The following is a 57,671-nucleotide window of genomic DNA, read 5'->3' on the forward strand; positions in this document are numbered from 1 at the left end:
CGGTTACCACGGTGTGATTCATGACTGGGGTGAAGTCGTAACAAGGTAGCCGTAGGGGAACCTGCGGCTGGATCACCTCCTTAATCGACGACATCAGCTGCTCCATAAGTTCCCACACGAATTGCTTGATTCATTGAAGAAGACGAAAGAAGCAGCCTGTATCGGTTTGTAGCTGAGTTGGTTAGAGCGTACCCCATGCTTTGTGGTTAAGAGCAGGGTGAGGTCGGCCTTAGTAGCTCGAAATTGGGTCTGTAGCTCAGTTGGTTAGAGCGCACCCCTGATAAGGGTGAGGTCGGCAGTTCGAATCTGCCCAGACCCACCAATTTTGTGTGGGAAACGCCTGTAGAAATACGGGGCCATAGCTCAGCTGGGAGAGCGCCTGCCTTGCACGCAGGAGGTCAACGGTTCGATCCCGTTTGGCTCCACCACTACTGCTTCTCTTGTATAAAGCTTAGAAATGAGCATTCCATCATGATGATGGTGAATGTTGATTTCTAGTCTTTGACTAGTTCGTTCTTTAAAAATTTGGGTATGTGATAGAAAGATAGACTGAACGTTACTTTCACTGGTAACGGATCAGGCTAAGGTAAAATTTGTGAGTTCTCTTAGTTGAGAAATTCGAATTTTCGGCGAATGTCGTCTTCACAGTATAACCAGATTGCTTGGGGTTATATGGTCAAGTGAAGAAGCGCATACGGTGGATGCCTTGGCAGTCAGAGGCGATGAAAGACGTGGTAGCCTGCGAAAAGCTTCGGGGAGTCGGCAAACAGACTTTGATCCGGAGATGTCTGAATGGGGGAACCCAGCCATCATAAGATGGTTATCTTGTACTGAATACATAGGTGCAAGAGGCGAACCAGGGGAACTGAAACATCTAAGTACCCTGAGGAAAAGAAATCAACCGAGATTCCCTTAGTAGTGGCGAGCGAACGGGGACTAGCCCTTAAGTGGCTTTGAGATTAGCGGAACGCTCTGGAAAGTGCGGCCATAGTGGGTGATAGCCCTGTACGCGAAAATCTCTTAGTCATGAAATCGAGTAGGACGGAGCACGAGAAACTTTGTCTGAATATGGGGGGACCATCCTCCAAGGCTAAATACTACTGACTGACCGATAGTGAACTAGTACCGTGAGGGAAAGGCGAAAAGAACCCCGGAGAGGGGAGTGAAATAGATCCTGAAACCGTATGCGTACAAGCAGTGGGAGCCCACTTTGTTGGGTGACTGCGTACCTTTTGTATAATGGGTCAGCGACTTATTTTCAGTGGCGAGCTTAACCGAATAGGGGAGGCGTAGCGAAAGCGAGTCTTAATAGGGCGTCTAGTCGCTGGGAATAGACCCGAAACCGGGCGATCTATCCATGGGCAGGTTGAAGGTTGGGTAACACTAACTGGAGGACCGAACCGACTACCGTTGAAAAGTTAGCGGATGACCTGTGGATCGGAGTGAAAGGCTAATCAAGCTCGGAGATAGCTGGTTCTCCTCGAAAGCTATTTAGGTAGCGCCTCATGTATCACTGTAGGGGGTAGAGCACTGTTTCGGCTAGGGGGTCATCCCGACTTACCAAACCGATGCAAACTCCGAATACCTACAAGTGCCGAGCATGGGAGACACACGGCGGGTGCTAACGTCCGTCGTGAAAAGGGAAACAACCCAGACCGTCAGCTAAGGTCCCAAAGTTATGGTTAAGTGGGAAACGATGTGGGAAGGCTTAGACAGCTAGGAGGTTGGCTTAGAAGCAGCCACCCTTTAAAGAAAGCGTAATAGCTCACTAGTCGAGTCGGCCTGCGCGGAAGATGTAACGGGGCTCAAACCATACACCGAAGCTACGGGTATCACCTTCGGGTGATGCGGTAGAGGAGCGTTCTGTAAGCCTGTGAAGGTGAGTTGAGAAGCTTGCTGGAGGTATCAGAAGTGCGAATGCTGACATGAGTAACGACAATGGGTGTGAAAAACACCCACGCCGAAAGACCAAGGTTTCCTGCGCAACGTTAATCGACGCAGGGTTAGTCGGTCCCTAAGGCGAGGCTGAAAAGCGTAGTCGATGGAAAACAGGTTAATATTCCTGTACTTCTGGTTATTGCGATGGAGGGACGGAGAAGGCTAGGCCAGCTTGGCGTTGGTTGTCCAAGTTTAAGGTGGTAGGCTGGAATCTTAGGTAAATCCGGGATTCTAAGGCCGAGAGCTGATGACGAGTGTTCTTTTAGAACACGAAGTGGTTGATGCCATGCTTCCAAGAAAAGCTTCTAAGCTTCAGGTAACCAGGAACCGTACCCCAAACCGACACAGGTGGTTGGGTAGAGAATACCAAGGCGCTTGAGAGAACTCGGGTGAAGGAACTAGGCAAAATGGCACCGTAACTTCGGGAGAAGGTGCGCCGGTGAGGGTGAAGGACTTGCTCCGTAAGCTCATGCCGGTCGAAGATACCAGGCCGCTGCGACTGTTTATTAAAAACACAGCACTCTGCAAACACGAAAGTGGACGTATAGGGTGTGACGCCTGCCCGGTGCCGGAAGGTTAATTGATGGGGTTAGCTAACGCGAAGCTCTTGATCGAAGCCCCGGTAAACGGCGGCCGTAACTATAACGGTCCTAAGGTAGCGAAATTCCTTGTCGGGTAAGTTCCGACCTGCACGAATGGCGTAACGATGGCGGCGCTGTCTCCACCCGAGACTCAGTGAAATTGAAATCGCTGTGAAGATGCAGTGTATCCGCGGCTAGACGGAAAGACCCCGTGAACCTTTACTATAGCTTTGCACTGGACTTTGAATTTGCTTGTGTAGGATAGGTGGGAGGCTTTGAAGCGTGGACGCCAGTTCGCGTGGAGCCATCCTTGAAATACCACCCTGGCAACTTTGAGGTTCTAACTCAGGTCCGTTATCCGGATCGAGGACAGTGTATGGTGGGTAGTTTGACTGGGGCGGTCTCCTCCTAAAGAGTAACGGAGGAGTACGAAGGTGCGCTCAGACCGGTCGGAAATCGGTCGTAGAGTATAAAGGCAAAAGCGCGCTTGACTGCGAGACAGACACGTCGAGCAGGTACGAAAGTAGGTCTTAGTGATCCGGTGGTTCTGTATGGAAGGGCCATCGCTCAACGGATAAAAGGTACTCCGGGGATAACAGGCTGATACCGCCCAAGAGTTCATATCGACGGCGGTGTTTGGCACCTCGATGTCGGCTCATCACATCCTGGGGCTGAAGCCGGTCCCAAGGGTATGGCTGTTCGCCATTTAAAGTGGTACGCGAGCTGGGTTTAGAACGTCGTGAGACAGTTCGGTCCCTATCTGCCGTGGACGTTTGAGATTTGAGAGGGGCTGCTCCTAGTACGAGAGGACCGGAGTGGACGAACCTCTGGTGTTCCGGTTGTCACGCCAGTGGCATTGCCGGGTAGCTATGTTCGGGAAAGATAACCGCTGAAAGCATCTAAGCGGGAAACTTGCCTCAAGATGAGATCTCACTGGAACCTTGAGTTCCCTGAAGGGCCGTCGAAGACTACGACGTTGATAGGTTGGGTGTGTAAGCGCTGTGAGGCGTTGAGCTAACCAATACTAATTGCCCGTGAGGCTTGACCATATAACACCCAAGCAATTTGCGTCGAAGAGACCAGATTGCGGTGTGTGAAGACGAAACGAACCGAAAGTTCGATGTTCACAAACACCGAAAGCTATCACATACCCAATTTGCTGAAGCGAGGCCATTTGGCCACGACTCAGTACCCGAATTTCTTGACGACCATAGAGCGTTGGAACCACCTGATCCCATCCCGAACTCAGCAGTGAAACGATGCATCGCCGATGGTAGTGTGGGGTTTCCCCATGTGAGAGTAGGTCATCGTCAAGATTAAATTCCGAAACCCCAATTGCGAAAGCAGTTGGGGTTTTGTTTTAGTAGAAGTAACTGTTTTTGCTGGCTCGTTACCGTGTTGACGGGCCAGATAAAGAATTTCTTGACGACCATAGAGCGTTGGAACCACCTGATCCCATCCCGAACTCAGCAGTGAAACGATGCATCGCCGATGGTAGTGTGGGGTTTCCCCATGTGAGAGTAGGTCATCGTCAAGATTAAATTCCGAAACCCCTGTCTGCTAACGCAGACAGGGGTTTTGTCATTTCAGGGCCTGCAAAACCGATGATCAGAAAGCTTTACGTGTCTTGCTGATACGTCGGGCCTGCCATTTGCGCCACCAGATGTAGACGCCAGTCCCCGACAAGTCTGCAATCAAAGCGGCTAGCACCGTGATCATCACTTACCCCTTAACACCAATGATTCGACCTCCATGTAACGGCACCTGCAACCGGTAAAACTGCTCTCCCAACGTCCCCTGCCCAGCAATCTCCTGCCCTGACAAGCGCCCGTCCGTACCATGAAATCACAACCAGAATTTGCAATTGCCGCTCCAACATTGCTCCTGAAAAACACCGTGACGAACGCTCTGGCACGCCGTTGGGCGGGAATCTGGCAGAAATACCATCCATTTCCTGTGTGGCCCTAAGATTTCTCCGACACGTGCCGACAGACTGGTGAGACATGCGTGCACCAAAGTAGAGCGGCTAGTAGAACGCTGCCTGCACTGTACATGGAATGTTGCATCCGGAACGCATCCCCACTTTTGGCATAAGAAGTCCCATGAAATGAATCTCAAGTTCAGCCATAAAATCCTGTTGGCCGCCTCGGGCGTCGTGGTCCTGGCGTTCGCGCTGTTCACCCTCTACAACGACTATCTGCAGCGAAACACCATTCGCCAGAACCTCCAGTCTTCCGTGCAGCAGGCCGGTGATCTGACCGCCAGCAGCGTGCAGAACTGGATGAGCGGGCGGATTCTGGTGCTGGAAAACCTCGCGCAGAACGTTGCCCATCAGGGCAAGGACGCGGATTTCCCGGGCCTGGTCGATCAACCAGCGTTCACCTCGAACTTCCAGTTCACCTATGTCGGTCAGGCCAACGGTGTGTTCACCCAGCGCCCTGACGCGAAGATGCCGGACGGCTATGACCCGCGTCAGCGCCCTTGGTACAAGCAAGCAGTCGCTGCCGACAAAACCATGCTGACGCCGCCGTACATGGCGGCCGTCGGTGGCTTGGTGGTAACCATCGCCATGCCGGTGAAAAAGAACGGCGAACTGCTCGGCGTCGTCGGTGGTGACCTGAGCCTGGAAACCCTGGTGAAGATCATCAACTCGGTGGACTTCGGTGGCCTTGGCCATGCGTTTCTGGTCAGCGCCGACGGTCAGGTGATCGTCAGCCCGGACAAAGATCAGGTCATGAAAAACCTGAAAGACATCTACCCGAACACCAGCGTGCGCATCGAGAAGGGCAACCAGAACGTCGTGCTCAACGGTCAGGAACGTATTCTGTCGTTTACCCCGGTCAGCGATCTGCCGAATGCGCAGTGGTACATCGGTCTGTCGATCGATCGCGATAAAGCCTACGCCGCACTCAGCCAATTCCGCACCTCGGCGCTGATCGCGATGTTTGTTGCTGTGGCTGCGATTGCGCTGCTGCTTAGCCTGTTGATCAATGTGTTGATGCGTCCGCTGACCACCATGGGTCGTGCGATGCAGGACATCGCTCAGGGTGAAGGCGATCTGACCCGTCGTCTGGTGGTTGAGAGCAAAGACGAATTCGGTGAATTGGGCAGCGCATTCAACCAGTTCGTTGAACGGATTCACGCGTCGATTTCCGAAGTGTCCTCGGCAACCCGCCACGTGCATGACTTGTCGCAGCGCGTGATGGCGTCGTCCAACGCTTCGATCGTCGGTTCTGACGAACAAAGCGCGCGCACCAACAGCGTGGCTGCCGCTATTAACGAGCTGGGCGCCGCCACTCAGGAAATTGCGCGCAACGCCGCCGATGCTTCGCAACACGCCAGCGGCGCCAGCGAGCAGGCTGATGACGGTCGTCAGGTGGTCGAGCAGACGATTCAAGCGATGACAGAGTTGTCGCAGAAGATCAGCCTGTCGTGCACGCAGATCGAAACCCTGAACGCCAGCACCGACAACATCGGCCACATCCTCGATGTGATCAAAGGGATTTCGCAGCAGACCAACCTGCTGGCACTTAACGCCGCAATCGAAGCGGCGCGTGCCGGTGAAGCCGGACGTGGTTTTGCCGTGGTGGCGGACGAGGTGCGAAACCTTGCCCATCGCACCCAGGAGTCGGCGGAAGAGATCCACAAAATGATCACGTCGTTGCAGATCGGTTCGCGGGAAGCGGTGACCACGATGAACGCCAGTCAGGTGTCCAGCGAGCAGAGCGTGGAAGTGGCCAATCAGGCCGGTTTGCGTCTGGTCAGCGTGACTCAACGCATCGGTGAAATCGACGGCATGAACCAATCGGTGGCAGCGGCCACTGAAGAGCAGACCGCGGTTGTGGAAACCCTCAACGTCGACGTTAACCAGATCAACCTGCTGAACCAGCAGAGCGTCGCCAACCTCAATGAAACGTTGAAGGATTGTGATGCGTTGTCGCAGCAGGCCAATCGTCTGAAGCAGTTGGTCGACAGCTTCAAGATCTGACCTGAAGTCAGACCGCGTTATCGTTTATCGCGAGCAGGCTCACTCCTACAAATTAACCGGGCTCCATCTGAAGGAACCCGATCAACTGTAGGAGTGAGCCTGCTCGCGATAGCGATCTAGAACTCCCCGCCAAGCTCAAGCCTTAAACAAACAGCTTCAGCACATTCCCCATCGCATCATCCGCAAACCCCTGCACAAAATCCTTGAACCCTGGCAGTGCCTCTTCACCGCCCGAAGCCGGCTCGGCAATGATCGTCCACGTCGCCCGAGACTTACCCGCGCCCAGCGATTCGACATTCATCGCCGCCCACAGATTCGCCACCCCCAACGTGTTGTAAATCGTCGTCCAGGTCATGCTTCGGGCCTGCTCATCGCGGGAGTTGAGTTGCTCGACCACCACGTTGCCATCCTTAAAGCATTTCTTGCGCAGCGAGGACACGCCCTCGCCGATTGTTTCGATGTGCGACAGCGCCGGAATGAAACGGTCGAATCCGCCGAAATCGCCGACCACCGCCCAGACCTGCGCCGCGTCTGCTGGCACTTCTACCGAAGACACTACGTGGCAGCCATGCGGGTTTTTGATCAGGGTGTCGGGTTGCAGAGTGCTCATGGTGTTGCTCCTGTTTGATGGATCAGATGAAGTTGATTTCTTTCAGGTAATCGCAGCCACGACGCAGCAGTGCCGGGGATTTCTGTGGGTAGTGCGCGCCCATCAACTGCACGCCGGCCTCAGCGTTGGCATGGCCAATCAGGGAGATGTCGCCGATGTCTTCTTCGAAGCCGTTGAGGTAGAAACCGAGCACGCCGAACAGCGCGTTGTCGGCATCGACGCGGTTTAGTTGCTGCTGCCAGTCGGCGACGCTGACCAGCGCGAACTCGCTGCCGGTTTCGCGGAACGAAGTGACGTAGGCGTCCCAGCTCAAAGGCTCGGGGTTATGCAGGTTGAACACCGCGCGGTCGGGCGAATAACGGCTGGCGTGGAAGGCGATGAAGCGGGCGAGAAAGTCCACCGGCATCAGGTCAAAATTCAGCGCGAAGGCCGGTACCTGGCCGAGCTGAATCGAGCCTTTGAGCATCAGCATCAAACGGTTTTTGTGCGGCTGACAAACGCCGCTCAAGCTGTTGAAACTGATATTGCCGGGGCGATACAGATTGACCCGGACGCCGCGCTCCCGCGCTCGTTCGAGGATGCGCTCGCCGACCCATTTCGACAGGTTGTAACCGTTGCGGATGTAGATCGGTGGCGTCGGCGCGGCGGGCAGTTCCAGCACCCGTCCCGCGTCGTCGACCGTGCTTGAGGCCGACAGTGTCGAGACGAAATTGAAAACCTTTTTGCTCTGCCCTTCGCACAAGCGCAGCAGGGCGAAAATCGGTTCGACGTTGTCCGCCGCCAGCGACTCGTAATCGAGTACGTGATTGACGTTAGCGGCGTTGTGCACCAGTGCGCCGAACTCGCGATCCAGGCGCTGATAGTCGTCGTCATTCAGGCCCAACTGCGGACGCGTAATATCCGCCGCGTAAACCCGCACACGACTCAGATCCAGATGCTCCAGGCGGTTTTCACGCAGTGACTCGGCAAAGCGTTGCGCCGCCGTTTTGCCGCCGCCGTCGCGCACCAGACACGCTACTTCGGTGGCACCCCAACCGAGCAGCGCCTCGACGATGTGCACGCCGACAAAGCTATTGGCGCCGGTGACGATGACTTTATGCACATCACCCATGCGGCTGATCGGCAGTGGCTCGATTTCCAGTGCACGCTCGGCGTCGGCCATGGCCTGGGCGCTGAGTACGGCGCTGTCATCGGTGCCGCGTACCAGCGTTGCCAGTTTGATGATGGTCGGCAGTTCGATGAAGCGATTGATCGAAATGCTACGCCCGAACTCCTCACGCAAACGCAGCAACATGCGCGAGAGCAGAATCGAGTGGCCACCGAGATTGAAGAAGCTTTCGTCGGTGGAAATGTCGCTGCTCGGCAGCTCCAGCAACTCCGCCCAGATCTCCAGCAACAGCGCTTCATCGGCATTCACCGGCAGGCATTTCGGCGCGTTGCCCTGCACGCTCACTGGCAGTTCCAGCAGTGCTTTGCGATCGACTTTGCCGTTGCTGGCGAACGGCATGTTCGCCAGCTCGGTCCACGCCACCGGTTGCATGTAGTCCGGCAAAAACTGTCTGGCGTGGGCTTTCAGCGCGTCGCGTGCGGTGTCCGATTGCGCTTGTGCGAGGAACGCGAGAATGCGCCGCTGACTGTCGATCACCACCGCCATTTGCCGGTACAACTGGCTCTCGCGCAGGCAGCGCTCGATCTCTTCCGGCTCGACCCGGAAGCCACGGATTTTTACCTGATTGTCGCGCCGCCCGCACAGTTCGATACCGTGCTCGCCCCACCTGGCCATGTCGCCGCTGCGGTAGGCGCGCAGCGTTTGGCCGTCCGGCAATTGCAGGGTCAGATAACGCTCGGCGGTCTGCGGCGGATTGTTCAGATAACCGAGGCAAACACCGGGGCCGATGATGAACAATTCGCCGACGGTGTGCTCCGCCACCGGTTGCAAATCGTCATCGAGAATCAGCACTTGGCTGTTGGCGATTGGTGCCCCGAGGGTGCGGTTACTGTCGCCCGGTTTGAGCTGGCGCGCGGTGATCAGTACGGTGGCTTCGGTCGGGCCGTAAAGGTTGTGCAGTGTGCCTTGACGGGTCAGTTGCTCAATGACAAACGGCTCGCAGACATCGCCGCCGGTCATCACTTGCACGCCTTCCAGTTGCTCCAGCGGCAGGATGCTCAACAGCGCCGGTGGCAGGAATGCGTGGGTCAGGTGTCGGCGGCGGATCAACGCGACCAGTTGCAATGGATCGCGCCGTTGCGTGTCGTCCGGCACCACCAGTTCGGCACCTTCCAGCAGGGTCGGGAAGATGTCGATCAGTGACGAATCGAAGCTCAGCGACGAGAACTGCAAGACCCGACTCTCGGCCTGCAATTGCACGTAATCGGCGTACCACGCGGTGAAGTGCGCGAGGTTGGCCTGACTGAGCAACACGCCTTTCGGATGTCCGGTGGTGCCCGAGGTATAGAGCGCCATGCACGGTGCATCAAGGTCGGGACGGCGGCGCATTAGCGGTTGGCTGAGATCTGCCTCTGAGCTGTCGATGCGGCTGACGTCCAGCCCCGCCATGGATGCGCTGAGCGGATGCTCGCCATCATGCAGCAACAGCAGCGCGCCAGCATTTTGCAGAATGTATTGCTGACGCTGTAACGGATGACTCGGCTCCAGCGGCAGATACACCGCGCCGCTGCCGAGGATCGCCAGAATCGAGGCGAACAGCGCCGGGCTTTTTGGCAGGCAAATGCCGACCACCCACGGTTTTGGCTGTTGCTCGAGCAAGGGCAGCAACCGCTGCTGAAGCGCACGACTGTGAGCGTGCAGTTGGCGATAGCTGATCGACTGTTCGGCGATGTGTAGCGCCGGGCGTTCAGCGTGGTGGATCAAGCTTCGTTGCAGGCGCTCGATCACCGGGATCTGCGCCTCTTCCAGCAGTGTGAGATTGGTCGTGTCGTTGCGGCGATGGACGTAAGCCAGGCTGTCGAGGAACAGCAGGTTTTCCATTCTCTCGAAATCCGGCGCAGTCACTGACGCGGCCTGCTGCAGATAGTCAGCATCACGGGAGAAGCGGCTGACCAGCAACGCCACTTCATCGACCACCTGCGTCAGCACCCGTTGCCGCAGCGCCTGCCCATTGCCGGACGGCTCATCGCCAATCGGCACGCGGCTGATCAGTGACGAGCCAAGGAAACACAGCAAATCGAGTGTCGGCAAACCGGCATGGCTCTGCACGCCGACACCCAAACGCAGATGCAGGTGCGGGATCGAGCAGAAATCGCCGGCGCCGATAAAACCATCGTCGATGATCAGATCCACCGTCGCTGCACCGGCAGCGCTGCGCTGCAATGAGTGACCGTGTTGTTCCAGTTCCTGCGCCAGGTCGGTCATCGCCTGGCTGGCGCCAATCAGCAAAATGTCGAGACGTTTCATGTCGGCCTCCTCATCAAACCAGGTAATCGCGTAACGCGTGCTGCACGCACGGCGTGTCGAGCAGCGAGCTGTTGTGGAAGAACTTGACGATGTTGCCCACCAGCGGATGGTGGCGATTGATCGGGAACGCGAGCCCGGCCATCTCGTCCCTGAGCGAGCGGCGGGTGGTCTCGCTGACCGGCAGTGCGTCGATCAGGCGCAGGTCGAAGGCTTTCTGGATGTCGTTGGTCAGGTAATGGCCGATGAACACCGGCAGAATCTGCGCGATGGTTTCGCGATCCGCCGCGTTGGCGGTGTGCCAATAGATGCGCACCATCCGCGCCCAGAAACTCGAATGGCGACCTTCATCGAGCAAGTGATCGGCCATCAGGCCTTTGATCGACGGCTTGACCGTGTCGTCGCGTGCGAACGCCGCGACATCACCGGTCACGGTGTTTTCGGCGATGGCCACGCAGATCAATTCGACCGCGCTGCGCAGGTGCTCTGGCGCCAGCGCTACTGCCGCAGGAATCGCCCGGCTCAGTTCGATTTCATCGGGGAGCTGAATCGGTTCGATGCCGGTCATCGCCACTGTTTGCTGCATGAAATCCATCGCCACGAGGGCGTGGTAATCCTCGTCGACCACCACGGTCATCGCGTCGTAACGACAGGCAAACGGGAAGGCCACGGCGAAGCGATTCTTGGCGATGCTGCGCGCGGTCTTGTCGACGATCTCGGTCTCGAAAATCACCACGTCGTTGATGAATTTGTACAGCGTCTGTACCAAGGCGAAATCACGCTGTTGCGGGCACTCGCGCAGGAAGGTTTCGCTGAGTACCAGCGGCTGACGACTGAGCGGATAGATCAGCCGTTCGTCGTCTTCGAGTACGCGTCGCGGGCGGGTGCGGATGGTCGCGCGATTCTCCCAGGCGTCGGCAAAGGATTGATAGTCAGCAGCGTTCATTGGGTCACCTCTGCCAACGGCTCGCGCATGCTTACGCGCAGGCCGTCCCACAAGGCGATACGGCTTTCCACGGCGGCAATGGCGCTGGCGTAGACCTCGGCTTCACGTTGCGGGTCGCCGTCGACCAGGCGCTCGAGCAGGTGTTCGGCCGCCGGGCCGTGGTCTTCGGAGTCGACCTCGATGTGCCGTTCCAGGTAATAGCGAAAGGTCGGCGCCTGTTCGATACCGATGCCCCAGTCGTCAAGAATGCGCTGGAACATGGTCGGGATCACGCTCTCGCGACCATGCAGAAACGCCGCCGCCACGCTGTGTCCCGGAGCATGCAGGGCGGTACGCAAAGTATCGCGGACAAACTGCGCGGCAGCCGGATCAACCTCGACGCTTTGCAGCGCGACGTCATAGCTCACGCCTTCCTGTTGCAGGGCGACAAAGCGCTCTACGGCGGTGGTACTCGCGCCGATTTCGCGCATCGCATCCAAGTACAACTCGAAATGGCTGTAATGCCCCTCGGTCAGGCGATCATCCGATTCTTCACCGAGAACGATCTCGTTGATCAACCGCGCGGCGTGAGGGTCACGCGGCGGTAGCCAGGGCAAACGCGTGCAGGTCAGTTCCTGCTGCAGGCGTTTGGTCAGCGACATGAAATCCCACACGGCAAATACATGGGTTTCCATGAAACGACGCAATACCGATAACGACGTGATCTCGGAAAAGATCGGGTGAATGCTAAGTTCGGCTTTCTTCAGGGTGAGTTGGTGCTTAGTGGGCATCATGATGTCCTTTATCGTTGATATTAAATGGAACTGCTCTGCAACTGCGCAATCAATGGAATTACGACTTACTTGTTTTCTGTCGACGGACGACAGCCTTCCTTCCTGATAGGTAAGTGCGGATCGATATACCTTTGACATGACTTCATGTCTGCCCATAAAGCGCTGCTGCTCCGCAGGCATTGGGCTGCTGCCGAGGTGAAGGGTGAAGTTCAAACTTGGCGAAGAAAAGCTAATACACCGACAAAGTGTTTAACAAGTATATTTTTAATTATTTTAAGTTAGCTGTTTTTTGAAGTTGAGTTGTTCCAATAAAACTTTCAAATAAAGTTTTATTTGGGCGTAGTTGCTCCTTTCGGCGAATAACGGCCAAAATTGCTCAAGAAGAGTGAATGCCTCACTCGAAGCAACTTTCCAGTAATAAGAGTTGAATGATTTAAAAGGGGCGGAAGTTGGCCGTGACCCCGCGCCATGACTTCCTTTTTCCCGTGGCAAGGCTCCTTCCGTAGGTTCCTGGTGCGGGGACTGCGCCGGCAGGGCGGCGCGTCGCCCGTTCTTTATGGGGTGGCGGCTCAAGAGTGCGGGTAAATTTGCGCCACGGCTATGACCGATTCATCAGCGGTAACTTGCAAATATCGGACTGAACGGCGCAGGGAGGTTAGAGCGGACATGTGGATCCGCCCAGCAGAGGGCTGGCGGATCGCTTGGGGATTTGTAAGCGGGTGATTCGCGGGGCGGTGCGCGCTCAGCGCGCAGCTTGGCGGTTTTGCGCGGCAGGGGTAGCGAGATAACGAGTAATCACTTCGACACCGCGATTGAGGTGCTGCTCGAGGAGTTTGATCGACAGTTCAGTGTCGCGATCCAGCACGGCTTGCAACATCGCCCGATGATCGTCCTGGGACAATTTGCCCAGGCCCATGGCCTCAAGGTTGAAGCGCAGAAAACGCTCCTCTTCGTTTAGCCCGTCTTCAACCAGTCGCAGTAAGCGTTGGTTGGGCGCCTTGCTGTACAGGGCCATGTGGAACAAACGGTTGAGTCGGCCGATTTCCGTGTAGTCGTGTTGCGCCTCGAGCTCTTCGATGTACCCGGCTGCGCGTGCGTGGTCGGCAGCGGTCAGCAGCGGAATCGATTGCCGCATGGCTTCGGATTCGAGCAGGATGCGCAGCTCGTAGGTTTCGGTAGCATCACCCTGAATCAATGGCGCAACCACTGCACCTTTATGCGTAGTAACGCTCAGCAGTTCTTGGGCTTCGAGCTGGCGCAACGCTTCGCGCACCGGCATGCGGCTGACACCGAAAAGGTCGGCCAGATCCTGCTGGCGCAGCGCCGTGCCACAGGGCAGACGACCGTCGAGGATTGCTGAGCGCAGGGTTTCTTCGATCACCGAACGGGCCAGATGAGCAGGAATCGGTCCATCGACTTTAATGCTGTGCAACGGTTTGGGCTTCTGTGTCACGACTACGCACCCTGTATGTCGGCCTGGTTTGGATCCAAATGACACTAGTGATTGCTCTACAGGTTGTCAAACCTTGTAAAACATCGCTGTGCCAACTGAAGTTTAGCGTGCCGAGTATGATCTCATGGTGCCATTGTTTTTTGTCGGGCTAAGCTTCACCATCAAACGCTTTCCTTCCTGCCCCCTGGAAACCTGCTGTGGCGGTACGTTTCGCGATCCCCCGGACTCTGCGCTGGCTAGGCTGCGCACTGCTGCTGGCCGGCGTCATGCTGGGCGGTCTGCATGCCGATTGGGATTTTTCCACGATCAGCCGCAAAGCCACGGCACTCTACGGGCCGCTGGGTGCCGGCCAGCAGCGCATTGATGCCTGGCAGAATCTGTTGGCCACGCAGAAACAGGTCAGCGAGATGGAAAAGCTCAAAGTGGTGAACCTGTTCTTCAACAAACAGGTGCGCTATGTCGAAGACATCGATCTGTGGCACGAGGTCGATTACTGGGAAACGCCGATCGAGGCGCTGTGGAAGGGCGCCGGCGACTGCGAAGACTATGCGATCGCCAAGTATTTCAGCTTGCGTCACCTCGGGGTTTCCAGTGACAAGCTGCGCATTACTTATGTCAAAGCGTTGCGCCAGAACCGCGCGCATATGGTCCTGACTTACTATTCCACCCCCGATGCCATGCCTCTGGTGCTCGACAGCCTGATCGATCCGATCCAGCCGGCGTCGCAGCGAACCGATTTGCTGCCGGTCTACTCTTTTAATGCTGAAGGGTTGTACCTGCCAGGCGCCAAGGGCAACAAGAAGGTCGGAGATACCAAACGCCTGTCACGCTGGCAGGATGTGTTGAAGAAAATGCAGGCCGAAGGTTTCCCGGTCGAAACGACTAACTAGGAGCATGCGCTCAGATGTCTTTGTTCAAACAGCTGTTGATCGCTATCTGTCTGTTCCTGGTGGTCGCCTTCACCGGCAGCTTCATGGTCAGTCTGGAGAGCTCGCGCACCCAGTACGTCAACCAGTTGCGTTCCCACGCCCAGGACGCCGCGACGGCGCTGGCGTTGTCGCTGACGCCGAATATCGACGACCCGGCCATGGTCGAGTTGCTGGTCAGCTCGATTTTCGACAGCGGTTATTACGCGAGCATCCGCGTGGTCGATCTGAAGACTGACCAGACGATTGTTGAGCGCAACGGCATTCCGGCCGTCACCAATGTGCCGGACTGGTTCGTCAAGCTGATCGGGCTGGAGCCGGCCGGTGGCGACGCGCTGGTCAGCCGTGGCTGGGAGCAGGCGGCGCGGGTCGAGGTAGTCAGCCATCCGATGTTTGCTGTGGCCAAATTGTGGCAGAGCGCATTGGGTAGCCTTGGCTGGCTGCTGATCTGCGGGGCGATCAGTGCCGTGCTTGGCGCGCTGCTACTGCGTCGGCAATTGAAGCCACTGGATTACATGGTCAAGCAGTCCCACGCCATCGCCCGTCGCGAATTCCTCAGCCTGCCGGAATTGCCGCGCACACCTGAATTGCGCCGCGTGGTGCAGGCGATGAACCAGATGGTCGAGAAGCTCAAGGCGCTGTTCCAGGAGCAGGCCGAACGTAGCGAAAAACTGCGCGCCGAGTCCTATCAGGACAATCTCACCGGGCTGGCCAACCGACGTTATTTCGAGATGCAGCTGCACAACCGGGTGAGCAACCCGGAGCAGGCCAGTTCCGGTTATCTGCTGCTGTTGCGGGTCAAGGATCTGGCCGGGCTCAACCAGCGCTTGGGCGGTCAGCGCACCGATGAATTGTTGAAGGCTGTTGGCGAACAACTGTCCCGCGAATGCGCCAAATACCCGGAAACCCAGAACCTCGTCACCCGTATTCGTGGCGGTGAGTTTGCCGTGCTGGCGCCGGGGCTGGTTCGTGAGGAAGCGCTGCAACTGGCGCAGAACCTCGACAGCGCTTTGAGCAGTCTGCACGCCACCGGGGCGACCGACGTGGCTGCCGTGGCGTCGATCGGCCTGGCGCCGTTCACCCACGGTGATTCACCGCAACAAGTACTGACGCTCGGCGATCAGGCGCTGGCGCAAGCTGAAGGTCAGGGCGAGCAGAATTGGGCGTGCATCGATCAGAGCCTGACGGCGGATGTCGGCGACGATCACCATGCCTGGCATCGCTTGCTCGATCAGGCCTTGAGTCAGCAGCGTTTCGAGCTGTATTTCCAACCAGTGGTTGCCGCTGCAGACACGCAGCTGGTGCTGCATTACAAAGTGCTCTCGCGCCTGCTCGATGATCAGGGCAAGACCATCCCGGCCGGGCGCTTCCTGCCGTGGCTGGAACGCTTCGGCTGGACTGCACGGCTTGACCGCTTGATGCTCGAACGCGTGCTGGAGCAGATGAAAGGGCACGAAGATTCGCTGGCGCTGAACTTGTCCTCGGCGACCCTGGCTGATCCGCAGGCACTGAACAAAGTCTTCGAGATTCTGCGCGCGCATTCCAACCTGGGCGAGCGCTTGACCCTGGAAATCGGCGAGGAGCAATTGCCCGAACAAGCGGTGCTGGAGCAGTTGACCCGGCGCCTGCGCGAACTCGGTTTCTCTCTGAGCCTGCAACGCTTTGGTGGTCGCTTCAGCATGATCGGCAACCTGGCGCGGCTGGGGCTGGCGTACTTGAAGATCGATGGCAGTTACATTCGTGCGATTGATCAGGAGAGTGACAAGCGTCTGTTTATCGAGGCGATCCAGCGTGCGGCGCACAGCATTGATCTGCCGCTGATTGCCGAGCGGGTCGAGACGGAAGGGGAGTTGTCGGTGATTCGCGAGATGGGCTTGTATGGGGTTCAGGGGCAGTTGTTTGGTGAGCCTCGGCCTTGGCGGTGAGATTGCAAAAGCCATCCTCACCCTAGCCCTCTCCCAGAGGGAGAGGGGACTGATCGTGGGATATTGATGTAATACGCCGACGTGAACGATTTGCGCTGAATCCATAATCGACTCGATTTCTCAGGTCGATGTATAGCGCCAGACTCCTCGGTCGACCCCTCTCGGTCAGGGAGAGGGGACTGATTGGGGGATATTCGGGAAATACGCCGACGTGAGCGATTTGCGCTGAATCCATAATCGACCCGGTTTTTCAGGTCGATGTATGACGCCAGACACCTCGGTCGGCCCCCTCTCCCTCGGGGAGAGGGCTGGGGTGAGGGTAGGCTTTTGATACCGGGTGGATCAGATCAACCCGCCCTCATCCTCATCGATCAACTGGCTCAACCCGCCCAACGCCTCACGCGCCTGGGTCCGGTCCATCAACTTGGCCTGAGCCGCCGGCGGCAGGTCGGTGACGCGGATCACGCCCTTCTGGGTCAGCACCTGAATCAGGTCGTCGAGTACCCGAATCATTTCGAAGTCGCTCTGCTTGAGCTGTTTCAGGCTGGTTTCCACCACTTCATTGGCGAACCAGGCCTGGATTTCATGGCTGTCGGCCGGCAGCGTTTCCGTGGCCTCGGCGTAGGCCGCGGCTTCCACGCGAATCAACAGACCTTGCGCATCGCGTTGCACGTAAAACATTGAGCATCCCTCAGAAATGAACCAGCGTCATGCTGTCAGCAGCATAGCCAACTGTGCGCGAGTATGCGGTGCGGCGACGCGATCGTCACCGGTCCGGTCAGCACAAACGTGACGGCCGCCCCATCGGGGCGGCCGTTTTGTTCACTATCAGCTGTTGTTGTGGTCGACCTTGATGGTCGGGTCGCTGCCGGCAATCAGGTTGTGAATGTTGGCGCTCGACCAGTTGTTGCCTTCCAGTTTGATCGTCACGTCCGGGGTTGCCGCCGCAGCGTCGCCGGAGTTGAACTTGCCCGCCGAGCTGACTTGCAGCGACGACGTGCCGTCGACCGTGGTGATCTTCAGGAAGTTGTCGATGGTGCTGCCGGTCTCGCCCTGCAGCAGATCACGCAGATCGATGCGGTCACCTTCGCTGGCCTTGAAGTCCTTGATCACGTCGTTGCCGGTGTCGCCCGCCTTCCAGACGAAGGTGTCGGCACCCGAACCACCGATGAGGATGTCATTACCCTGACCGCCGATCAGCGTGTCGTTGCCGGTGCCGCCGAGCAGGATGTCATTACCTTTGCCGCCATCGAGCAAATCGTTGCCGCCCGAGCCGAACAGGATGTCATTGCCCGCGCCGCCCAGCAGGGTGTCGTTACCATCGTGCGCGCCGGAGACATCGAACGCCTGATAGTGCTCGGTGATGTACTGGTGCACGTTGCTGGTGGTGACTTTGCTGACATCGACCCCGGTTTCTTTGGCAACGAACGCCTGCATCGCCTGATAACCCTCGCCGGCAATGCCGTTGAAGCTGACCAGATCGCCGAACAGGATGTCATTGCCGTCGCCACCGCTGACGGTGTCGTTGCCCGGCAGCGTCGCTTCGGTGTGGCCGATGATCGAGTTGGCCAGATCCTTCGGATCAATGTTGGTCTGCGGCGTTTTATCCGTATCGTACGGCTTCAGATCGTTGAGGCTGACATCGTTGTTCAGTCCGATAGCCTCGACGTTCGACAGACCGTTGAGCAAGGCAAAACCACTGGTCGAGTTGCTGGTCGTTGACGAGTTGGTGCTGTTACCGGTACCCGCCAGACTCGACAACTCATAAGTGCCGTCGCCCTGCGCGTGGATGGTGCCCAGATTAGAGCTGCTCCAGCCCCACCACGAAGTGTAGGTTTGCAGGGTCACGGTGCCGGTGCTGTTGATCGTCAACGCGTGGGTATTGTCGATGTAAGTGCTGAAGGTGTCGCCCGGCTTGTAGTTGCTGGTTTTCACCACATCGTCGAGCTTCACGTTGCCGTACAGCGTCGGGTTGGTCTGCTCGCCGCTCTGGTAATAGGTCGGCTGGCCGTCGGTGATGAAGTACGTAAGGTTCTTCGCGCCGGTGTTGGCCACAGCGTCAGCGCTCTGGAACCAGTTGGCCGTGGTCTTGAACACGTCCTCGTAGTTGGTGCCGCCGCCGGAGGCCATCGAGTCCAGTACCGCTTTGAGTTGCGTCAGCGCGTTCGGGTCGTTGAGGTTCACCGACACCGACTTGTTGACCTGGGTATCGAAGTCGACGAGGAAAATGTTCACCGTACCCGAATTGCTGCCGCCCAGGCTCTGCTTGAGGCTGTTGAACACCGAGGTCAGCGAGTCTTTGGCGGCGTTAAGCGACGAACTGCTCATGCTGCCGGAGCTGTCGACCATGAACGCGATGTTGTAGTTGGTGCCCGGCACCACGGTCAGGCCACCGATGTCGGCGACGATGATGTCGTTGCCATCGGTGCCGGTGACGGTGTCATCGCCCGAGGTCGCAACCACGGCGTTGTAGACCGCCGGCACCACGCTGACCGGAATGGTCGCGGTGCTGCTGGCAGAACCGCCGACCATCTCGGTGGAGGTCGAGGTCACGGTCAGGTTGAATTGGCCGTTGTAGTACGGCGGTGGCGTTACGGTCAGGCTGCCGAGGTTCCAGCCAGTGACGTTGGCGTCGCCGCTGCTGGCAGTGACGGTGAAGGTGTGACCCGCGCCATCGCTGAGCACCGAGCCGACCGGTGCGCCGCTGATCTTCACGCTCAGGGTTTCCGAGCCGTCGGTGTCAGTCAGTGCGGTGGTGATTGCCGACAGTTTCACCGTGGTGCCTTCGGCGCCGGTATTGAGTTTGTAGCCGTCGTAATAGCCTTCGCCGTTGCTGCCGTGCAGATCGGAGACGGTCACGCCCGAATTGATCAGATCCTGCACGCCGGTGTAGATCGGCACGCCGGCGCTGCTCAGGTCGATCGGCGTGCTGCCATTGACCGACAGGTTGACGTCGTAGCTGCCCGGGCCGCTCTGGTTGTGGTGGTAGATGTCCAGGGTGTAGTAGCCGCTGGTGGTCGGGGTGAACGAGCCATTGATGGCGCCGCCCGCGCCCCAGGTACCCGAAGCCACACTCTTGCCGCCGATCGTGATCAACAAACTGTCATCGGCAATACCGCTGAAGGTGTAGGTTTTGCCGGCTTCCAGATAAATCAGGCCTGACGTCTTCGATGCCGTGCCCGCCGCAACGCTACCGTCGGACTGCACATTGGTCACCGAGCCGCTGGAGTTCGGTTTGCCGGCGCCGTCGATGACGTTTTTCAACGTGGTCGAATCCGCGCCATTGCCGTTGGTGCCCAGACCCGCCAAGCCGGTCCAGACTTCCTTGATCAGCCCGGTGGACTTCACGCTGTTGTCGGCCACGCTCACGGTCGGCGCGTCCGCCACTGGCGTGATGTCGATCTTCACGGTGCCGGTGTTGCCCAGCAGTTGGCCGTCGGTTGGCTGGAATTTGATCTGTGCGTAGTCCGCCTGGTTGTTGCCCAGACCGCTGCCGCCGTAACCGTTGACCCCCGACTCGTTGGCATCCGGCAGGAAGCGCAGCTTGCCCGCGTCGATGTCAGCCTTGCTGAAGGTCTGGTTGTTGGCGACGTCTTTCCAGGTCGAACCGTCCAGATACTGCAGTTTGCCTTCGCCCGGCAGCTGAGTGATTTTGATGCCGAGGCTGCTGGCCGGGCTGTCGACGTCGGTCACGCCGAAGGTCGACCAGCCGAGCACCAGCGGAGTGTCTTCGGTGCCAGTGACGTTGCTTGGCGCTGCCACCGGAGCGTCGTTGACCGCCACCACGTTGACCGTGGTGGTCGCGGTGTTGGAGTAATTGCCGCCGTCGGTCACGGTCACCGTGATGATGCGCGGCACGGTGCTCGGGTTTTCGCTGCCGTTGGTGAAGCTGATGTTCTTGATGGCCTGCATGTAGTCGGCCAGCGTCGCGTTACCGGACAGCGTCAGCGTGACGGTGCCGTTGGTGCTGTTGGCATTGATGGTGATGCCGTTGACGCTGTTGCCCAGGTTCAGCGCATCGCCGTCCTGACGGTTGGTCAGGACCACGGTGGCGCCGGTGAGCATGGTGCTGTCCGGGTCAGTGATGCTGATGTCGGTGTCGGCAATCGACACGCCCGCGCCCGGGGTGTTTTCGGTGAAGGTCACCTTGTAGTCGGCACCGGTGGCGCCGCTGGAGTTGTTGGCATCCAGGTCGAGCACCGGCGGCGCATCGTTGTCGATGATCGAGGTACTGACGCTGCCGTTGGTGCTGCTGACCGCGAGGTTTTCGAAGTTGCCGCCGGTGGCGGAATCGATCTTAACCACGAAGTTTTCGGTGCCTTCGGTGATCTTGTCATCGATGGTCGCGACATTGAACTGCGCGCTGCTCGCACCGGCCGGGATCTTCACGGTGTACACGCCGGTGAAGTCCGAACCGTCGGCGGCGGTGCCGCTGTAGACGATTTTCAGAGTTACTTCGGTTTGCGCCGGGTGGTTCAGGCTGACCGTGTAGCTGGCGGTCTGGCCTTCAGTCACCGAGCTGCTGCCAGTGATGCTGACGGTTGTGGTGTCGATAGTGTCGGTGACGCTGGTCACGGCCGGAGCTGTGCTGGTGACCAGGTTTTCGAAGCTGCCGCCGCTGGTACCGGTGATGGTCGCCTGCAAGGTGCCGGCGTCTTTGTAGACGTCGTCAGTTGGTGCTGGAACGGTCACGGTGCCGCTGGTTTTACCCGCGTCGATGGTGATCACCGAGCCGTTGCTCAGGGTCACGGTGACTGGCGAGCCAGCGGCGTTGGTCAGCGTAGCGGTGTAAGTGATCTGACCACCTTCGGCCACGGTGCCGGTCGCGGACAGCGATAGGTTGGTGGTGTCGACGGTATCGGTGACGGTGGTCGAAACCGGCGTTTTGTCGGCCACGAGGTTCTCGTAGTTGCCGCCAGTCACATTGGTGATCGAGTTGGTCAGCGGTGCATGGCCGGTCAATGCGTCGTTAGGCGCAGTGGTGGTCGCGGTGCCCGTGGTCTGGCCGACGCCGATGGTGATGGTCTGACCGTTCGACAGGCTTACCACGACTGGCGAGCCCGTCACTGGCGCGCCGACAGTTGCGGTGTAGACGACGTTACCGCCTTCAGCGGCAGTGGCGGTCGCGGTCAGTTTCACCGTGGTGGTGTCGATGGTATCGGTAACGCTGGTGATTGCCGGCGTGGTGCTTGGCACGAGGTTTTCGAAGTTGCCACCGGTGGCGGTGCTGATCGTTGCCTGGACGGTGCCGGCGTCTTTATAGACGTCGTCAGCCGGTGCCGGAACAGTCACGGTGCCGGTGGTTTTGCCGGCTTCGATAGTGATCACGGCGCCGTTCGACAGGGTCACGGTCACAGGCGAACCTGCGGCGTTGGTCAGCGTGGCGGTGTAAACAATCGAACCGCCCTCAGCCACAGAGCCGGTCGCACTGAGCGACAGGTTGGTGGTGTCGACGGTATCCGTGACGGTGGTCGATACCGGGGTCTTGTCGGCCACCAGATTCTCGTAGTTGCCGCCGGTCACGTTGGTGATCGAGTTGGTCAGTGGTGCGTGGCCAGTCAGTGCGTCGTTTGGCGCGGTAGTGGTCGCGGTGCCAGTGGTCTGGCCGACGCCGATGGTAATGGTCTGACCGTTGGCCAGCGTTACAACCAAAGGCGAACCGGTCACCGGAGCACCGACGGTCGCGGTGTAGACGACGTTGCCGCCTTCCGTCGCTGTGCCGGTAGCTGTCAGTTTCACAGTGGTGGTGTCGATGGTATCGGTAATGCTAGTGATGGCCGGTGTTGTGCTCGGCACCAGGTTTTCGAAGTTGCCACCGGTGGCGGTGCTGATGGTTGCTTGTACGGTGCCGGCATCTTTGTAGACGTCGTCAGCAGGAGCTGGAACGGTCACGGTGCCGGTGGTTTTGCCGGCGTCGATGGTGATCACGGCGCCGTTCGACAGCGTCACGGTCACTGGCGAACCAGCCGCGTTGGTCAGCGTTGCGGTGTAAACAATCGAACCGCCTTCAGCGACCGAATTGGTAGCGCTGAGCGACAGGTTGGTGGTGTCGACAGTGTCGGTCACCGTAGTGCTGACCGGCGTCTTATCCGCCACGAGGTTTTCGTAGTTACCGCCGCTGACGTCGGTGATCGCGTTGGTTAGCGGTGCGTGACCGGTCAATACGTCGTTTGGTGCGGTAGTGGTTGCGGTGCCAGTGGTCTGGCCGACTCCAATGGTGATGGTCTGACCGTTCGACAGGGTTACCACGACTGGCGAACCGGTTACTGGTGCACCGACGGTTGCGGTGTAGACGACATTGCCGCCCTCTGCCGCAGTAGCCGTTGCCGTCAGTTTCACGGTGGTGGTGTCGATGGTATCGGTAACGCTGGTGATAGCCGGAGTCGTGCTTGGCACCAGGTTTTCGAAGTTGCCACCGGTAGCGGTGCTGATGGTTGCTTGTACGGTGCCGGCATCTTTGTAGACGTCGTCAGCAGGAGCTGGAACGGTCACGGTGCCGGTGGTTTTGCCGGCGTCGATGGTGATCACGGCGCCGTTCGACAGCGTCACGGTCACTGGCGAACCAGCCGCATTGCTCAGGGTCGCGGTGTAAACAATCGAACCGCCTTCAGCGACCGAATTGGTAGCGCTGAGCGACAGATTGGTCGTGTCGACAGTGTCGGTCACCGTAGTGCTGACCGGCGTCTTATCCGCCACGAGGTTTTCGTAGTTGCCGCCGGTTACGCCAGTAATCGAGTTGGTCAGCGGTGCGTGGCCGGTCAGCGCATCGTTCGGCGCGGTGAAGGTTACGGTGCCGGTGGTTTTGCCGACTTCGATGGTGATGTTCTGGCCGTTTGCCAGGGTCACGACAACCGGCGAGCCGGTCACCGGCGCGCCGACAGTGGCGGTGTAAGTGACGGTGCCGCCTTCAGCTACCGACGTATCAGCCGTGAGTTTGACGGTTGAGGTGTCGATGGTATCGGTGACTTCGGTCACAGCCGGAACAGTGCTCGGCACCAGATTTTCGAAATTGCCGCCCGTTGCAGTCGAGATCGTCGCTTCAACCTTGCCGGCGTCTTTGTAGACATCATCGGCTGGCGCTGGAACGGACACGGTGCCAGTGGTTTTGCCGGCGTCGATGGTAATCACCGCGCCGTTCGACAGGGTTACGGTAACTGGCGAACCCGCTGGGTTGGTCAAGGTTGCGGTGTAAACAATCGAACCGCCCTCGGCCACGGTGCCGGTCGCGCTGAGCGAAAGGTTGGTGGTGTCGACGGTGTCAGTGACCGTGGTCGAAACCGGGGTCTTGTCGGCCACCAGATTCTCGTAATTGCCACCGCTGACCTCTGCGATCGCATTGGTGATCGGCGCGTGGCCGGTCAATGCGTCGTTCGGCGCGGTGGTGGTCGAGGTGCCGGTGGTCTGGCCAACCCCAATGGTGATGGTCTGACCGTTGGCCAGGGTCACAACCACAGGCGAACCGGTCACCGGCGCGCCGACAGTGGCGGTGTAGACGACATTACCGCCTTCAGCCGCCGACTCGGTGGCGGTCAGTTTGACGGTGGTGGTGTCGATGGTGTCGGTGACTTCGGTCACAGCCGGAACATTGCTCGGCACCAGATTTTCGAAGTTGCCACCGGTGGCAGTCGAAATCGTCGCTTCAACTTTGCCCGCGTCTTTGTATACGTCGTCAGCCGGTGCTGGAACGGTCACGGTGCCAGTGGTTTTACCAGCCTCGATAGTGATCACGGCGCCGTTGGACAGGGTCACGGTGACTGGTGAGCCTGCGGCGTTGGTCAAGGTTGCGGTGTAAACGATCGAACCGCCTTCGGTGACGGAACCGGTCGCGCTGAGCGACAGGTTGGTGGTGTCGACGGTGTCGGTGACATTGGTCGAAACCGGCGTTTTGTCAGCCACCAGATTTTCGAAGTTGCCGCCGCTTACCTCAGTGATCGCATTGGTGATCGGCGCGTGGCCGGTCAATGCATCGTTCGGCGCGGTGGTGGTCGCGGTGCCGGTGGTCTGGCCGACGCCGATGGTAATGGTCTGACCGTTGGCCAGTGTCACAACCACAGGCGAACCGGTGACTGGCGCGCCGACAGTGGCGGTGTAGACGACATTACCGCCTTCAGCCGCCGACTCGGTGGCGGTCAGTTTGACGGTGGTGGTGTCGATGGTGTCGGTGACTTCGGTCACAGCCGGAACAGTGCTCGGCACCAGATTTTCGAAGTTGCCACCGGTGGCAGTCGAAATCGTCGCTTCAACTTTGCCCGCGTCTTTGTATACGTCGTCAGCCGGTGCTGGAACGGTCACGGTGCCAGTGGTTTTACCAGCCTCGATAGTGATCACGGCGCCGTTGGACAGGGTCACGGTGACTGGTGAGCCTGCGGCGTTGGTCAAGGTTGCGGTGTAAACGATCGAACCGCCTTCGGTGACGGAACCGGTCGCGCTGAGCGACAGGTTGGTGGTGTCGACGGTGTCGGTGACATTGGTCGAAACCGGCGTTTTGTCAGCCACCAGATTTTCGAAGTTGCCGCCGCTTACCTCAGTGATCGCATTGGTGATCGGCGCGTGGCCGGTCAATGCGTCGTTCGGCGCGGTGGTGGTGGCGGTGCCTGTGGTCTGGCCTACGCCTATGGTAATGGTCTGACCGTTGGCCAGGGTCACGACCACCGGCGAACCGGTCACCGGCGCGCCGACAGTGGCGGTGTAGACGACATTACCGCCTTCAGCCGCCGACTCGGTGGCGGTCAGTTTGACGGTGGTGGTGTCGATGGTGTCGGTGACTTCGGTCACAGCCGGAACATTGCTCGGCACCAGATTTTCGAAGTTGCCACCGGTGGCAGTCGAAATCGTCGCTTCAACTTTGCCCGCGTCTTTGTATACGTCGTCAGCCGGTGCTGGAACGGTCACGGTGCCAGTGGTTTTACCAGCCTCGATAGTGATCACGGCGCCGTTGGACAGGGTCACGGTGACTGGTGAGCCTGCGGCGTTGGTCAAGGTTGCGGTGTAAACGATCGAACCGCCTTCGGTGACGGAACCGGTCGCGCTGAGCGACAGGTTGGTGGTGTCGACGGTGTCGGTGACATTGGTCGAAACCGGCGTTTTGTCAGCCACCAGATTTTCGAAGTTGCCGCCGCTTACCTCAGTGATCGCATTGGTGATCGGCGCGTGGCCGGTCAATGCATCGTTCGGCGCGGTGGTGGTGGCGGTGCCTGTGGTCTGGCCGACGCCGATGGTAATGGTCTGACCGTTGGCCAGTGTCACAACCACAGGCGAACCGGTGACTGGCGCGCCGACAGTGGCGGTGTAGACGACATTACCGCCTTCAGCCGCCGACTCGGTGGCGGTCAGTTTGACGGTGGTGGTGTCGATGGTGTCGGTGACTTCGGTCACAGCCGGAACATTGCTCGGCACCAGATTTTCGAAGTTGCCACCGGTGGCAGTCGAAATCGTCGCTTCAACTTTGCCCGCGTCTTTGTATACGTCGTCAGCCGGTGCTGGAACGGTCACGGTGCCAGTGGTTTTACCAGCCTCGATAGTGATCACGGCGCCGTTGGACAGGGTCACGGTGACTGGTGAGCCTGCGGCGTTGGTCAAGGTTGCGGTGTAAACAATCGAACCGCCCTCGGCCACGGTGCCGGTCGCGCTGAGCAACAGGTTGGTGGTGTCGACGGTGTCGGTGACATTGGTCGAAACCGGCGTTTTGTCAGCCACCAGATTTTCGAAGTTGCCGCCGCTTACCTCAGTGATCGCATTGGTGATCGGCGCGTGGCCGGTCAATGCGTCGTTCGGCGCGGTGGTGGTGGCGGTGCCTGTGGTCTGGCCGACGCCGATGGTAATGGTCTGACCGTTGGCCAGGGTCACGACCACCGGCGAACCGGTGACTGGCGCGCCGACGGTAGCAGTGTAGGTAACGGTACCGCCCTCAGCCGCCGACTCGGTCGCGGTGAGTTTGACGGCGGTGGTATCGATGGTGTCGGTGACGTTGGTCACGGCCGGCACGGTGCTCGGAACGAGGTTCTCGAAGTTACCGCCTGTTGCATCCTTGATCGTCACTTCGACCTTGCCGGCGTCTTTGTAGACGTCATCGGCAGGCGCAGGAACGGTCACGGTGCCGGTGGTTTTGCCCGCTTCGATGGTGATCACCGAACCGTTCGACAGCGTCACGGTTACCGGGGTGCCGGCCGGGTTGGTCAGCGTCGCGGTGTAAACGATCGACCCGCCTTCAGCCACCGAATCGGTCGCGGTCAGATTCAGGTTGGTGGTGTCGGTGGTGTCCGAAACCGCGGTGTCGGCGGACTTGCCGTCGACTGCCAGTTTTTCGTAGTTGCCGCCAGTGGCGCCGTCGATGGTCACGCTCAGCGAGCTGCCGCCGGCCAATGGGCTGTTCGGCGCAACGAAGTTCACCGAGCCGGTGGTTTCACCGACGGCAATGGTGATGGTCTGGCCGTTGGACAGGGTCACGACAACCGGTGAACCCGTCACGGGTGCGGTCACGGTCGCGGTGTAGACCACGGTTTCGCCTTCGGCGACGTTCGCCGTGGCGGTCAGCGACACGGTGGAGGTGTCGATGGTGTCGTTGACGGTGGTGACCGCCGGGGCGGTATTGGTGACCAGGTTTTCGAAGTCGCCACCGGTCGCGCCTTTGATGGTCGCTTCAACGGTGCCGGCATCTTTGTAGACGTCATCTTTCGGCGCATCGACGGTGACGGTGCCGGTGGTTTTGCCGGCGTCGATGGTGATCACGGCACCGTTCGACAGAGTCACGGTGACCGGCGAGCCAGCGGCATTGGTCAGGGTCGCGGTGTAGGTGATCTGGCCGCCTTCATCCACAGAACCGGTGGCGCTCAGCGACAGGTTGGTGGTGTCGACAGTATCGGTGACGGTGGTGCTGACCGGAGTTTTATCGGCCACGAGGTTTTCGTAATTGCCGCCGGAAACGTCAGTGATCGCGTTGGTCAGCGGAGCGTGGCCAGTGAGCGCATCGTTTGGCACGGTAGTGGTCACGGTGCCGGTGGTTTTACCCACTTCGATGGTGATGTTCTGGCCGTTGGACAGGGTCACGACAACCGGTGAACCCGTCACGGGTGCGGTCACGGTCGCGGTGTAGACCACGGTTTCGCCTTCGGCGACGTTCGCCGTGGCGGTCAGCGACACGGTGGAGGTGTCGATGGTGTCGTTGACGGTGGTGACCGCCGGGGCGGTATTGGTGACCAGGTTTTCGAAGTCGCCACCGGTCGCGCCTTTGATGGTCGCTTCAACGGTGCCGGCATCTTTGTAGACGTCATCTTTCGGCGCATCGACGGTGACGGTGCCGGTGGTTTTGCCGGCGTCGATGGTGATCACGGCACCGTTCGACAGAGTCACGGTGACCGGCGAGCCAGCGGCATTGGTCAGGGTCGCGGTGTAGGTGATCTGGCCGCCTTCATCCACAGAACCGGTGGCGCTCAGCGACAGGTTGGTGGTGTCGACAGTATCGGTGACGGTGGTGCTGACCGGAGTTTTATCGGCCACGAGGTTTTCGTAATTGCCGCCGGAAACGTCAGTGATCGCGTTGGTCAGCGGAGCGTGGCCAGTGAGCGCATCGTTTGGCACGGTAGTGGTCACGGTGCCGGTGGTTTTACCCACTTCGATGGTGATGTTCTGACCGTTGGCCAAGGTCACCACAACTGGCGAGCCAGTGACTGGCGCACCGACCGTGGCGGTGTAGGTGACGGTGCCACCTTCAGCCGCCGACTCGGTGGCGGTCAGTTTGACCGTCGAAGTGTCGATGGTGTCAGAGACGTCGGTAACGGCTGGGTTGGTGCTCGGAACGAGGTTCTCGAAGTTGCCGCCAGTGGCGTCCTTGATCGTGACTTCAACTTTGCCGGCGTCTTTATAGACGTCATCGGCGGGCGCAGCGACGGTGACGGTGCCAGTGGTTTTACCCGCCTCAATGGTGATCACGGCGCCGTTGGACAGGGTCACGGTGACTGGCGTGCCGGCCGGATTGGTCAGTGTTGCGGTGTAAACGATCGAACCGCCTTCGGCCACGGTGTCGGTCGCAGTCAGCGACAGGTTGGTGGTGTCGACAGTGTCAGTAACAGTGGTCGAAACCGGAGTCTTGTCGGCAACCAGATTCTCGTAGTTACCGCCGCTTACGTCAGTGATCGCATTGGTCAGCGGGGTGTGGCCGTTCAACGCATCGTTCGGCGCAGTGGTGGTCACGGTGCCGATGGTTTTGCCGATTTCGATGGTGATGTTCTGGCCGTTGGCCAAGGTCACGACGACCGGCGAACCGGTGACTGGAGCGCCTACGGTGGCGGTGTAAGTAACGGTGCCACCTTCAGCCGCTGACTCGGTGGCGGTCAGTTTGACGGTGGTAGTGTCGACGGTATCAGTGACTTCGGTCACGGCCGGGACAGTGCTTGGTACCAGATTCTCGAAGTCGCCGCCGGTGGCGTCCTTGATGGTGACTTCGACTTTGCCGGCGTCTTTGTAGACGTCATCGGCTGGCGCAGCGACAGTCACGGTGCCGGTGGTTTTACCGGCCTCGATGGTAATGACCGAGCCGTTCGACAGGTTCACAGTCACTGGCGAGCCAGCCGGGTTGGTCAGCGTCGCGGTGTAGATGATCGAACCGCCCTCGGCGACCGAGTTGGTGGCGCTGAGCGACAGGTCAGTGGTGTCGACGGTGTCAGTGACCGAAGTCGAAACCGGGGTCTTGTCGGCCACCAGGTTTTCGTAGTTACCGCCGCTTACACCCGTAATCGAATTACCCAGCGACGCTTGACCGGTCAACGCATCGTTCGGCGCGGTGAAGGTCACAGTGCCGGTGGTCTTGCCGACTTCGATGGTAATGCTCTGACCATTGGCCAGGGTCACGACCACAGGCGAACCGGTCACCGGAGCGCCAACAGTGGCGGTGTAGGTGACGGTGCCGCCTTCAGCGACCGTGGTGTCGGCCGTCAGCTTCACGGTCGAGGTGTCGATGATGTCAGTGACTTCGGTCACGGCTGGCGTGGTGCTTGGCACCAGGTTCTCGAAGTTGCCACCGGTGGCGTCCTTGATGGTGACTTCGACCTTGCCGGCGTCTTTGTAGACATCATCGGCAGGCGCCGCAACGGTCACGGTGCCGGTAGTTTTGCCCGCTTCGATGGTGATCACCGAGCCGTTGCTCAGGGTCACAGTGACTGGCGTGCCGGCCGGATTTGTCAGGGTCGCGGTGTAAACAATTGAACCGCCTTCAGCCACGGTGCCCGTCGCGCTCAGCGTCAGGTCGGTGGTGTCAGTGGTGTCGGTGACGGTGGTGCTGACCGGGGTTTTGTCGGCCACGAGGTTTTCGTAATTGCCGCCGGAAACGTTGGTGATCGAGTTGGTCAGCGGAGCTTGGCCAGTCAGCGCATCGTTTGGCGCGGTGGTGGTCACGGTGCCGCTGGTTTTGCCGACCTCGATGGTGATGTTCTGGCCGTTGGCCAGAGTCACTACAACCGGAGAACCCGTCACTGGAGCACCGACAGTGGCGGTGTAGGTGACGGTGCCACCTTCAGCGGCAGTCTCGGTGGCGGTCAGTTTGACCGTAGAGGTATCAACGGTATCGGTCACGTCGGTGACGGCAGGAACGGTGCTTGGCACCAGGTTCTCGAAGTTGCCGCCGGTAGCATCCTTGATAGTGACTTCGACCTTGCCGGCGTCTTTGTAGACGTCATCAGCTGGCGCTGGAACGGTCACGGTGCCAGTGGTTTTGCCGGCCTCGATGGTGATCACCGAGCCGTTGCTCAGGGTCACAGTGACTGGCGTGCCAGCCGGGTTGGTCAGGGTCGCGGTGTAAACAATCGAACCGCCTTCAGCCACGGTGCCAGTCGCAGTGAGCGACAGGTTGGTGGTGTCGACAGTGTCAGTAACAGTGGTCGAAACCGGGGTCTTGTCGGCAACGAGGTTCTCGTAGTTACCACCGCTCACGTCAGTAATCACGTTGGTCAGGGGCGTGTGGCCAGTCAGCGCATCGTTAGGTGCGGTGGTGGTCACGGTGCCGGTGGTTTTGCCGACTTCAATGGTGATGTTCTGGCCGTTGGCGAGAGTCACGACCACCGGCGAACCGGTCACCGGTGCGCCAACAGTGGCGGTGTAAGTGACGGTGCCACCTTCAGCGGCAGTCTCGGTGGCGGTCAGTTTGACCGTCGAGGTGTCGATGGTATCGGTTACGTCAGTGACAGCCGGAACGGTGCTTGGCACCAGGTTCTCGAAGTTGCCGCCAGTCGCGTCCTTGATGGTGACTTCGACTTTGCCAGCGTCTTTATAGACGTCATCGGCGGGCGCCGGAACGGTCACGGTGCCAGTGGTTTTACCCGCCTCGATGGTGATCACCGAACCGTTCGACAGGGTTACGGTGACAGGCGAACCTGCGGCGTTGGTCAGGGTCGCGGTGTAGGTGATCTGGCCACCTTCAGCCACGGTGCCCGTCGCGCTCAGCGTCAGGTCGGTGGTGTCATTGGTGTCGGTGACGGTGGTGCTGACCGGGGTTTTGTCGGCAACGAGGTCTTCGTAATTGCCGCCGCTCACGCCCGTGATCGCATTGGTAATCGGCGCGTGGCCGGTCAACGCATCGTTCGGTGCAATGGTCGTCACGGTGCCGGTGGTTTTGCCGACTTCGATAGTGATGTTCTGACCATTGGCCAGAGTCACGACCACAGGCGAACCGGTCACTGGGGCGCCGACAGTGGCGGTGTAGGTGACGGTGCCACCTTCAGCGGCCGTCTCGGTGGCGGTCAGTTTCACCGTCGAGGTATCAACGGTATCGGTCACGTCGGTGACGGCAGGAACGGTGCTCGGCACCAGGTTCTCGAAGTTGCCGCCAGTCGCGTCCTTGATCGTGACTTCGACTTTGCCGGCGTCTTTGTAGACGTCATCGGCGGGCGCCGGAACGGTCACGGTGCCAGTGGTTTTACCAGCCTCGATGGTGATCACCGAACCGTTCGACAGGGTAACGGTGACAGGCGAGCCTGCGGCGTTGGTCAGGGTCGCGGTGTAGGTGATCTGGCCGCCTTCAGCCACGGTGCCCGTCGCGCTCAGCGTCAGGTCGGTGGTGTCAGTGGTGTCGGTGACGGTGGTGCTGACCGGGGTTTTGTCGGCAACGAGGTCTTCGTAATTGCCGCCGCTCACGCCCGTGATCGCATTGGTAATCGGCGCGTGGCCGGTCAACGCATCGTTCGGTGCAATGGTCGTCACGGTGCCGGTGGTTTTGCCGACTTCAATGGTGATGTTCTGACCATTGGCCAAGGTCACGACAACAGGCGAGCCGGTCACCGGCGCGCCGACAGTGGCGGTGTAAGTGACGGTGCCGCCTTCAGCGACCGAGGTGTCAGCCGTCAGCTTTACGGTCGACGTGTCGATGGTATCAGTGACGTCGGTCACGGCTGGCGTGGTGCTCGGGACCAGGTTCTCGAAATTACCGCCAGACACATCCTTGATGGTGACTTCGACTTTGCCGGCGTCTTTGTAAACGTCATCAGATGGCGCTGGAACGGTCACGGTGCCAGTGGTTTTACCCGCTTCGATGGTGATCACCGAGCCATTCGACAGGGTCACGGTGACTGGCGTGCCGGCCGGATTGGTCAGCGTCGCGGTGTAAACGATCGAACCACCCTCGGCCACGGAACCGGTGGCGCTCAGCGACAGGTCGGTGGTGTCGGCGACATCGGTAACAGTGGTCGATACCGGGGTCTTGTCGGCAACCAGATCTTCGTAATTACCACCGGAAACACCGGTGATCGAGTTGGTCAGCGGCGCATTGCCGGTCAACGCATCGTTAGGGGCGGTGGTGGTCACGGTGCCGCTGGTTTTGCCGACTTCGATGGTGATGTTCTGACCGTTGGCCAGGGTCACGATCACTGGCGAGCCAGTCACCGGCGCACCGACGGTGGCGGTGTAAGTGACGGTGCCACCTTCAGCCACCGAGGTGTCAGCCGTCAGTTTCACGGTCGACGTGTCGATGGTGTCGGTCACTTCGGTCACGGCTGGAACGGTGCTAGGCACCAGATTCTCGAAGTTGCCGCCAGTTGCATCCTTGATGGTGACTTCGACTTTGCCTGAGTCTTTATAGACATCATCGGCCGGCGCCGGAACGGTCACGGTGCCAGTGGTTTTGCCAGCCTCGATGGTGATCACCGAGCCATTGCTCAGGGTCACGGTTACCGGTGTGCCGGCAGGGTTGGTCAGGGTCGCGGTGTAAACAATCGAACCACCTTCGGCCACGGTCCCGGTTGCCGTCAGCGACAGGTTGGTGTCGTCGATCGAGTCGGTAATGGTGGTGGTCGCTGGCGTCGTGTTCGGCACCAGATTTTCGAAATTGCCACCGGTAGCACCGGTGATGGTGGTGCTGACGGTGCTGCCATTGTTGTAAACGTCGTTGGCCGCAGTCGGCACGTTGACGGTGCCAGTGGTCTGGCCGGCGTCAATGGTGATGGTCGAGCCGTTCGACAGGGTGATCGTCACCGGAGTCTGCGCAGCATTGGTCAGCGTCGCGGTGTAAGTGATCTGGCCGCCTTCGACGACCGTACCGGTGGCGGTAAGGCTCACGCTGGTGGTGTCGATCGAGTCGGTAACGGTGGTGGTCGCAGGCGTGGTGTTCGGCACCAGGCTTTCGAAGTTGCCGCCGGTAGCGCCAGTAATGGTGGTGCTGACGGTGCCGCCATTGTTGTAGACGTCATTGGCCGCAGTCGGCACGTTGACGGTGCCGGTGGTCTGCCCAGCCTCAATGGTGATGGTCGAACCGTTCGACAGGGTGACAGTCACCGGGGTTTGCGCCGGGTTGGTCAGGGTCGCGGTGTAAGTGATCTGGCCACCCTCGACCACAGTGCCGGTGGCGGTCAAGGTCAGGTTGGTGGTGTCGATCGAATCGGTGATGGTGGTCACCGCTGGCGTCGGGTTCGGCACCAGGTTTTCGAAGTTACCGCCGCTGGCACCGGTAATCGTCGTGGTGACGGTGCTGCCATTGTTATAGACGTCGTTGGCCGGGGTCGGCACGTTGACCGTGCCGGTGGTCTGGCCGGCGCCGATGGTGATGGTCGAGCCGTTCGACAGGGTGACGGTCACCGGGGTTTGCGCCGGGTTGGTCAGGGTCGCGGTGTAAGTGATCTGCCCGCCTTCGGTGACACTCGGCCCGGCCGTCAGGGTGACGGTGGTGGTGTCGATGGTGTCAGTGACCTGGGTTGTGGCCGGAGTGGTCGGCGGGGTCACGGTGATGCCATTGCCGCCGGTGGTGCCGGTGACGGTCACGTCGATCTGGGTCGGGTCGTTGTAAACGGTGTCGTTCGGCGCCAGCGGCACATTGACGGTGCCAGTGGTTGCGCCTGCCGGAATCACAATCACCGCGCCGTTGGACAGGGTGATGGTCAGGTCGGTCAGCGGCGCCTGGGTCAGGGTCGCGGTGTACACCAGCACGCCGCCGGCTTCGGTGATGGACGGCGTGGCGCTGAGGCTCAGGGTCGAATCACGCAAGGCGTTGGTGGTGGTGTCGGTGGTCTGGCCGCCGGTGATGTTTTGCGCGGCTTGTCCGCCAGCGTTGATGCCTGCAGTCGGGAAACCAATGGTCGGGTCAACGCGGCCAGCGGTGGCGTCGAGCATGACGAAGCTGTGACCACCACCGGCGGCACCGCCCGTGCCTGCGGCACTCGGGCCGGCAGCAGTGGCGTCCAGCGCGGTGGTCGGGTCGACACCGGCGGCGATGGCTTGCTGCAGTTCGGCTACCGACGGCGCTGCCTGCGCAGTGGCCTCGGCCAGGTCAGTGCTGGAGTCAGGCGCGTTGGCGCTCCACTGGGTTTCTCGGCCCAGATCGAGGGTGCGGCCATCAGCCAACTCAAGCGATACGGCGCCGGATAGGCCGGTGTCGATCTGGTCACCCACGAACAGGCGATCGCCTTCAACGAGTACGCGACGTACACCCTCAGGGGAGACTACAAATACCTGACCGACAATGCTTTTGACGATGGCAACAACACTGCTCATTGAAGACTCTCCGGGGGTGTCACGTTCAGTTGACTTCTATAGACCTGATGGCTTTTGGCGCCGACTCAGTCTGGACGTACTTTTAAAATTTGCGAATCAAGTTTGACGCATCTAATCGTCAATAATTTGGCTATATTCTTTCGCTATTAACTTTATGCCAAACTATTGACCTTCTGGGTGCCATCCTAAACAATCGCCCCACTAATGTCACATTGATATTTCCGCGGCGACCTGTCCTTTAGCGTGTGATCCAGTTCCTGTTTTGAACTTTCCGACATACGGTCAATCTGGTTGCCATCATCCGACGCAGCGCCACGTTTTGCTGTGATTCAAGACAAGAAGTTCTGGGAAATTCCTATCATGCGTTCGCCCCTGCTTTTCGCCGTACCCTTCGCCCTCGCCGCCTCTTTTGTACAAGCACAATCCTTACCAGAAGCCATGCAGCAGGCACTGGATGTCCATCCGGAAATCCAGGCAGGGGTCAACAGTCGTTTGGCTGCGGATTATCAATTAAGAGCGGCGAAAGGGGGATACCTGCCGAAGGTCGATCTGCTCGGCGGTTATGGCCGTGAAGGCACCGACAGCGTTACTACCCGCGCCAATTCCGGTAACCACTACGAAACCCTGAACCGTAGCGAGTCAAGTTTACGTCTCTCGCAAATGGTCTTTGACGGTTTTGCGACGTCCAGCGAAGTCGGGCGTCAACAAGCCACCGTTAACTCCCGTGCGTACTCGTTGCTTGGTACTTCCGAGCGCACCGCGCTGACCGTCGCCCAGGTTTATCTGGACGTGCTGACCCGTCGTGAGTTCGTGCGTCTGGCCGAAGAAAACCTCAAGAGCCACCAGCGCATCTACGATCAGATCCAGTTGCGCACCCAGCGCGGCGTCGGCAGCGGTGCCGACCTCGATCAGGCCGAAGCGCGGATGGCCCAGGCCCGCAACAACCTGATCACCGAGCAGACCAATCTGGCCGACTCGGAAACCAATTTCCTCAGCGCCGTCGGCCAGATGCCCGATCAACTCGAGCGGCCGGCGCCGTTCATGGCAATGATGCCGGCCAACCTCAACGAAGCGCGGCAGCAGATGCTGGAAAACAGCCCGATCCTGCGTTCGGCCGAATCCGACATCGCCGCCGCCGAGAAACAATACGAAACAGCCAAGTCGACCTTCTACCCACGTTTCGACGCCGAACTGGGGCGCACCGCCGACAACGACCTCGACGGCCAGAACGGTCACAACAACGAATGGCAAGCCATGCTGCGCATGCGTTTCAACCTCTATTCGGGCGGCAGCAACAAGGCCGATCTGGAATCCAAGTCGTACCTGTCGAACCAGGCGCTGGACATCCGCAACAACGCTTTGCGTCAGTTGAACGAAGAGCTGGGTCTGGCCTGGAACGCCTTGAACAACGCCAACGCGCAGGTGCCGATCGCTCAGCAGTACGTCGATCACAGCACCTCGGTGCGCACCGCTTACCAGCGTCAGTTCAGCCTCGGCGAGCGCACCCTGCTCGATTTGCTCGACAGCGAAAACGAGTTGTTCACCGCTTCGCGGCGTCTGGCGGAAATCAAAAACATTCAGTTATTTACTCAGTACCGAATCAAGGCGACCATGGGCGAGTTGCTCAGAAGCCAGGGAGTGGTCGCACCGTTGGCATCCGTTGTGCAAAACGACGTGAAGCCCAAGGTCCAGCTGCCTGGGATGAATTGAGTTATCCCTTTTCAACTGTCAAAGAGTGTCGAGCGTGGAATCAGAAGTCAGTCGAGTTCAACTCAGTCATGATCCACGCGCGTTGCACGACGATCCGTTACTGGACGGCCTGCTCGCCCTTTGCATGCTCCACCAGAAACCCGCCAGCGCGGCGATGCTGACCACCGGCCTGCCGCTGCCCAAACAACGCCTCAGTGTCGAGTTGCTGCCCCGCGCGGCGGCTCGCGCCGGCCTGCAAGGTCGAGTGCTGCAGCGCAAACTGGAAGAAATTCCGGCGATCGCCATGCCGGCATTGTTGCTGCTCAAGGATGGCCGCAGCGCCGTCCTGCTCGGCTGGCAGGGTGACCACGAAGCGCGGGTGTTGCTCAGCGAAACCGACGGCGGCGAGTCCATCGTCAGTCGCGAATTGCTCGCTGACGATTACACCGGCAAAGTCTTCTTCGCCCAGCCGCAACACAAATTCGACGTCAACCACGGCACGCTGATTCCACGTGCCCGCTCGTGGTTCCGCGACACCCTCAAGCGCTCGCGCTGGCTGTATGCCGATGCGATCGCCGCGAGTTTCCTGATCAACATCATCGCCATGGCCGCGCCGCTGTTCGTGATGAACGTCTACGACCGCGTGGTGCCGAACCAGGCCGAAGCGACCCTGTGGGTGCTGGCCCTCGGGATTACCGGCGCCTACCTCTTTGACCTGATCCTCAAGAGCCTGCGCAGTTTGTGCCTGGATCTGGCCGGGAAGAAAACCGACCTGATCATCTCCGCGACGCTGTTCGAACGCATCGTCGGTATGTCGATGAAATACCGCCCGGCGCGGGTCGGCAGTTTTGCGCAGAACATCCACGAGTTTCAGAGCCTGCGCGACTTCCTTGCCTCGCTGACCCTGACCAGCCTGATCGACCTGCCGTTCACCATCCTCATCTTTATCGTTATCGCCATTCTCGGCGGGCACTTGGTGTGGATTCCGGTGTTGGCTTTCCCGATTGCCTTGCTGATCGGCTACGCGTTGCAGAAACCGCTGGTGGCGACCATGGAGCGCACCATGGCCCTCGGTGCCGAGCGCCAGTCGAGCCTGATCGAAACACTCGCCGGCCTCGACGCGGTCAAGGTCAACAACGCCGAGAGCGAACGCCAGTACCAGTGGGAACAGACCATCGGCACCCTCAGCCGTCTCGAGCTGCGGGTGAAAATGCTTTCCGGCCTGGCAATGAACATCACCCTGCTGATCCAGCAACTGGCCGGGGTGATCATGATTGTCTTCGGCGTGTACCAGATCATCGCCGGCAACCTGAGCATGGGCGGTCTGATTGCCTGCTACATGCTTAGCGGTCGCGCACTGAGTCCGCTGGCGTCGCTGTCGGGTCTGCTGACCCGTTATCAGCAGGCGCGGGTAACCATGACCTCGGTCGACCAGATGATGGAGCTGCCGCAAGAGCGCAATTTCGAAGAGCGCCCGCTGAGCCGCAAGGTGCTGCAAGGCGCGATCGAGTGCCGCCAGCTCAGCTTTACCTACCCGGAACAACAGAACCCGGCGCTGAAGAACATCAACCTAGTGATCCGTCCGGGCGAGAAAATCGGCATCATCGGACGCAGCGGCTCGGGCAAAAGCTCCCTCGCCAAACTGTTGGTCGGCCTGTATCAGCCGGACGATGGCGCGTTGCTGGTCGACGGTGTGGATATCCGCCAGATCGACGTCAGCGAACTGCGCTACAACATTGGCTACGTGCCGCAAGACATCCAACTGCTGGCCGGCACCCTGCGTGACAACCTCGTCTCCGGCGCGCGTTATGTCGAAGACGAGCTGGTCCTGCAGGCGGCCGAACTGGCCGGCGTCCACGAATTCGCCCGCCTGCACCCGCAAGGCTATGAGCTGCAAGTTGGCGAGCGCGGGCAGAACCTCTCCGGCGGTCAACGGCAGAACGTTGCGCTGGCCCGGGCCTTGTTGCTCAATCCGCCGATCCTGCTGATGGATGAGCCGACCAGCGCCATGGACAACACCGGTGAAGAACGCCTCAAGCAACGCCTCGCCGCCGTGATTGAAAACAAGACTGTGGTGCTGGTGACGCACCGGGCGTCGCTGCTGTCGCTGGTCGATCGCCTGCTGGTGGTTGACCGTGGACAGATTCTCGCCGATGGCCCGAAAGCCGCCGTGATGGAAGCGTTGAAGAAGGGGCAGATCAGTGTTGCTTAAGTCGGGTTTCAAGGATTCGATCCGTCGCTACTTCAAAGGCTCGGCATCACTGCAGGGCCAGCCCCTCCCAGAGGTCAACAAAGCGCTGATCGAAGACGCCCCGCGCGTCGTGCGCCTGACCATCTGGGCGATCATCGGCTTCTTTATCTTCCTGCTGCTGTGGGCCAACTTCGCCGTGATCGACGAAGTGACCAAGGGCGACGGCAAAGCGATTCCGTCGTCGAAGATCCAGAAAATCCAGAACCTTGAGGGCGGGATCATCTCCGAACTGTTCGTCAAGGAAGGCCAGATCGTCGAGGCGGGTGCGCCGCTGATTCGTCTCGATGACACGCGATTTGCCTCCAACGTCGGCGAAACCGAAGCCGATCGCCTGTCGATGTTGCTGCGGGTCGAGCGCCTGAGCGCCGAAGTGGATGACCGTCCGCTGAATTTCCCCGAGGACGTGCTCAAGGCCGTGCCGGGCCAGGCGAAAAGTGAGGAATCGCTGTACATCAGCCGCCGTCAGCAATTGCATGACGAAATTGGTGGTTTGCAGGAGCAGTTGATTCAGCGTCAGCAAGAGCTGCGCGAATTCGCCTCCAAGCAAGCGCAGTATCGGCAGCAGCTCGGCTTGCAGCGGCAGGAAATCAATATGTCCGAGCCGCTGGTGGCGCAGGGCGCGGTGTCCCCGGTGGAGGTCTTGCGTCTGAAGCGTGCCGAGGTGGAAACCCGTGGTCAGCTGGATGCAACGACGCTGGCGATTCCGCGCGCTGAATCGGCGATCAAGGAAGTGCAGCGCAAGATCGACGAGACGCGCGGTAAATTCCGCAGCGAAGCGCTGACCCAACTCAACGAGGCGCGCACCGACCTGAACAAGGCCAGCGCTACCGGCAAGGCGCTGGAAGACCGCGTCAGCCGCACGCTGGTGACATCGCCGGTGCGCGGCATCGTCAACAAGTTGCTGGTCAACACCATCGGCGGCGTTATTCAGCCGGGCAGCGACATGGTCGAAATCGTACCGCTGGACGACACCTTGCTCGTCGAAGCGAAGATCCGTCCGCAGGACATCGCGTTCCTGCACCCGGGGCAGGAAGCGATCGTCAAATTCACCGCGTACGACTACACCATTTACGGCGGGCTCAAAGCCAAGCTTGAGCAGATCGGTGCCGACACCATCACCGACGAAGACAAGAAAACCACCTACTACATCATCAAGGTGCGCACTGAGCGCAGCCACTTGGGTACGGATGAAAAACCGTTGCTGATCATCCCGGGGATGGTGGCGTCGGTGGATATCATTACCGGCAAGAAGTCGGTGTTGAGTTATCTGCTCAAGCCGATCATTCGCGCGCGGGCTGAGGCGTTGCACGAGCGTTGATTTTTTAGTGACCTCACTGGCCTCATCGCGAGCAGGCTCACTCCTACAGTAACCGCATTTCTCCAGATGGAATGCGATCCCTGTAGGAGTGAGCCTGCTCGCGATAGCGGCAGCCCAAACACCACATCTCTGTCAGGAAGTGACAAAAACCGTCACTCACCACTCAGTCCATTCCTCACCATTCGCCATATCGTTATTCAATAACGGTATTTAATTTCCAATTCTTATAGCTATAAAGTCTCCCCCTGCGTACCTGCCGACCAATCGGCGCGCCGCACGACCTGAACCAACACGCAATCCAGCGTGAGTGTCTGATCGACGAGCGCGCCCGTGAGCGCGCCGTGCGTGGGAGATGGAAAGATGTCCGCAGCTACTGCTTCCCCAAGCGCCGCGACCGCCGCGCCACAATCCTTTGAAATCCGCCCGTTCAGCGGTGCCGTCGGCGCCGAGATCATTGGTCTCGACCTCACTCGGCCGATCAATGATCAGGACTTCGCACGCATTCATCGCGCGCACCTGGATCACCACGTCGTGGTGTTCCGCGACCAGCAAATCACCCCACAGCAACAGATCGACTTCAGCCGCCGCTTCGGCGTGTTGCAGATCCACGTGCTCAAGCAGTTCCTGCTGGCCAATCACCCGGAAATCCTCATTGTTTCCAACATCATCGAAAACGGCCAGAACATCGGCCTCGGCGATGCTGGCAAGTTCTGGCACTCCGATCTCTCCTATAAAGAGTTGCCAAGTCTCGGCTCGATGCTCCATGCACAGGAGTTGCCAGAGGAGGGCGGCGACACGCTGTTCGCCGACATGCACAAAGCCTGGGACAGCTTGCCCGAAGCGTTGCGCAAAGCGGTCGAAGGCCGCAGTGCCGCGCATTCCTACACCGCCCGCTATAGCGAAACCAAATTCGAAGGCAACTGGCGCCCGACCCTGACCCCGGAGCAACTGGCTCAAGTCGCGGAAGTGGTGCACCCGGTGGTGCGCACGCACCCGGAAAACGGCCGCAAGGCGTTGTTCGTCAGCGAAGGTTTCACCACGCGCATCGTCGGCCTGCCGGATGACGAGAGCCAGCAGTTGCTGACCGAGCTTTACGCCCACAGCGTGCTGCCGCAAAACATCTACCGCCATCAGTGGCAGCCACACGACTTGGTGTTCTGGGACAACCGTTCGCTGATCCATCTCGCCGCCGGCTGCCCCGCGCACCTGCGCCGCAAGCTGTATCGCACGACCATTCAGGGCGACGCGCCTTTCTGATTCGCCGGAGATTGATCAAATCATGAACGCTCCCTTGCCAGGCCACGCGGCCAGCAACCCGATCGCTCGCAGCGAAGCGCTGCTGGCGGTCGATCATGTCAGCCTCGAATACCGCACCCCGCAACGCGTGGTGCGCGCCACTCACCAGGTCAGTTTCGAAATCGATCCGGCCGATCGCTACGTGTTGCTCGGGCCGTCCGGTTGCGGCAAATCCACCTTGCTCAAAGCGGTCGCCGGGTTCATTCAACCGTGCGAAGGCGAGATCCGTCTGCAAGGTCAGCGCGTCGATGCGCCGGGTCCGGACCGGATTGTGGTGTTTCAGGAATTCGATCAGCTGCCGCCGTGGAAAACCGTAAAACAGAACGTGATGTTTCCGCTGCTCGCCTCACGCACGCTGAAGAAAAAAGAAGCTGAAGAACGCGCGCTGCACTATCTGGAAAAGGTCGGCTTGGCGGCGTTTGCCGATGCCTATCCGCACACTTTGTCTGGTGGCATGAAAGCGCGCGTAGCGATTGCCCGGGCGTTGGCGATGCAGCCGAAAATCCTGCTGATGGACGAGCCATTCGCCGCACTCGATGCGCTGACCCGGCGCAAGATGCAGGAAGAACTGCTGCTGCTCTGGGAAGAGGTGCGCTTCACTCTGCTGTTCGTCACCCACTCGATTGAAGAGGCGTTGGTGGTCGGCAATCGTATTCTGCTGCTGTCGCCGCATCCCGGCCGGGTGCGCGCCGAAGTGCACAGCCATCAATACGACTTGCACAGCTTGGGTGGCGTGGCGTTTCAGGAGTCGGCGCGGCGCATTCATCGACTGCTGTTCGACGAAGGCCAGTCGCCGGAAACCGAGCGTGATCACGACTTCAACGACATTCGCATTGCCTATTGAGCGGCCAGGAGGACTACCCGATGAGCCATTCATCATCCGTGCGTGAAGAGTTTGAAGTTGTTCTGGAGCCGCTGACTGAAGTGCCGGTCGAGCGGGAGTTGTCGCTCGGCACGCGGCTGTGGCAACAGGGCTGGTTGCGTAAAGGCCTGATCCTGATTGTGCTGGCGGTGCTGTGGGAAGTGGTCGCACGGATCCAGAACAATGACCTGATGCTGCCGAGTTTCTTGCAGACCAGCCACGCGCTGTTCGAGGGGCTGCTCAGTGGTGAGCTGCTGGCCAAGGTGTGGATATCGCTGGTGGTCCTGATCAAGGGCTACCTGATCGGCATCGTTCTGGCGTTTGCCCTGACCACGCTGGCGGTGTCGACGCAGTTGGGGCGCGATCTGCTGAGCACGATGACCTCGATGTTCAACCCGTTGCCGGCGATTGCCCTGTTGCCGCTGGCGCTGCTGTGGTTTGGCCTAGGGCAGAACAGCCTGATTTTTGTGCTGGTGCATTCGGTGTTGTGGGCTTTGGCACTAAACACTTACGCGGGGTATCTCGGAGTTTCTGAAACGCTGCGCATGGCCGGGCGCAATTACGGTTTGAAGGGCTTGCGGCTGGTGCTGTTCATCCTGATCCCGGCGGCGCTGCCGTCGATTCTGGCCGGGCTGAAGATCGGCTGGGCGTTTGCCTGGCGCACGTTGATCGCGGCGGAACTAGTGTTTGGCGCGACCAGCGGCAAGGGTGGGCTGGGTTGGTACATCTTTCAGAATCGCAATGAGCTGTATACCGACAAGGTGTTTGCCGGGTTGGCGGTGGTGATTCTGATCGGGTTGCTGGTGGAGAATCTGGTGTTCGATACGCTGGAGCGGGTGACCGTTAAGCGGTGGGGGATGCAGCGGTAATTTCTGGCGTGACGGCTGGCCCCATCGCTGGCAAGCCAGCTCCCACAGGTTTTTTGGTGTTTTCAGATGTTGTGAACGCCTCAACCACTGTGGGAGCTGGCTTGCCAGCGATGGCGTCCTGTCCGGCGCCTCCATACCTAAAGGATGTTTGCTAGCATTGCGCGCAGATCAATCCTGATCAGCCATGAGTGCTCAGTATGCAGCTCCCGGACATGAACCTTCTGGTCGCCCTCGACGCCTTGCTCGATGAGGGCAGTGTGGTCGGCGCCGCTCGGCGGATGAACCTCAGTCCGGCGGCCATGAGCCGCACCCTGACGCGGATCCGCGAGGCCATCGGCGACCCGATCCTTGTGCGCGCCGGTCGTGGTCTGGTGCCAACCCCCAAGGCGCTAGAGTTGCGCGAGCAGGTGCGCGATGTGGTCGAGCAGGCCGCGCTGCTGTTCCGCTCGGCCGACTCGGTGGAACTGGGCACGCTGCGCCGGCGCTTCAGCATCCGTGCCAATGACTTCTTCATCGGTGTTTACGGCGGCAAGCTATTCGACACCCTCGATCAACTGGCGCCGCACTGCGAATTGCGTTTCGTCCCGGAAGGCGATGGCGACGATGAGGCACTGCGCGAGGGCCGCATCGATCTGAGCGTCAGCAACACCCGGCCCGTCACCCCGGAAGTCAAAGTGCAGAACCTGTTCTCGACGCACTTCGTGGGACTGGTGCGCGAAGATCATCCATTGCTCGACGGTGAAATCACCGCCGAGCGCTACGCCGGGTTTTCCCATATCAGCATGTCGCGACGCGGCATCGCGCGCGGCCCGATCGATACGGCGCTGAATGCGCTAGGCCTGGAGCGGCGCGTGGCGGTGATTGCGCCGAGTTTTCATGCGGCGATGTTTGCCTTGCCGGATTCCGACCTGATCCTGCCGGTGCCCAAAGAAGCGTTGCTCAGCGTGCGCCGGCTCGGTTTGAAACTGCGCTCGTTCGACCTGCCAATCCCGTTGCCAACACTGATGCTGACCCAGGCCTGGCACCCGCGTTTCGACAAGGATCCGGCACACCGCTGGCTGCGAGAAACGCTCAAGGCTTGTTGTGATGAAACGTGGCTGGCTGCCCAGCCTTAATCTGCGAACCCACACAAAACCCTTGTAGGAGTGAGCCTGCTCGCGATAGCGGTGTGTCAGTCAACACATACATTGGCTGACCCAACGCTATCGCGAGCAGGCTCACTCCTACAGAGGTTAATGATTGCGTCCGGCGCACTTATAAGCTGCCAATAAGTCAATTTTCGTCATTGCTAAGCCCGACTAAGATGCTCCGGTATTTTTCCCTCCGGAGTGTGTATTCATGACATCCCTGTCGGCTGCGGTGCCCATCGCCGCGGCCAGCCCGGCGACGGCGGCCGCGCCACCGGTGTTCGGGGCGCGGATCATCATTGGCCTGGTCGGCGTGCTGCTGGCGGTGCTGGTGTCGGGCCTCAACGAGATGGTCACCAAGGTGGCCCTGGCCGACATCCGTGGCGGGTTGCACATCGGTTACGACGAAGGCACCTGGCTGGTCGCCAGCTACACCGCCACCTCGGTCGCAGCCATGGCCTTCGCGCCGTGGTGTTCGGTGACCTTCTCGTTGCGCCGCTTCACCCTCTGCGCGATCAGCCTGTTCACCTTGCTTGGCGTGCTGTGCCCGTTTGCACCGAACTACGAAAGTCTGCTGCTGATGCGCACTTTGCAGGGGCTGGCCGGCGGTGCGTTACCGCCGATGCTGATGACCGTCGCCCTGCGCTTTTTGCCGGCGAACATCAAGCTTTACGGTCTGGCCGGCTACGCACTGACGGCGACATTCGGCCCGGGTCTCGGCACGCCGCTGGCCGGTTTATGGACCGAATACGTCGGTTGGCAATGGACGTTCTGGCAGATCATCGTGCCGTGCCTGATCGCTATGGCGATGGTCGCGTGGGGTATTCCGCAGGACTCGCTGCGTTTGGAACGCCTCAAATCGTTCAACTGGAAGGGCCTGCTGCTGGGCTTTCCGGCGATCTGCATGTTGGTGATCGGTTTGTTGCAGGGCAATCGGCTGGACTGGTTCGAGTCGAGCCTGATCTGTGGATTGCTCGGCGCCGGCTCGCTGCTGCTGGTGGCGTTCCTGATCAACGAGTGGTCGCAGCCGATCCCGTTTTTCAAATTGCAGATGCTCGGTATTCGTAACCTGTCGTTCGCCTTGATGACGTTGGCCGGTGTGCTGGTCGTTCTGCAGGCGGTGGTGTTGATTCCGTCGAGTTATCTGGCACAGGTGCAGGGTTATCGCCCGGCGCAGACCGCACCGATCATGCTGATCGCCGCGTTGCCGCAACTGATTGCGCTGCCGTTGGTGGCAGCGTTGTGCAACCTGCGCTGGGTCGATTGCCGCTGGGTGCTCGGGATCGGTTTGAGCATGCTGGTGCTGTCCTGCCTCGGTGGCTCGCTGCTGACCGCGGAATGGATTCGCGACAATTTCTACGTCCTGCAATGGCTGCAGATCTTTGGTCAACCGATGTCAGTGTTGCCGCTGTTGATGCTCTCGACCGGCAGCATCCAGCCAACGGACGGTCCGTTTGCCTCGGCGTGGTTCAACACCGTGAAAGGTCTGGCAGCGGTGGTCGCCACCGGGGCGCTTGAGGCGCTGACCACGGCGCGCCTGCATTTTCACTCGACCATGTTGGTCGACAGCCTCGGCAATTCGCCGCTGGCCGACCGCAGCGATCCGGGCCTCGCCCATCGCCTGCACGAGCAGGCCGTGGTGCTGACCTCTTCCGATCTCTACGTGTGCATGGCCGGCGTCGCGGTGGCGTTGATCCTGCTGATTTTCTGGCTGCCGACGCGGATCTTTCCGCCCCGCGCACCGACCTGATTGCTGCACTGAACAATGAAGGTTTTTATGACGACTCAAGCAAAGCAAAAACTCGCAGTGGCTGTAGCGGCCGCGCTGGCTGTCGGCGTGCTGGTATACCTGGCATTCCCCGGTGTGTTTGGTAAACGCACCCAGCAAAACACCAACGACGCCTTTGTCTCTGCCGACTACACGCTCGTCGTGCCGCGCGTGGCCGGGTTTATCAAGGAAGTCTTGGTGGAGGACAACCAGCAAGTGAAGGCGGGCCAGTTGCTGGCGCTGATCGATGATCGCGACTTGCGCGCTTCAGCTGAGGCAGCGGACGCGCAAACCCTGGTCGCGCGGGCGCAGTTGCAGAATGCCAAAGCGACGCTGGAGCGCCAGACTTCGGTGATCGCCCAGGCGCAAGCCTCGGTGGTGTCTGCCAAGGCTGAAATGGCCTTTGCCCAGCAGGAATTGAACCGCTACAACCACTTGGCGGGCGTCGGCGCCGGCACCGTGCAAAACGCGCAACAGGCGCGCACTCGCATCGATCAGGCCACGGCTCATCTCGACACCGCCACGGCGAAACTGGCGGCAGAGCGCAAGCAAGTCGACATTCTTACCGCTCAACGAGATGCGGCCGAAGGCAGTTTGAAACACGCACAAGCGGCACTGGAAATCGCCAGTTTCGAACTCTCCTACACGCGCATCACCGCACCGCAGGACGGCATGATCGGCGAGCGCGCCGTGCGCGTCGGCGCCTATGTGACGCCGGGCAGCAAGCTGCTGGCGGTGGTGCCGTTGCAGCAGGCGTATGTCGTGGCGAATTTTCAGGAGACGCAACTGACGGACGTGCAGCCGGGGCAAGAGGTGCAGGTGCGCGTCGACAGCCTTGGTGGCGAAGCCTTGAGCGGTCGCGTGGAAAGTATTGCACCAGCCACAGGCGTGACCTTTGCGGCGGTGAAACCGGACAACGCGACGGGTAATTTCACCAAGGTGGTGCAGCGGATTCCGGTGAAGATCATGCTGGAACCGGGTCAGCCATTGGCCGAGCGCTTGCGCGTGGGGATGTCGGTGGAGGCGAGTATTGATACGGGCAGTTCAGAGAAATCCGTGCGTGAGGTGACCCAGCGATGATGGGTGGTAATTCGACTGGCCTCATCGCTGGCAAGCCAGCTCCCACAGGTTCCGTCGGTAGGGCTCAACAATTTGGACAACCTGCACAATCCCTGTGGGAGCTGGCTTGCCAGCGATGGGGTCTGTGGCAGCCACTCACCTTCAGTGCCTTGCTCGCAGTAAGCCTCACTGCCTGCACCGTAGGCCCGGACTTCCACAAGCCCGAAACCACGCAAATCGCTGACTGGAGCAAACCCGCCAAGTCCGCCCCCAGCCAAGCCGTCAGCGAACCTCTCAACGAACGCTGGTGGGAAGTCTTCCACGACGCGCAACTCTCCGCGCTCACTCAACGTGCGGTGAAGAGCAACCTCGACCTGCAACTGGCCAGCAGCCGCCTGCAACAAAGCCGCGCCGCTCGCCAGGTGATCACCGCCGACCGTTATCCGAACACCGCCGCCACTGGCAGCTACGCGCGCAAACGCAACAGCGGCGAAGGCCTGAACGACCCGTCCGGACGCAACGGCGATTCCGCGTTCAACCTGTGGGACGCCGGTTTCTCCGCCTCATGGGAACTGGATTTCTGGGGCCGCGTGCGCCGCGAAACCGAAGCTGCCGATGCTAACCTCGAAGTCGCCGAAAACGACCGTCGCGGCGTGTTGCTGGCCGTGCTCGCCGATACCGCACAAAACTACATTCAGCTGCGCGGCGTGCAGAACACTCGCGCGGTCACCGAGCAAAACCTCGATGTTGCCCGGCACAGCCTCAAGCTCTCGCAACTGCGCCTGGCCGACGGCGTGGCGACTGACCTCGACGTTGCCGAAGCCGCCGCGCAAGTCGCCGCGATCGAGTCGCGCCTGCCCGCGCTGGAACAGCGCCAATCGCAACTGATCAACGCGATCAGCCTGTTGATGGGCGAACCGCCACAGGCATTGGCCAAGGAGTTATCCACAGACGCCGCCGTGCCGCAGTCGCCGCTGCAAGTCGCCATCGGCCTGCCGTCGCAACTGGCCGAACGCCGCCCTGACATCCGCCAGGCCGAAGCGCGCCTGCACGCTGCCACTGCCAATATCGGCGTGGCCAAGGGCGATTTCTATCCGCGCATCACCCTGTCCGGCAACCTCGGCTCGCAAGCCATGCAGCTCAGCGACTTTGGCTCGTGGGGTTCGCGGGCCTTCGGCATCGGCCCGCAATTCAGTTTGCCGTTATTCGACGGCGGACGCCTGCGCGGCGTGCTGCAACTGCGCGAAGCGCAACAGCAGGAAGCGGCCGTTGCCTACCAGCAAACCGTACTGCGTGCCTGGCACGAAATCGACGATCAACTGACCGCCTACAACGCCAGTCAACGCCGCCGCGACAGCCTCGCCGAAGCCGTACGCCAGAACCAGATCGCCCTGCGCACTGCGCAACAGCAATACGTCGAAGGCGTGGTCGATTTCGTCAACGTCCTCACCGTGCAAAGCGCGCTGCTGGCGACGCAGGAACAGTGGGTGGAGAGCTCCACCGGCGTGTCGCTGGCCATGGTCGGGCTGTACAAGGCGTTGGGCGGGGGATGGCAGTCGGTTTACCCGGAAGGGCAAATGGCGGCAATGGCGCCGGGCGTCGTGAAAGCACAAACCGACATCGACGGTTCTGCCGTGGCTGACCTAAAGTGATGGGCAGGTTGGCGCGTCATACTCTCGTGGCGCTGCGGCGCGGCAAGAGGCAGCAATGTCGGTCAACAGAGTCACGCCAATGGGCGACACGCAAGATCCGTTTGCCGCGCCCGGCTCCTGGTTCGGCAGCTTGCGCTGGGTGCGCTGGATAAAAAATCACTGGCTATGGCCGATCCTGGCGCTGGCCGCATTCGTGCGTTTTTACGATCTGACCGCGGCAGCGATCTGGGGCGATGAAGGTTCCAGTCTGCTGCTGGCGCGCTATTCGCTGAGTGAAATCTGGCAGCACGCGGCATTCGATGTGCATCCACCGCTGTACTTCATGCTGCTGCATGGCTGGGTCGAATTGTTCGGGGATGGCATTCTGGCGGTCCGCTCTCTCAGTGCGCTGGCCGGCATTGCGGCGGTGGGGCTGGGCGTGTGGCTGGTGGATCGCCTGGCCACCCGTCGCGCAGCGTTCATCGCCGGTGTGTTGCTGGCGCTGTTGCCGACCGCGGTGCGCTACAGCCAGGAAGTGCGCATGTACGCGCTGCTCGGGGCGCTGCTGCTCGCCGCGAGCCTGGCGCTGGTCTACTGGATCCGCCGCCCGCAACGCCAGCGCTATCTGGTGTATTACCTGCTGCTGATGAGCGCGGCGCTCTACACCCACTATTTCGCATTGCTCGCGGCGCTGTGTCACTGGCTTTATCTGATCGCGATCCGCGTACAGCGTGGTTACCGGTTCCGGCACATCCAGCGCTGGAACTGGTGGCTGGCGAACCTGGCCATCGTTGCTTTGTATCTGCCTTGGCTGCCCAACCTGCTTGCTTTGATGCAGCACATGCAGCAGCTCGAGGCCGGTGGCGACGTCGGTTGGGAGCCTGCCGTTACGTTGAGTTCGCTGCCGTCGATGATCTGGTCATGGCTGATTCAGGACGATGGTGAAAGTTTGCCGTGGCTGATTTTCGCGGCGTTGCCGTTGGCGATGTTGGGGCTGGCAGTCATTGCTGTGATGCGCGATCGCAGCGTGTCGCGCGGCAGCATTCTGTTGGCGCTGTACACCGGTTTGCCGCTATTGCTGGTGTATCTGGTGTCGTTCATTACGCCAGTGTTCATCGAACGTTATCTGACGGCGTACGCCCTTGGCTTGCCGATGCTGACGGCGTTGGCCATCGACCGTTTGTACAGCCGTGTGCGGATTTTTGCCTTGGCGGTACTGGTGTTGCTGATCGCGGTGGAGCTGGTCGGCGTAAACAACAACGCCACGGTCGACACTCATGATCAACTCGACACGGTCGTGAAGTACGTCAACCAGCATTTCCTGCCGGGTGATCGCATCGTCACCAGCGACATGCTCTGGTATCTGAGCTACGTCTACTACGATCGCACCGGGGCGAAGGTGCGCCTCTTTACTCCGCCGAAAGCCGATGGCCAATCAACGCGGCCAAATGAATACGGGTTCGGCACGCTGGTGACGCCCGATGTCTATCTGGACAGCCTGACGGAGTTGCCCGCCGGAGGCCGGGTCTGGCTGGTCGGAACCGTCGACCAACCGCAAGAGTTTTCACCGCTGCCCGCAGCCTGGCAGGCCAGCGCTGAAGTCCACGCGGGCGGGATGCAGGCACGCTTGTTTGTGGCCAAGTCTGCGGGTGGATAAGCGGGTCAGGACTTGCCGGACAAATCCGCCATCCCCTTGAGCAACTCAATCGGCAACGGAAAGACAATCGTCGAACTCTTGTCCCCGGCAATCGAACTCAGGGTCTGCATATAGCGCAACTGCATTGCCCCAGGCTGTCGGCCAAGCATTTCCGCCGCTTGCATGAGTTTTTCCGAGGCCTGCAATTCGCCCTCGGCGTGAATCACCTTGGCCCGCCGCTCGCGCTCGGCTTCAGCCTGTTTGGCAATCGCCCGCACCATCGATTCGTTGAGATCGACATGCTTGATCTCGACGTTGGCGACCTTGATCCCCCAGGCATCGGTCTGCGCATCGAGCACCTGTTGGATGTCGATATTCAACTGCTCGCGTTCAGCCAACAGTTCATCCAGTTCGTGTTTGCCGAGCACTGCACGCAATGTGGTTTGGGCCAGTTGACTGGTGGCCGAAAGATAATCTTCAACCTGAATAATCGCCTTCTGTGGATCAAGCACGCGGAAATACAGCACGGCGTTGACCTTCACCGACACGTTGTCGCGGGTGATCACATCTTGCGGTGGCACATCGAGAACCACCGTGCGCAGGTCGACCCGAACCATTTGCTGGACCACCGGAATCAGCAGGATCAGGCCGGGACCTTTGACTTGCCAGAAGCGGCCAAGCTGAAACACCACGCCGCGCTCGTATTCACGCAGAATGCGAAACGTCGAACCGGCCAAGGCAATGACCAGTAACAGCAGCGCAACAAAACCGATTTGCAGACCCATGATCACTCTCCGAGTGGCGCCGCGTCAGCCGCGGCCACTTGCAGCAACAATCCCTTGCGACCCACCACGCGCACCGATTGCCCGGTTAGCAGCGGGGTGGCGCTGAGCACCTGCCAGCGCTCACCTTGCAGTTGCACCCAGCCATTATGGGCATCGCCCGGTTGCACCGTGGTGATCGCGGTGACACTGCCGAGCAGGCCGGCGTCGCCACTGACCGCGTGACGCGGGCGGGTTTTCAGGGCGCGGATCACCAGTCCGATCAACAGCAGGGCGCTGATCAGACCGAGGCCGATCATCATCGGCACCGGCAACTCGGCGTTGCTCAGAATCAGCGCACCGATGACGAACATGATGATGCCGCCCAGCCCGATAACGCCGTAATTGGGCAGCGCCGCTTCGGCGATCAGAAAGACGATGCCCAAGGTAATCAGCCACAAACCGGCCGGACTCATTGGCGGCAACGGGGTGTCAGCGGCGAGGGCTGAGCCGCTGATCAGCAGGAGCAAGGCAAGCGCACAACATCGGCTGTTCACGTGACCCTCCGCGAGCGTCATGTCTGGTTCTTACAGTCTAGTTGAGGGTTGCGCTGGTTGAATTTTGATCAGTGTGAGGATGTGTCCAGTGAGCGGATTTCCCTGCATCGACGGCCCGCCGAACTAGACTCAAAAGCACGGCAACCACCGTTCAGCGCAACATCGAGGTGCATCATGCGTATGGCAAGAAAGGTGCAGAGCAGCCTGAACCGGGCGCACTGCGAATACGACATCGTCGCCCACCGGCATTCATCGAGCAGCCTGGAAACCGCACGGGTCGCCGGGGTGCCCGCCGAGCGCGTGGCCAAATCGATCATCCTCGACGACCACCACGGGCACTACCTGATGGCCGTGCTGCCGGCCAGTCGTCATCTGGACCTGAGCAAGGTACGGACCAGCGGCGAATGGCAACTGACCCGCGAAAGCAATCTGGCGCACATCTTCGACGACTGTGAGCGCGGCGCGGTGCCGCCGCTGGGTGACTCCTATGGCCTGGACATGGTCATCGACCCGTTGCTGACGCGGCAGAAGGATATTTATCTGGAGGCGGGCAACCACAACTACTTGCTGCACATGAGCATGCCGGAGTTTCTGAAAATGGTGCCGCATGCCGAGGTGCGGGAGTTGAGTGATTAGGCTTTGTGGCGCCGGCACTGAGGCCTTCGCGAGCCTGCTCGCGAATAATCTTCCACACACCCCGTTTTTGAAGGAACTCAGCAATGGAGCAACCAATCCACACTCTCCCATCCCTGTTCAAACAACTCGGCCTGGACAACGACCCGACCAGCATCGACCAATTCATCACCACCCATTCCCCGCTCAAACCCGAACTGCATTTGGCTGATGCGTTTTTCTGGACGAAGAGCCAAGCGGAGTTTTTACGGGACGAGATTCTGGATGACGCCGACTGGGCGGAGGTGGTGGATCAGTTGGATGTGTTGTTGCGTAAGGGCAGAAATGTGTAAAAAAAATTGCAGGAAAAGGCTGAAATGTAAAAAAAACATGCGCGATGTAAAAAAAACTGGGCTTTAATCGTCGCAGTGAATTTTTTATGTGGACGATGACGATGCCAACTGTTGGATATGCCCACCTGCGCGATGCGCTGAAGCTTAATGCATTTGCCCCCAAGCGCATTGCGATGATCAAACCGGTTACCCGGATTACCTTGATCGGTGAGTGTCTAGCGGTTCCAAACGGCGTCGCGCCGGCACAGGGTTCGACACTTGAGCACATCTTGTTTGCTCTGAAGCATGAGGGAATAAACCTGTGCATTCTTGCTCAGGCGCTTGAAACCGTTGAAGCGGACGAGTTGCTAGGTGAGTTGAGCCGATCACCTAACGGGGTATTTATCCGCAAGGCCTGTTTTCTTTGGGAAAGTTTCACGGGCAAACAGCTGGAATATTCCGTACCGGTTCGGGGCAACGTTGTCGCTTTGTTTGATCCCAAGCGTTATGTCACCGGGCCTGCAATTCGAAATAGTCGTTGGCGGGTAGATTTTAACGGGTTGGGGTCAATGCGTTACTGCGCCACAGTCGAGCGTACGACGGAGCTGCAGGCGCTGCTTGATCTGGACATCCTTGGTCGAGTCCAGGCTTTTATGGCGACGTTGCCGCCGGAAATGATGGATCGGGCAATCAATTGGGCCTATCTGCATGAGACCCGCGATTCTTTCGCCATTGAGAAAGAAGAGCCCAACGAAGAAAAGTCGCGCCGTTTTGTTCGGCTTCTCCGCCAAGCCCATGAGCGAACAGAGTTGAGCGAAGACTATTTGGTCGAGTTGCAGAACAGTACGGTTTCCAATCCTTTCGATAAAGCTGTGCTTTTCCGTCATGAACAGAACCATTTACACAACGGCTTGAGAGGCGCAGCTGGCGTCAGCTATGTCCCGCCTCCACCGCAATTGTGCAGGGAGTTGATGGACGAGTTGATGAGTTTTGCCAATCACTCAGCCAAGCAGGTTGATCCGTTGATAGCAGCAGCGGTTGTGGCTTTCGGGTTTGTCTTTCTTCACCCGTTCATGGATGGCAATGGTCGACTTTCACGTTTCCTGATTCACCAGACGCTTTGCCACTCTGGCGCTCTAAAAAATGGTTTGTTGTTACCGGTTTCCGTAGCGATGAAACACGAAGAGTCTGGCTATCTCGAAGCGTTAAAGGAGTTCTCGAAACCAGCAAGAGAGTTCTGGAATGTCACTTGGCTGGACGCTGATCAGATGGCTTTCGATTTTATTGGGCACGACTCAATCTATCGATTCTGGGACGGGACTCAATGTGCAGAATTTACCTTGCAGATGGCCTTGCGAGCATTGGAAGTGGAGCTGCGCGAGGAGACCGAGTTTCTTGAAAAATACGACTACGTCATCAAAGAGGTGAATGGGCGTTTTGACGTACGGGGGAGCGACCTCTCGAAACTGGTAATGATGTGTCTGGATAACGGTAACAAAGTTTCAAAGCATCGACGTAAGCAGTTCCAGTTCAGCGTGCCGGAGGAGGTTTTCGATTTCATTGAGCAGATAGCGGGTGATTTCGATTCGGTAGGCTAACCCTGAACAGGCAATTTGTTTCAAAACTTGACTGAAATTCCCCTCCAATGCGATATTGATAGTTAGCAAACTAACAGTGTGCATTTCCCCTTGCCGAACGATCTCGACGCTCTCCAGATGAACATCAGCAGTGCCATGGTGGTAGCCGCCAGGCATTGGCGGAAGATCTGCCAGACCACGCTGGTCAACTATGGAATCTCCGAAGCCTGCGCCGTGCCGCTGTTGATGATCGGCCGCTTGGGCGAGGGCGTGCGCCAGGTGCAAGTGGCGCAGGCGGCCGGGATGGAGAGTCCGTCGCTGGTGCGTCTGCTCGATCAGCTCTGCCATTCCGGCTACGTCTGCCGCACCGAGGATGCCCAGGATCGCCGGGCCAAATGCCTGAGCCTGACCGACACCGGGCGTGAACTGGTGCAGGCTGTCGAGATCGAACTGGTGCGCTTGCGTCATGAGGTGCTCGAAGGCATCGAGCAAAGCGATCTGGAAGCTACGCTTCGGGTACTCAGAGCTTTTGAGGCGGCCAGCCCGCCTTTGGTGGTCAATTCTTGAACGGTTTTTTCTCTGGCATCCCGCCGGCCCGTGACTGGTTTTATGGGGTGCGAACTTTTGCAGCGTCGATGATCGCGCTGTACATCGCCTTGCTCATGCAAATGCCGCGTCCATATTGGGCGATGGCCACGGTGTATATCGTTTCCAGCCCGTTTCTCGGGCCGACCAGTTCCAAGGCCTTATACCGCGCCATCGGGACTTTTCTCGGTGCCGCGGCGGCGGTTTTTTTCGTGCCGATGTTCGTGCAGAGCCCGTATGTGCTGGTGGTAGTCATCGCGCTGTGGACGGGCATTTTGTTGTTCCTGTCCCTGCAACTGCGCACGGCCAACAACTATGCATTGATGCTCGCCGGTTACACCCTGCCGCTGATTGCCTTGCCGGTGGTGGATAACCCGCTGGCGGTGTGGGACGTAGCAGAGGCGCGCACCGAAGAGATTTTCCTCGGCATCGCTGTCGCCGCCGTGGTTGGTGCGATGTTCTGGCCGCGTCGTCTGGCCCCGGTGTTCAACGATGCCGTGAGCAAGTGGTTCGCCGACGCAACGACCTATAGCCTGAAATTCCTCAGTCGCGACGTGCAGCCCGAAGAAGTCACTGCGCTGCGCATGGCCATGGTTGCCAACTTCAACAGCCTCGAATTGATGATCGGCCAGTTGCCCCACGAAGGCGCGCGACCGCAAACCGTGCGCAACACCAAGGAATTGCGCGGGCGCATGATTCATCTATTACCGGTGATCGATGCGCTGGAAGATTCGCTCTACGCCCTCGAACGGCGCACGCCGGAACTGGTGGAAAAGTTCGAACCGCTGCTGGCTGCAACCCGTGAATGGCTCGCTCATCAGGACGCCGATCTCGACCGCTGGCAAGCGCTGAAAGATCAGCTCGAAGCCCTGCAACCGAGTGCCGAAGCACTGCAAGACCGCAAACAACTGCTGTTCTCCAACTCGATTTATCGCCTCGGCGAATTCATCGATTTATGGCAGGACTGCCGCAGTCTGCAGGACGCGATTCTCTGCGAGCGCCAGGACAGCTGGCGCGCGGTCTACCGTCACTGGCGCCTCGGTCGTCTGACGCCGTTCATTGATCGTGGGCTGATGCTCTACTCGGCGGCCTCGACCGTTCTGGCGATCATTACCGCCTCGGTGCTGTGGATTCTGCTCGGCTGGCCGGACGGCGGCAGCGCGGTGATTCTCGCCGCGGTGGCCTGTAGCTTCTTCGCTTCGATGGACGACCCGGCACCGCAGATTTACCGGTTCTTTTTCTGGACCGGCATGTCGGTATTGTTCGCCAGCCTTTATCTGTTTTTGATTCTGCCCAACCTGCATGACTTCCCGATGCTGGTGCTGGCGTTTTCCATCCCGTTCATCTGCGTCGGCACCCTGACGGTGCAGCCGCGGTTCTTCCTCGGCATGCTGCTGACGCTGGTTAACACCTCCTCATTCATCAGTATTCAGGGGGCTTACGACGCGGACTTTTTTGCCTTCGTGAACTCCAACCTGGCGGGTCCGTTAGGGCTGTTGTTCGCGTTTATCTGGACGCTGGTCGCACGCCCGTTCGGCGCCGAACTGGCGGCCAAACGCCTGACCCGCTTCAGCTGGAAAGACATCGTCGACATGACCGAACCGGCCAACCTTGCCGAACACCGCAAATTGGGCGTGCAGTTGCTCGATCGACTGATGCAGCACCTGCCGCGTCTGGCCCTCACCGGCCAGGACACCGGCATCGCCATGCGCGAAGTGCGGGTGGGCCTGAACCTGCTCGATTTGCTCGCCTACACCCCACGGGTGACCGGCGCGCCGAACGCGCTGTTGCAGCAAGTGGTCAGTGAAGTCGGCGAGTATTTCCGCGCCTGCCTCAAGGCTGGCGAACGCTTGCCGGCGCCAGCGCCGCTGTTGATGACCCTCGATCGCACTCGTCGCGCACTCAATGGCCACGGCGACGATGAAACCCGTCTGAACCTGCTGCACGCCTTGAGCGGTTTGCGTCTGGCGCTGTTGCCCGGCGTCGAATTCGTCGCCAGTGCCGACTCCGAAGAACCGCTGCCCGATGGAGCGCCCCTATGATCGGTGATCTGGACATCAGCGGCATTTTCCTGCCGACCCTGCTGGTGTTGATGGGCATCACTTATGTGCTGTTTTTGCTGGTGCATGCCGTGCTTACGCGTGTGCACTTTTACCGTCTGGTCTGGCACCGGGCATTGTTCAACGTGGCCCTCTACGCGGTACTGCTGTACGGCGTGGACTCACTCAGTCGATACCTGATGACATGAAAAAACCGTTTTTGACCATCGGTCGCGTGGTACTGACCCTGCTGATCGTGACTTTTGCCGTTGTCCTCGTCTGGCGCATGGTGATGTATTACATGTTTGCGCCGTGGACCCGTGACGGCCACATTCGCGCCGACATCATCCAGATCGCTCCGGACGTGTCCGGGTTGATCCAGCAGGTTGAGGTGAAAGACAACCAGTTGATCAAACGCGGCCAGGTGCTGTTCAGCATCGATCAGGACCGTTTCAAACTGGCTCTGCGTCAGGCCAAAGCGGCTGTCGCTGATCGCGAAGAAACCCTCGCTCAAGCCCAGCGCGAAGCCAAGCGTAACCGTGGCCTCGGCAACCTCGTGCCGGCCGAGCAACTGGAAGAAAGCCAGTCGAAGGTCGCCCGCGCGCAATCGGCACTGGCCGAAGCCATGGTCACCGTGGACAGCGCTCAGCTCAACCTCGACCGCTCAGTGATCCGCAGCCCGGTGGACGGCTACGTCAACGACCGTGCGCCGCGTCCGCAGGAATTCGTTACCGCCGGGCGTCCGGTGTTGTCGGTGGTCGACAGCAATTCGTTTCACATCGACGGCTATTTCGAAGAGACCAAACTCGACGGCATTCATGTTGGCCAGTCGGTGGATATTCGTGTGATCGGCGACCGCGCCAAACTGCGCGGGCATGTTGAAAGCATCGTCGCCGGTATCGAAGACCGCGACCGTACCAGCGGCAGCAATCTGTTGCCGAACGTCAACCCGGCGTTCAGCTGGGTGCGGCTGGCGCAGCGGATTCCAGTGCGGATCGCCTTTGATGATGTGCCTGAAGATTTCCGCATGATTGCCGGGCGCACTGCCACCGTTTCGATCATCGAAGACTCAAAGGTCGACGATAAAAAGCAGGAGCCCGCGCAATGAGCAGGGCGCTGATGATCGCCGGGTTGGGCGTGATGCTCTCGGCCTGTCAGATGGTCGGGCCGGACTATCAGGTGC

The 57,671-nt window shown here is 59.7% G+C and carries 31 protein-coding genes, 2 tRNA genes, 4 rRNA genes and 1 pseudogene (2 of these 38 cut by a window edge); 28 read left to right on the forward strand and 10 right to left on the reverse strand.

Annotated features, from left to right (window positions below):
- From LOY43_RS00605 to rrf (LOY43_RS00630), 6 genes are all read left to right on the forward strand, one after another.
- A 16S ribosomal RNA gene (locus LOY43_RS00605) occupies window positions 1–83 on the forward strand; it begins 1,454 nt to the left of the window's first position.
- Between the two features lie 162 nt (window positions 84–245).
- Window positions 246–322, forward strand: a tRNA-Ile gene (locus tag LOY43_RS00610).
- Window positions 323–352: 30 nt separating this feature from the next.
- A tRNA-Ala gene (locus LOY43_RS00615) sits at window positions 353–428 on the forward strand.
- Window positions 429–674: 246 nt separating this feature from the next.
- Window positions 675–3,568, forward strand: a 23S ribosomal RNA gene (locus LOY43_RS00620).
- A gap of 151 nt (window positions 3,569–3,719) precedes the next feature.
- Window positions 3,720–3,835 (forward strand): 5S ribosomal RNA (rrf, locus tag LOY43_RS00625).
- A 105-nt stretch (window positions 3,836–3,940) separates the two neighbouring features.
- A 5S ribosomal RNA gene (gene rrf, locus LOY43_RS00630) occupies window positions 3,941–4,056 on the forward strand.
- Together the 16S, 23S and 5S rRNA genes with 2 tRNA genes alongside form the textbook arrangement of a ribosomal RNA operon.
- A 71-nt stretch (window positions 4,057–4,127) precedes the next feature.
- Here the strand turns inward: rrf (LOY43_RS00630) and LOY43_RS00635 are convergent.
- Window positions 4,128–4,364, reverse strand: a pseudogene (locus tag LOY43_RS00635) (PepSY domain-containing protein); the annotation flags it as partial.
- 262 nt (window positions 4,365–4,626) lie between these two features.
- Here LOY43_RS00635 and LOY43_RS00640 point away from each other — a divergent pair.
- A complete protein-coding gene (locus LOY43_RS00640; RefSeq protein ID WP_095051117.1) occupies window positions 4,627–6,507 on the forward strand; it encodes a methyl-accepting chemotaxis protein in 1,881 nt (626 codons plus the stop codon).
- A gap of 142 nt (window positions 6,508–6,649) precedes the next feature.
- Here LOY43_RS00640 and LOY43_RS00645 read toward each other — a convergent pair whose 3' ends face one another.
- From LOY43_RS00645 to LOY43_RS00665, 5 genes are all read right to left on the reverse strand, one after another.
- Window positions 6,650–7,117, reverse strand: a complete 468-nt coding sequence (locus tag LOY43_RS00645; protein ID WP_095051118.1) for an SRPBCC family protein — start codon at window positions 7,115–7,117, stop codon at window positions 6,650–6,652.
- 22 nt (window positions 7,118–7,139) lie between these two features.
- Window positions 7,140–10,532, reverse strand: a complete 3,393-nt coding sequence (locus tag LOY43_RS00650; RefSeq protein ID WP_258709049.1) for an amino acid adenylation domain-containing protein — start codon at window positions 10,530–10,532, stop codon at window positions 7,140–7,142.
- Window positions 10,533–10,545: 13 nt separating this feature from the next.
- Window positions 10,546–11,475, reverse strand: coding sequence for a diiron oxygenase (locus tag LOY43_RS00655; RefSeq protein ID WP_095126617.1), 930 nt, complete (start codon window positions 11,473–11,475; stop codon window positions 10,546–10,548).
- Window positions 11,472–12,248 (reverse strand): DUF3050 domain-containing protein, encoded by a 777-nt coding sequence (locus tag LOY43_RS00660; protein ID WP_095051121.1) that lies wholly within the window; start codon window positions 12,246–12,248, stop codon window positions 11,472–11,474. Before LOY43_RS00660 ends, LOY43_RS00655 begins: the two co-directional genes overlap by 4 nt.
- A gap of 742 nt (window positions 12,249–12,990) precedes the next feature.
- On the reverse strand, window positions 12,991–13,701 hold the full coding sequence (locus LOY43_RS00665; protein WP_095126616.1) for a GntR family transcriptional regulator: 711 nt from the start codon (window positions 13,699–13,701) through the stop codon (window positions 12,991–12,993).
- Between the two features lie 197 nt (window positions 13,702–13,898).
- Here LOY43_RS00665 and lapG point away from each other — a divergent pair, with 197 nt between their 5' ends.
- Entirely contained in the window at window positions 13,899–14,591 is a 693-nt protein-coding gene (gene lapG / locus LOY43_RS00670; protein ID WP_258709050.1) for a cysteine protease LapG, read from the forward strand.
- Window positions 14,592–14,605: 14 nt separating this feature from the next.
- A complete protein-coding gene (gene lapD, locus LOY43_RS00675) occupies window positions 14,606–16,552 on the forward strand; it encodes a cyclic di-GMP receptor LapD (RefSeq protein ID WP_095051123.1) in 1,947 nt (648 codons plus the stop codon).
- A gap of 342 nt (window positions 16,553–16,894) precedes the next feature.
- Here the strand turns inward: lapD and LOY43_RS00680 are convergent, their stop codons facing one another.
- Entirely contained in the window at window positions 16,895–17,233 is a 339-nt protein-coding gene (locus tag LOY43_RS00680; protein ID WP_007918987.1) for a hypothetical protein, read from the reverse strand.
- A 147-nt stretch (window positions 17,234–17,380) separates the two neighbouring features.
- Window positions 17,381–34,519, reverse strand: a complete 17,139-nt coding sequence (locus LOY43_RS00685) for an immunoglobulin-like domain-containing protein (RefSeq protein WP_258709051.1) — start codon at window positions 34,517–34,519, stop codon at window positions 17,381–17,383.
- A gap of 360 nt (window positions 34,520–34,879) precedes the next feature.
- Here LOY43_RS00685 and LOY43_RS00690 point away from each other — a divergent pair, with 360 nt between their 5' ends.
- The 11 genes from LOY43_RS00690 to LOY43_RS00740 all read left to right on the forward strand — a co-directional run bounded on the left by LOY43_RS00690 (window position 34,880) and on the right by LOY43_RS00740 (window position 50,046).
- The gene (locus LOY43_RS00690) at window positions 34,880–36,229 is read left to right on the forward strand and encodes a TolC family outer membrane protein (protein ID WP_007918308.1); all 1,350 of its coding nucleotides are present in this window, start codon (window positions 34,880–34,882) and stop codon (window positions 36,227–36,229) included.
- 34 nt (window positions 36,230–36,263) lie between these two features.
- Window positions 36,264–38,420: a type I secretion system permease/ATPase gene (locus LOY43_RS00695; protein ID WP_258709052.1), complete on the forward strand. Its 2,157-nt coding sequence runs from the start codon at window positions 36,264–36,266 to the stop codon at window positions 38,418–38,420.
- Window positions 38,410–39,777: an HlyD family type I secretion periplasmic adaptor subunit gene (locus tag LOY43_RS00700; RefSeq protein WP_007918311.1), complete on the forward strand. Its 1,368-nt coding sequence runs from the start codon at window positions 38,410–38,412 to the stop codon at window positions 39,775–39,777. Before LOY43_RS00695 ends, LOY43_RS00700 begins: the two co-directional genes overlap by 11 nt.
- A gap of 360 nt (window positions 39,778–40,137) precedes the next feature.
- The gene (locus LOY43_RS00705; RefSeq protein WP_095047028.1) at window positions 40,138–41,034 is read left to right on the forward strand and encodes a TauD/TfdA family dioxygenase; all 897 of its coding nucleotides are present in this window, start codon (window positions 40,138–40,140) and stop codon (window positions 41,032–41,034) included.
- 22 nt (window positions 41,035–41,056) lie between these two features.
- Window positions 41,057–41,917, forward strand: a complete 861-nt coding sequence (locus tag LOY43_RS00710; RefSeq protein WP_016985557.1) for an ABC transporter ATP-binding protein — start codon at window positions 41,057–41,059, stop codon at window positions 41,915–41,917.
- 20 nt (window positions 41,918–41,937) lie between these two features.
- Window positions 41,938–42,804 (forward strand): ABC transporter permease, encoded by an 867-nt coding sequence (locus LOY43_RS00715; RefSeq protein WP_258709053.1) that lies wholly within the window; start codon window positions 41,938–41,940, stop codon window positions 42,802–42,804.
- Window positions 42,805–43,001: 197 nt separating this feature from the next.
- Entirely contained in the window at window positions 43,002–43,919 is a 918-nt protein-coding gene (locus LOY43_RS00720; protein ID WP_016985559.1) for a LysR family transcriptional regulator, read from the forward strand.
- 223 nt (window positions 43,920–44,142) lie between these two features.
- On the forward strand, window positions 44,143–45,681 hold the full coding sequence (locus LOY43_RS00725; protein ID WP_095047029.1) for an MFS transporter: 1,539 nt from the start codon (window positions 44,143–44,145) through the stop codon (window positions 45,679–45,681).
- A 27-nt stretch (window positions 45,682–45,708) separates the two neighbouring features.
- On the forward strand, window positions 45,709–46,779 hold the full coding sequence (locus tag LOY43_RS00730) for an HlyD family secretion protein (RefSeq protein ID WP_258709054.1): 1,071 nt from the start codon (window positions 45,709–45,711) through the stop codon (window positions 46,777–46,779).
- Entirely contained in the window at window positions 46,776–48,410 is a 1,635-nt protein-coding gene (locus LOY43_RS00735; protein WP_258709055.1) for an efflux transporter outer membrane subunit, read from the forward strand. The genes LOY43_RS00730 and LOY43_RS00735 overlap by 4 nt, the downstream gene beginning before the upstream one ends.
- Window positions 48,411–48,465: 55 nt before the next feature.
- Window positions 48,466–50,046: a glycosyltransferase family 39 protein gene (locus tag LOY43_RS00740; protein WP_258709056.1), complete on the forward strand. Its 1,581-nt coding sequence runs from the start codon at window positions 48,466–48,468 to the stop codon at window positions 50,044–50,046.
- A 5-nt stretch (window positions 50,047–50,051) separates the two neighbouring features.
- Here the strand turns inward: LOY43_RS00740 and LOY43_RS00745 are convergent, their stop codons facing one another.
- Both LOY43_RS00745 and LOY43_RS00750 read right to left on the reverse strand, forming a co-directional pair.
- Window positions 50,052–50,810 (reverse strand): slipin family protein, encoded by a 759-nt coding sequence (locus LOY43_RS00745; RefSeq protein ID WP_007917711.1) that lies wholly within the window; start codon window positions 50,808–50,810, stop codon window positions 50,052–50,054.
- A 2-nt stretch (window positions 50,811–50,812) separates the two neighbouring features.
- The gene (locus LOY43_RS00750; RefSeq protein WP_258709057.1) at window positions 50,813–51,343 is read right to left on the reverse strand and encodes an NfeD family protein; all 531 of its coding nucleotides are present in this window, start codon (window positions 51,341–51,343) and stop codon (window positions 50,813–50,815) included.
- A 174-nt stretch (window positions 51,344–51,517) separates the two neighbouring features.
- Between LOY43_RS00750 and LOY43_RS00755 the strand changes: the two genes are divergently transcribed.
- The 8 genes from LOY43_RS00755 to LOY43_RS00790 all read left to right on the forward strand — a co-directional run.
- Window positions 51,518–51,979, forward strand: coding sequence for an aminoacyl-tRNA deacylase (locus LOY43_RS00755; protein ID WP_093440296.1), 462 nt, complete (start codon window positions 51,518–51,520; stop codon window positions 51,977–51,979).
- Between the two features lie 83 nt (window positions 51,980–52,062).
- Complete coding sequence (locus LOY43_RS00760) at window positions 52,063–52,308, forward strand: DUF2789 domain-containing protein (protein WP_258709058.1); 246 nt, start codon at window positions 52,063–52,065, stop codon at window positions 52,306–52,308.
- 86 nt (window positions 52,309–52,394) lie between these two features.
- Window positions 52,395–53,885 (forward strand): Fic family protein, encoded by a 1,491-nt coding sequence (locus LOY43_RS00765; RefSeq protein WP_095047035.1) that lies wholly within the window; start codon window positions 52,395–52,397, stop codon window positions 53,883–53,885.
- A 117-nt stretch (window positions 53,886–54,002) separates the two neighbouring features.
- The gene (locus tag LOY43_RS00770) at window positions 54,003–54,431 is read left to right on the forward strand and encodes a MarR family winged helix-turn-helix transcriptional regulator (protein ID WP_127925375.1); all 429 of its coding nucleotides are present in this window, start codon (window positions 54,003–54,005) and stop codon (window positions 54,429–54,431) included.
- Entirely contained in the window at window positions 54,428–56,491 is a 2,064-nt protein-coding gene (locus LOY43_RS00775; RefSeq protein ID WP_095047036.1) for an FUSC family protein, read from the forward strand. Before LOY43_RS00770 ends, LOY43_RS00775 begins: the two co-directional genes overlap by 4 nt.
- Window positions 56,488–56,697: a DUF1656 domain-containing protein gene (locus LOY43_RS00780; protein ID WP_007917703.1), complete on the forward strand. Its 210-nt coding sequence runs from the start codon at window positions 56,488–56,490 to the stop codon at window positions 56,695–56,697. Before LOY43_RS00775 ends, LOY43_RS00780 begins: the two co-directional genes overlap by 4 nt.
- A complete protein-coding gene (locus LOY43_RS00785) occupies window positions 56,694–57,596 on the forward strand; it encodes an HlyD family secretion protein (protein WP_064389057.1) in 903 nt (300 codons plus the stop codon). The genes LOY43_RS00780 and LOY43_RS00785 overlap by 4 nt, the downstream gene beginning before the upstream one ends.
- On the forward strand, window positions 57,593–57,671 hold the start of the coding sequence (locus tag LOY43_RS00790; protein ID WP_095047037.1) for an efflux transporter outer membrane subunit. The gene runs 1,364 nt beyond the window's last position; 79 of the gene's 1,443 nt are visible here — the first part of the coding sequence; the start codon lies at window positions 57,593–57,595; its stop codon lies off the right edge, out of view. The genes LOY43_RS00785 and LOY43_RS00790 overlap by 4 nt, the downstream gene beginning before the upstream one ends.

Origin of the sequence: Pseudomonas sp. B21-041 (genome assembly GCF_024748675.1) — a bacterium.
Taxonomy (GTDB): Bacteria; Pseudomonadota; Gammaproteobacteria; order Pseudomonadales; family Pseudomonadaceae; genus Aquipseudomonas; species Aquipseudomonas neuropathica.

Bases quoted from the DNA above. Each gene is read 5' to 3' on its own strand.
- LOY43_RS00735 (WP_258709055.1), top strand. From the start codon at position 46,776: ATGATGGGTGGTAATTCGACTGGCCTCATCGCTGGCAAGCCAGCTCCC.
- LOY43_RS00765 (WP_095047035.1), top strand. From the start codon at position 52,395: ATGTGGACGATGACGATGCCAACTGTTGGATATGCCCACCTGCGCGAT.
- LOY43_RS00785 (WP_064389057.1), top strand. From the start codon at position 56,694: ATGAAAAAACCGTTTTTGACCATCGGTCGCGTGGTACTGACCCTGCTG.
- LOY43_RS00740 (WP_258709056.1), top strand. From the start codon at position 48,466: ATGTCGGTCAACAGAGTCACGCCAATGGGCGACACGCAAGATCCGTTT.
- LOY43_RS00730 (WP_258709054.1), top strand. From the start codon at position 45,709: ATGACGACTCAAGCAAAGCAAAAACTCGCAGTGGCTGTAGCGGCCGCG.
- LOY43_RS00685 (WP_258709051.1), bottom strand. From the start codon at position 34,519: ATGAGCAGTGTTGTTGCCATCGTCAAAAGCATTGTCGGTCAGGTATTT.
- LOY43_RS00745 (WP_007917711.1), bottom strand. From the start codon at position 50,810: ATGGGTCTGCAAATCGGTTTTGTTGCGCTGCTGTTACTGGTCATTGCC.
- LOY43_RS00645 (WP_095051118.1), bottom strand. From the start codon at position 7,117: ATGAGCACTCTGCAACCCGACACCCTGATCAAAAACCCGCATGGCTGC.
- lapD (WP_095051123.1), top strand. From the start codon at position 14,606: ATGTCTTTGTTCAAACAGCTGTTGATCGCTATCTGTCTGTTCCTGGTG.
- LOY43_RS00660 (WP_095051121.1), bottom strand. From the start codon at position 12,248: ATGATGCCCACTAAGCACCAACTCACCCTGAAGAAAGCCGAACTTAGC.
- LOY43_RS00705 (WP_095047028.1), top strand. From the start codon at position 40,138: ATGTCCGCAGCTACTGCTTCCCCAAGCGCCGCGACCGCCGCGCCACAA.
- LOY43_RS00760 (WP_258709058.1), top strand. From the start codon at position 52,063: ATGGAGCAACCAATCCACACTCTCCCATCCCTGTTCAAACAACTCGGC.
- LOY43_RS00725 (WP_095047029.1), top strand. From the start codon at position 44,143: ATGACATCCCTGTCGGCTGCGGTGCCCATCGCCGCGGCCAGCCCGGCG.
- LOY43_RS00755 (WP_093440296.1), top strand. From the start codon at position 51,518: ATGCGTATGGCAAGAAAGGTGCAGAGCAGCCTGAACCGGGCGCACTGC.
- LOY43_RS00640 (WP_095051117.1), top strand. From the start codon at position 4,627: ATGAATCTCAAGTTCAGCCATAAAATCCTGTTGGCCGCCTCGGGCGTC.
- LOY43_RS00720 (WP_016985559.1), top strand. From the start codon at position 43,002: ATGCAGCTCCCGGACATGAACCTTCTGGTCGCCCTCGACGCCTTGCTC.
- LOY43_RS00780 (WP_007917703.1), top strand. From the start codon at position 56,488: ATGATCGGTGATCTGGACATCAGCGGCATTTTCCTGCCGACCCTGCTG.
- LOY43_RS00655 (WP_095126617.1), bottom strand. From the start codon at position 11,475: ATGAACGCTGCTGACTATCAATCCTTTGCCGACGCCTGGGAGAATCGC.
- LOY43_RS00715 (WP_258709053.1), top strand. From the start codon at position 41,938: ATGAGCCATTCATCATCCGTGCGTGAAGAGTTTGAAGTTGTTCTGGAG.
- LOY43_RS00770 (WP_127925375.1), top strand. From the start codon at position 54,003: ATGAACATCAGCAGTGCCATGGTGGTAGCCGCCAGGCATTGGCGGAAG.
- LOY43_RS00690 (WP_007918308.1), top strand. From the start codon at position 34,880: ATGCGTTCGCCCCTGCTTTTCGCCGTACCCTTCGCCCTCGCCGCCTCT.
- LOY43_RS00710 (WP_016985557.1), top strand. From the start codon at position 41,057: ATGAACGCTCCCTTGCCAGGCCACGCGGCCAGCAACCCGATCGCTCGC.
- LOY43_RS00650 (WP_258709049.1), bottom strand. From the start codon at position 10,532: ATGAAACGTCTCGACATTTTGCTGATTGGCGCCAGCCAGGCGATGACC.
- LOY43_RS00680 (WP_007918987.1), bottom strand. From the start codon at position 17,233: ATGTTTTACGTGCAACGCGATGCGCAAGGTCTGTTGATTCGCGTGGAA.